The sequence below is a fragment of the Veillonella parvula genome (assembly GCF_001553335.1).
In the GTDB taxonomy this organism is placed as follows: domain Bacteria; phylum Bacillota; class Negativicutes; order Veillonellales; family Veillonellaceae; genus Veillonella; species Veillonella parvula_S.
In genome coordinates, this window is record NZ_KQ960784.1 from 1 (window position 1) to 47944 (window position 47944).

Consider the following 47944-nt stretch of genomic DNA (forward strand, 5'->3'; position numbering starts at 1 on the left):
CGGTTTCGTACGTTCAAATTTTTCTTTTGCCATTAGGATTATATCCTCCTTCACAAAAACAAATTACATTCTAGTATTAATATAATATATTAACCCTAATTTATCAATGGAATATAAGATTTCCTTACCTATTATTATACCATATATACAAAGTCTTAGAATAGCATGTCATATGTAAAGAAATAAAAAAATCCCCACCAAGGTGAGGTTTAATGGTGGCGGCACACGGATTTGAACCGCGGACACACCGGGTATGAACCGATTGCTCTAGCCAACTGAGCTATGCCGCCATGTATGGAGCTAGTGACCGGGATTGAACCGGTGACCTTATCCTTACCAAGGATACGCTCTGCCGACTGAGCTACACCAGCACAATGAACGATCATTTCACTGTGGTTTTTATGGTTGCGGGGACAGGACTTGAACCTGCGACCTTCGGGTTATGAGCCCGACGAGCTACCAACTGCTCCACCCCGCTATGAATGGTGGAGGGAGAAGGATTCGAACCTTCGAAGTCGAAGACGGCAGATTTACAGTCTGCTCCCTTTGGCCGCTCGGGAATCCCTCCATAAATAAAATGGAGCTGGCGATAGGAATTGAACCCACAACCTGCTGATTACAAGTCAGCTGCTCTACCTATTGAGCTACGCCAGCATCATTACGACAAGATGAATTGTATCACCTAGCACACTAAGTGTCAAGAACCTTTTAAAAACTTTTTTGAAGTTTTTCGTTCACTGTGGTCACCCTTAGTGCTTAATCATAATAACATGAAACGATACCCTATGCAAGTATTTTGTCAAAAAAAATTTATATTTTATCAATCCTCTATAAAATGCCTTGTTTTCAGAATATATCTAGCAATCAACTTTTATTTACTAGTATATTCTTTATATACCTTTACATAGTTGCATTCCTTGCTAGTCCATACTTACTACCATCCATATTTCAGGTTTAGTAGAATCAAATAATAGGAAGTTACAGAACTATATTTTTACCTAATAACTGTAATTATATAACTAAAAAAGGAGATAGACCGCTATCTCCTTCTATACATTTATAGTTTTTTCTATATTCAACCAATATGTTCAAACATACCTTTAGTCGATTGCAATAACATGATCTGGATGTGCAATACTAACTACAGCATGTTTAGGATTATTGTTATGTTCTAAGTACAACTGGTCCCCTTCAATATGTCCACGCCAGCCAACGACAATAGGATACTTCTTACTAATAGTTTTTAACAACTCAAATGGTTTTAGATTTAAGATAGGTGCAAAGAATACATTAATACCATCTAGCAGAACTACTTCCGTATCGCTACGGCTAAGAGCACGGCAAATAACTTCTTCCGCTAATTGAGGCCGTTCATCACGAGGCACGAGCAAAAACTCTTCCTCGATGAGTTGCTTAGCTTCCAAGTATTTCCAGCCCTTCTGCTCAGACAGTTCACGAATTAGCAAACTTTTACCAGAACCTGGACCACCAACGATAAACAATATACGTTCATCATCACCTTGAATCTTTTCCCAACGTTCTTTTACATCTTGTACAGTAACCATACCCTTTGCCTCCTCGCTGTGACCTATCCTATTTTACAGGACGGTCAGATAACATAACGGATTTGATATATTGGTTTTTATCATCTAGGGCAAACTGTAAATAAGAGTTGCTTGCCGCTGGATTTTTATATTCATATACGGTAGACGTCCCCGCCTTTGTTGTAGATTCAACAATACGAGTTGGCATACCATACACAAAGAGCAATAAATATTTGGTATCACCCATTGCGATTCCACGACGTGTAGGCGTATACACATTTAATAATACGCGATTGATAAGATCTTTTTTATCTACACTCACACCGTATTCATTATAGCCAATAAAAGTGGAACCAAACAATATGCCTTGATGTTTCCAATCATTATTAGGATCATTAACAAAATGGTCATTCAACTTGAACCCACGCAATACAAAATCATCAGCCGTAAGTGTACCAGCTTCAAAATCATACACTTCAGCTTTCGGCAATCCAAATCTAGGCCATACTTGTCCACTAATAATATCTACAGCCTCTATATTGCTTTGTTTAATGGTGAAAGCAATATATTCTTTTTGCTGACCAAGCATAGATTGTTGTTGGCTATTACTATTTGTATTCTCTACGGGACTCTTAAATTCCTTTTTTTGAGGCAATGAATTTTCGGAATGACCCTCATAAAGGAAAATATATGTCTCATTTTTCTTATCACGCCACATCGCATTAGGACTGCCATAGGCAAATATCAATTCCATCCGTGTGCTACCAGGACCAATGTCACGTACTGTATTAGCGCCTTTTTTCGTACTATGAATATTTGTAATAGTATTTGGTTCAAAGAAGTAAGTCGCCCCTTGACCGCGCAATTGATTGTTAACCAACAATTCTTGAGCAGGTCCAGTATATACAGTTACTGCTACATCTTTCATGTAATACGTAGTAAAGTTATCACGTACCTCAGTTTTTTCTACATCTTTTGGAACTTCAAACTGATCTCCCAATCGGTATGTGCCGATAGCATAGTCATCCTGAGAACCTAAAGGCGGTAAACTGTTTGCCGTATAAGACTTACCAATATCAGCTAAATTATTCTGAGTGATACTCGGCAAAGGACCTTCGTTCTCACTAGCCGCTTGCCAGAATTGTATAGAATCACCAAATTCAGTTACAGCCATTTGCTCTGCGAGCCATCCGGTTTTAGAACCTTCCTGTTTCGTTTTTGGATCCAGCTTAACAACTCTAACTGGTGCATTATCAAGGTAAGACAAGCTATCAACCTCACCAGTTTCATCTACACTACCATCATTGCTCGCATTAGCGGAATCTTGAGCTACAACGTTAGTGTCATCAGTAGTTTCTACTGCAACTGGATTAACAGTGGAAATGGCAGGCTCTGCTGCATAACTGATTGTAGTAGCACACAAGCCCACAAGGAGGGCCGCTACAATACGGCTCTTCATAGAATAGTTCATCGATTATTCTCCAACTGTGCACGCAACCAATTCAACCATGGTTCAAGACCGTTGTGGGCCGTGCAACTTACTTCAAAAATTTCTCCATTTGGATTTAAATTACGGATATCTTGTATTGCCTGCTCCTTTTTGAAAGGCACATAGGGCAATAAATCAATCTTGTTAATAAGGATGGCCTTAGACTCTTTAAAGATTAACGGATACTTAAGGGGCTTATCTTCACCTTCGGTAACAGATAAAACCGTTACTTTCATGCTTTCACCAATCTCAAATTCCGCAGGACACACTAAATTGCCTACATTTTCGATAATAATCATATCGAGGTCATCAAGATTCAGATCACCTAAGGCATCTTGAATCATCTGTGCATCGAGATGGCACCCACCAACCGTATTAATCTGGATAACAGGCACACCCAACTCATGAATGCGCTTGGCATCCTTTGCCGTAAATAAATCGCCTTCAATAACGGCTAAGCGATACTCCTTTTTTAAATCTTGTAGGGTTGCCTCCAAAAGGGAAGTCTTACCTGCCCCAGGTGAACCTAACAGATTAAATACAAATATATTCTTTTCCTTAAACAACTGTTGTAAAGCCTCTGCAATAGCATCGTTTTTTGCCAGTACATTAGTTTTAACTTGAACTTGCATGCCCTAACCTTTCTATCAATCGATATCCATAGAGGTCACTTGTAACTCACGACCGCCTATAGTTTGTACGAAATGGCTGTCACAATAAGGACAAATAAACGTATAATTTTTTACAGAAAATATTTTATCACAATCTAAACACTTTCCTTCAATAGGAATAGTATTGATTTCTATGCGTGAGCCTTCCGCAGGGGTTCCCTTTGTAATGGCTTCCCAACAAAATAACAATGAATCAGGTTCTACCCCACTCATTAACCCTAAGTCTAGTTGAATAGAATGAATGACTGTCGCATCGTGTTGACGTAAGGTATCGAGCGCTACATCAAGAATACCTTCTGCTATAGACATCTCATGCATGGTATGCCTCGTATACCGCTTCTAGCATCATTGTCGTTGTTACGGATCCAACACCTCCTGGTACAGGAGTAATGGCAGATGCAATATCTTTTACCGCATCATAATCAACATCACCTACAGTTTTGCCGTCCAGTTCATTAATACCTACATCAATAACAACAGCACCAGGCTTAATCATATTAGCAGTAATCATATGAGCACGACCAGCCGCAGCAATAATAATATCACCACGTTTTACTTGCTCTACTAGATCAGAAGTTCTAGAATGGCACATTGTAACAGTACCATGTGCAGCGAGTGCCATAAGCGCTACAGGTTTACCGATAACTTGGCTACGACCGACTACAACCACATGTTTTCCTTCTAAAGGAATATTATAGTGATTTAAAATAGCCATACAAGCCTTAGCCGTACAAGGAGCAAAGCCACCCTTACCAGCTGTTACTAAACCGATGTTATATGTTGTAAGACCATCAATATCTTTTTTAGGATCTAACATATCGATAAGAGCTTCTGTATCAATGTGTTTAGGCATTGGCATTAGCGGTAAAATTCCATGAATAGATGGATCAGTATTTAATTCATGCAACGCCGCTACTACTTCATCTTGCGTTGCCGTTTCAGGCAATTGCTTTAGCACAAAACCATAGCCAAAATTTTTAGCTGTTTTTTCCATAAATGTAGCATACATATGAGCGCCGTGGTCTTCACCTACAAGTAACACTGCCATAGTAATCACAGAGTTGCCTACTGCTGCAACTTTTTCTTGTAAAATCGCCTTGTGGGCATCTGCTACCGCTTTCCCTCGTAATTCGATCATAAGTATCTCCATTCATTCAAACTATTTATAAAAAAGGTGCCTCCTGAGAGGCACCAAAGTCTCTTATTCTATTATATAACGAACTGTCTATAATTTCTAATTATCTACTAAAGTGAACGGTAATTGCCGTCCCGGGTTGAACAGTAGTGCCCCCACTTTCATCTTGAGAAACGGCAATACCCGTTCCATCTGGCTTAAACGCAAGCCCCGCCTTATGTAACCAATCACGTACCTCACCATAGGTGAAGCCCGTAAAATTAGGTAATGTTACGGAACCATCACCAAAAAGATGTGGCTCTGGTAATGTATTGCTAGGTTTAACAGCTACAGGAGTACTATCTTTAACATATGGGCTCAATTGGTAGTACCGTACAAGTTGAGACACGATATCTTTAAATACTGGCGCTGCAATTTGGCCCCCATAAATAGACCCTTTTTGAGGATCGTCAATGGCTACAAGGACCACAAATTTTGGATCCTCTACAGGGCCAAAGCCGATAAAGGAGGCAATGTATTGACCATCTAAATAGCCCCCACGTTTAGTGTCTAGTTTTTCTGCGGTACCAGTTTTACCACCGAAGTGGTAGCCTTCCACCATCGCTTTGTTACCACCGCCTTCAGACACCTCTTTTTCCAAGATATCTACAATAGTTTTTGCTGTTTCCTCTGGCACTGGTTGACCTACTACAGTATTTTCAGTAGTGCTTGTTACTTCCCCTTGAGCATTGCTATAAGACTTGATAATATGCGGACGCATCATAGCGCCCCCATTAGAAAGAGCACCAAAGGCACGTACCATTTGTAATGGCGTAACCGCAATACCTTGACCGATAGACATAGTCGCTACATCCAACTTGCTCATATCTTCTGGATTATACAGAATACCTGCCCCTTCACCAGGCAATTCAATGCCTGTTTCAGAGCCAAAACCATAATCGCGTACATATTTAGAAAGGATATCTGCTCCAGTTGTTGTACCAATTTCTGCCATACCTGTATTGATAGAATACTTCAAGATATCTAGCAATCGAACTGGTCCATAACCTTCACCATTCCAGTTTCTCATCACATGACCATTCGCTACAAAGGCCCCTTTATCATTGTACACTGTTTCTAATTTCCACTTTCCTGATGCAAGAGCTGCAGATGCAACGATTGGTTTGAATGTAGAACCTGGTTCGTATAAGTTAGTAACAGCAATATTTTTGAAAGCCTCTTCTCCACTTTGGTTATAATTGTTAGGATCATAGCTTGGACGATTTGCCATCGCAAGAATTTCACCAGTCTTAGGATCCATAACGATAACGCTAGCATGTTTAGCCCCTGTATCAGCCATCGCCTTATCAAGCGCACGTTCTGCAATAAATTGGATGGTCGCATCGATTGTTAATGTTACGCTTTTACCCTTATCAGGTAAGAACTTGGACAAAACGGAACCAAAGATAGCATTACCTTTGTTATCGGTAGCAACGATTTCTTGCTGTACACCACCCTTTAACTCTTCATCAAGGACCATTTCGAGACCATCAAGGCCTTTATCATCGGTGCCTACAAACCCCAGTATTTGAGCCGCTAGTACACCATTTGGGTAATAACGTTTGGACTCTTCCACAAAGTTAAGGCCTGCAATATTATTATCCTTAATAACTTGTGCCACCGCCTTAGACTTGTCCGCATCCATCATGCGATTAATCCATACGAAGGCAGAATCCTCTTGTAGAGCTTTCACAATATTTTCTTTTGACATGGTTACATATGGCGAAATGAGTTCCGCAATCTCTTGGGAAGACTGTTTAATCATCTTAGGGTCCGCATACAAAGATTTTGTAACCACACTCATCGCCAAAGGCTTACCATTACGGTCATAGATCGTACCGCGCGGTGATTGTAATTTTCTATCTACTTGAACCTGTAATAAATTTTTCTTCTCCAGGTCAAATGTATCAAAGACCTGCAACTGTGCCAAACGCCCTATGAGGACAAAGGCAACAGTCATGAGAATGGCAAGACACCAAGTAGTACGACTCCAACCACTCATGCGTCGCAACGCTTTATTTAGTAAATTCATCATTTCTCCAATGGACGGCGTAACTTATGGTCTAATGCGTCATATAGCGCATCTGGTTTATTAGGAATAACCCCATTTTGTACCTGACCTAATAAATACTGCAATCCTTCCCCTACTTGTTTCCCAGCGAGCTTAATCACTCGTTCGTCATAATTTAAGTCCTTGGTATGTACAGGCATCTCTAAACTAAGATCTGCCATACATTCTCCAAAGGCTAATGTTCCGTCTGTAGACGAGTAAGGTTTCCCACAACCTAATACATCGGCAGCACAAACCTTAGCTAATTGCTCCCATGCAGTGCGCATAATTTGGCTATCTCGGAATTCACCACTACGGGCTTCCTTGCGAAGCCATTTTTTCTCATTTGCATCGCCATTTTGTACAAAATAGTGAAAGCGCATGTGGTTTTTCACAATCCACGCCACGCGTTTTACAAAGGCCTTCGGATATCCTAGTCGGGTTAATAACGTTTCTGCCATCTCCGCTCCTAGTGTATCATGCCCACGATCCGTAAGGCGTCCATTGATAACAGCACGTACCGCTGGCATTCCCTTTGCCACATCATGTAATAAGGCACCCCAACGCAACACCAAATCCGGCTCCGTATGGGACACAACGGCTAATGTATGGTACCAACCATCGAATTCGTGAAAGTCCTTTTCTTGGGGCAAATTCACGAGATGATATAGTTCAGGCAAAATGGGAACCTCCCGAGCCGTACCATTTTCTACAACACGACAAGAGCATTCTGCCAAGCGGGATTGAACAAGGACATCAAGGCCTTTAGCCACCGCAGGCTCTAACATGAGACGATTAATCTCATTTCGTACACGTTCTAAAGACAAACCAGGTACGCGATGAAAAGCCTTAGGCATAGCCTCTAATAGATCTTTACTCGGCAAGAAATCCAACTTCGCCACAAAGCGGCACGCCCTAAATAATCGCAATGCATCTTCTTCAAAACGTTCCTGCGCATTACCAATGGTGCGTAACGTTTTATGTTTGATATCACGTCGTCCACCTACAAGGTCTATAACCTCACCGTAACGATTCATAGCCATGCCGTTAACAGTAAAATCACGACGCAACACATCTTCTTCTAATGTATCCGCATAGGTAATTTCTTCGGGACGATGGCTATCCGCTCCATATCGCTCCGTCCTATATGTAGCAATTTCGTATTGCTTGCCCTCTAATGTAGCCACCACTACACCAAAAGATTTGCCTACGAGGTCTGTCGTTTGAATATCATGTCCACGTAATACCTCAATTACCGTATCGGGACGTGCAGATGTCACAATATCAAAGTCATGTGGCTTTTGATGCATTAAAATATCGCGCACAGCGCCGCCTATGATATAAGCTTCATGGCCGGCTTCTTCTAATACGGTCAATATTCGATTTGCTTGTTCCATCATACACGCTCCTTTCTGAACTAGTCTAATCTTTATTTTACTACAAATGAAAGCATGAAAAAAGTGCAATCCTTATAAGGATTGCACTCGTTCTGCAATAGCTGTACCTGTCGGTGTCACCGCAAGACCGCCATCACTTGTTTCACGCAATGCTGCCGGCATAGCACGGCCTATATTATTCATCGCTTCAATGACTTCATCTGGTGGAATTTGGCTTTCAATATTCATTAACGCCATTTCAGATGCAGTAATAGCATGGACTGCATAAAAGCCATTACGCTTAACACATGGCACCTCTACGAGCCCTGCTACCGGATCACAAGCAAGCCCCAATAGATTTTTCATGCACAATGCGATAGCATGACCTACTTGACGTGGTGAACCGCCCATCATTTCGACAATCGCTCCTGCTGCCATACACGCAGCCGTACCAATTTCCGCTTGGCAACCGCCAACAGCACCAGCAACACAAGCGCGATTTGCTACTACATTACCAATACCGGACGCAGCTAAGAAGCCTTTTACAACTGTGGCTCTATCTAATTGGTAGTGGTCCGCTACGGCTTTCACAGCACCAGGCATAACACCACAAGAGCCAGCCGTAGGACAAGCAACAATACGGAACATCTTTGCATTTGCCTCATTTACAGCAATAGCATACGTCATTGCCTTATACGCAATATCGCTCATAAAACGAGGTGTTTGCCCATTAAGCTGTGCCGCTTGACCACCGGACATACCAGAAGCCGTTTTCTCCGCATAAGCTATGCCATCTTGAATGGAGCTTTCAAAAATATCTAAGCGCTTCTCTATTTCACTAACAACCGCCGCTTCATTACGATCATAATTTTCTAATTCATAACGCAAAACTACTTCGCCAAAGGAGATATTATTTTCCTCACCTAGGCGAATAATATCTGCAATTGTATCATATGCATAACTCATCATTCGCCCTCCTATAATGCTTCAAAGGTCATAACATCTTGAATGCCTGGACATTCGCGCATAAACTGAACCGTAATAGGATTTACCACTGTATCCGTAGTAATAACCATGACTGCATCCTTATGCTTGCCCTTACGGAATACACGCATCGTAGCGATGTTAATATCGGACTCGCTCAATGCTTGGCTCACAAGAGAAATCGCACCAGGTCTATCCTCATGGAACACAACGAGCGTAAACTCATCTCCTGTAATGGACATATCATTTCCATCTACTTCGGTAATCATAATCTGGCCACCGCCGAGAGAGCGACCAATAACAGTCATATGACGATTATGTTCATCATACATATCAAAACGCACCACATTCGGATGCCCTACATCAAGAGGAGACTCAATAAAAGAAAACTCCATCCCCTCTTTTTTCGCTAATTCATGGGCAACTCGGATGTTCGCATCATCCTCTTTATAACCTAATAAGCCGCCAATCAAAGCACGATCCGTACCATGCCCTTTATAAGTTTTTGCAAAAGATCCATATAATGTTAAATCTACCTTTTTAGGAGTAGCACGAAAAATACACCGCGCCATCTTGCCTAGTCGCGCAGCACCCGCTGTATGCGAACTAGACGGACCAATCATAATAGGCCCTATAATATCAAAAATACTGTTCATACATACCTCTATATACACATAAACCATGTGAAAAAATCCTATTTCACCTATAGTATAGCAACCAATATCGAGCCTTGTCTATATGCACATTAGAGGCATATTTGTTTGTCTACAGAGGACTACTATTCTTGTGAAAGCTGTTCTAAAACTTTGTATATTGATGGGACGCATCCATATACAAAGTTATAAAAAGGAAAGACTATACTTATACAGCGACATCTCCCCCTCACCTCACTATTCTGATGAAAGCTATTTTATGAGTTTGTATATTGATGGGACTTATATTTCAGAAACGTTTTACTAATGGGCATAACCTATTGAGGGCCGACTTACGCTGAGTATGGAGGCATGAGATAGGTTATGCCCATTAGTAATCTAGTTGTCGCAATACTGTCAGGCCCCATCAATATACAAACGCTCGATAGATAGCTTTCACAAAAATAGTAAAAAAACGCACCTAAGGATAACCCTAGGTGCGTTATTTATAACAACAGTCCTAAATCATAAAAGAGAGGGGACGTAGGACTGTAGTTAACAGATTAATAGATCCTATTAGCCCAAGATAGCTTTCATGTCAGCTTCTGGAGTTGTAATTGGATGTAATTGGAATTTTTCTACCAAAATGTTCAATACATTGCTGGAGAAGAATTTAGGCAAGGAAGGTCCGATGTAAATGTTACGGATACCCAATGCTAACAATGTTAACAAGATACATACCGCTTTTTGTTCGTACCAGGACAATACCAATGTCAATGGCAAGTCGTTTACATCACATTCAAATGCACCAGCTAAAGCTACTGCTACTTGAATAGCGGAGTAAGCATCGTTACATTGACCCATATCAAGGATACGAGGGATACCACCGATTTCGCCGATGTTCATGTCGTTGAAACGGAATTTACCACAAGCCAATGTCAATACTACAGTATCATTTGGAGTTTGTTTAACGAATTCAGTGTAGTAGTTACGGCCTACTTTAGCACCGTCACAACCACCTACCAAGAAGAAGTGTTTGATTGCGCCAGCTTTTACAGCATCAATTACTTTATCAGCAATACCCAATACTGTACCATGACCGAAACCAGTAGTTACTTCATGCCCACCGTTGATACCAGTGAATTCTTGAGCTTCTTTGTAGCCGCCCAATTCGATAGCACGGTTGATAACTGCGGAGAAGTCTTTAGTACCATCTTCTTTTTCTTCGATATGTGCACAACCATCGAAACCTACCATATCTGTAGTGAAGATATTTGCTTTGTAGTTTTCTTTTGGTGGCATAATGCAGTTTGTAGTGAACAAGAATGCGCCAGGAACATCAACAAATTCTTTTTGTTGGTTTTGCCATGCTGTACCGAAGTTACCTTTCAATTGAGGATGTTTCTTCAATTCAGGATAAGCGTGGCAAGGCAACATTTCACCATGAGTATAGATATTTACACCTTTACCATCAGTTTGTTCCAATAATTGTTTCAAGTCATGAAGGTCATGACCAGTTACAACGATGAAAGGACCTGGTTCTACAGTCAAAGGAACTGTAGTTGGTACAGGTGTACCATATGTTTCAGTATTAGCTTTATCAAGAACAGCCATACATTTCAAGTTAATTTGACCAAATTCCATCAAAAGATCAAGCCATTCTTCAGCGCTGTGATCTTTAGCGAATTCTACCATGCCTTTAACGAACCAAGCGTCAACATCAGCATCGTGGAAGCCAAGGCGAGCAGCATGCCATGCGTACGCAGCCATACCACGCATACCTAACAATAATGTGGAGCGAAGGGATACGATGTCTTCTTCACCTTTCCACAATTGTTCCCAATCAAAGTTTTGTTGAGCGCTATCCACTTTTGCATGGTAAGCATTTACTTCGTCAATGAATTCTTGAACGCGGTCTTCAGAGAAGTTTACGTTTGTTACACACATGAACAAACCGCGCATAATATAATCGATACCTTCTTTAGTATGACCCTTTACGTCTAAAGCGCGAGCCAAGCCAACTAAGGCAGCAGTTAATTCGTCTTGTAAGTTAGCAACTGGTGCAGTTTTACCACATACACCTTGTACAGTACAGCCACCTGGTGCTGCAGATTGTTCGCATTGATAACAGAACATGCTCATTTGAAAATCCTCCTTTGCGAGACTTCCTCGCAGTCAAGCTAGATAATATAAAACCTATACATTACACTGATGTTTTATCAGTTGTCTGATTGATTACATTTGAAAGTATAACGTAAAGATGATACAATTTCTGTAGCTTGAGCAACAAATAAAAACTTTTTCAAAAATTTTCCTGACTCCCCTTATGGAACAGGTAGACCATTCGGTCTTATACTTTTATTATACAATAATCATTTTTAATTGCTATAGACTTTATCACACCGGAGGTGCCTATGAAACAAATACTTTCAAACGATATCATTAATCAATATATACCCACCCTCGTGAAATGTCCTTTATTCAATACATTAGGAGAGCCAGAGCTACATGGCTATTTAAATAATGCCAAAGTTATCATCCACAGTTACAAAAAAAACGATTTTATAGCCCTCGCTGGCGATCCTATGGAGGGTATCGGCGTCATCCTTGAGGGCAGCGCTTTACTAACTCGTGAAAATGTAATGGGCCAACGGGTTATTATGGCAAACTTAGAGCAATCAGATATTTTCGGAGAAGCACTACTATTTAGTAAACAGCCTTTATGGCCTGCTACCATTAAGGCAACAAAAGCAACTAAAATTATGTTTATTCCGCTTGAAACCTTTATTAAAACATTGCCGGATTGTCATCAATGCCAAACTAAAATCCTATCTAATCTATTAGAAGATTTATCTGAAAAAGCAATTCTATTAACCAGAAAAGTCCACTACCTCACATTAAAAGGGATGCGCGAAAAGATTTTTGCGTACTTAACAGATATTTATAAACGTCAGCATTCTAACACAATTCAATTACCCCACAACCGCGAGCAAATGGCTGAGGTACTCAATGTATCTCGCACAGCCCTTAGCCGTGAACTAGGACGCCTTCGCGATGAAGGTCTCATTGATATTACAGGGCGTACCGTAACAATTAAAAACATTGAAGACATTGAAGAATTCGGCTTTAACACCTTTTAATACTTAATGGCTATTAAATTTAACAAACTAAAAAGTCTCTCAAGATTATCTTGAGAGACTTTTTTATTACTCGACTCATAAAGTATATAACGGTTTTAAGTATATACCCATATTAATAACTATATTATATAATTTTTCAAACTATATAGTGCTTAAAATTATACATTAAAACCAATGAGACAAATCAAATTCTTCACCAATGGTTGCTTTCACATGAGCACGGCCTAAGTAAAGGCCTAACAATGTTAAGCTAATTTTAGACATTGACGTGCTATCAAAGACATCAGCTAAGTCCAATAGAACCGGTGAAATATCATCCATAATATCACGCGCCTCTTGGCCCCTGAAAGCAGTAGGTTTGCTCTTCATCAGAGCTAAAAGATCACGTTGAACCATAGCATTAAAAATTCGTGTTTGTCTAAAGAATTGTGGTGCCAAAGACTCATCTACCAAGGCTAATTTATAAAGATTGGAGTTCAAGCTACGCACCACATAACGTGGATCTACACCATGACCATCTGTAGCACGGAAGAGTTCTTCCTTAGAAAAACCACGATAGTTAAATACAAACGGATATGAATTAGACAACACTTGGCATAAAGTGATAGGCTCTTGTTCTTCTTGTGTACAGCGTAAGTAGTCTAGCTGGCGATAGAAGGAATCATTTCGAGGCAAATCAGAGATGAATGGCTCAATATATTTTTCCACATAATGTTGGAAGTGAATCAATCCATAGTTATTAGAATTTCTAGAATATTGTAACAATAATGTTAAGGCCATAACTTGGAAGTGACCTAATGTTAAATGAGGTAATACACGTAATGCATCAAAAGCTACGAGGTATGGCGTACTAGATTTAGGAGATTGAACCACATCTAGAAAAGCACCTAACGCAGCGGACTTCATCCACTCTGTATTTGTAGCGGCATATGCCTTTTGCATACTCATCAACGCTTCTTGAATAACAATATTCTCTAGTAATGCATTCACTTCAACAATTTTTGTAATATTGAGAGCCGCTAAAGCATCTCTTGTAATAGATTCTACATAGTGTTGCGTATCACCATGTAACACCCCAAAGGAATGAACAAATGGTGCTATAGCCAACTCAACGCATTTATCCTCATGCGCCGCTTTTGCCCATTGGCCATGCGGTTTCTCCTCTTCAGTTAAACTTGTTGCCGCCAATTGTGCTTCAATTTCAGAAGCATCAAACAAACGCGTTTCATCTAATACCGATGGGCCTTCCGCGGTTTGTATTTCGTTCGCACCACCTATCATCTGCGTAGCATCTATGCTATCCGCTTCATCAGCTTCAAAGGCTTCCACAGATTCACCCATAGCAATTGTATCTTCAACAGAGTTTGCGTTATTGAGAAGTTCATCTGTAACAACATCGAGGACAATAGTTTTATCCACCAACGGAGTAACACCTTGATTAGCTTGATTAGCTTGCTTAAGATCTGATACGGCTGTCATCACAATGGTTTCATCCCCTATTGGTGTGCCATTATTCGAACCTATTGGTGTTCCATTATCCGAACCTAATGCTAACGCATATTCTCCCTCTGAAACATGACTTGAATTAGACTTTAGAGTACTTCTTCTATTATAAGAGGTATCTATAGGATCAACCAGAGATTCAGCCGGTTCTCGCTCTTCACCGACCACCGTTTCAACTGTATCCGGAATTGATGCAGTATATACATTAGTCCCACTCGTATGTGTGATTGTTATATTGCCCTCTTGCGACTCCGTTGCAAATATAACATCATTATGCGCTTTAGGATTATTTTTATTACTTATGTTTTTATAGGATTTTTCTTTTGCCTTACTTTCACCATCACCACCGCTAAATACAGCATAGCAAACAGCAAAGAATCCCAATGCCACGACGGCTAATACAAAATACGGTATTAGGTTTGACATACTATCCCCCTACATCAATGCTTCATTATATGCAGCACGCTCACCGCCAATGCTCTTCGGACGAACACGACAAGCGGTCACATGTGCTTTCCCAATTTCTTTCACACAAAGACGTACAGGCACTGCAACGTGTTTCATGTGCATACCAATGAAAGTATCTCCAATATCGATGCCTACATCAGCTTGAATAAATTCAACCATCACAGGATCATCAAAATGTTCGTACGCCATCACAGCTAGGGCACCACCCGCATGACGTTGAGGGACAACATTAACTTCCTCCTCCCATGTCATAGCGCTACGGTCCATAACAAGTGCACGATTAATATGTTCACAACATTGAATCGCCAAGTTAAGTCCTTTAGCCTTAACAGCATTGTATATTTCATCAAATACGACCTGAGCCACATCAAGGTGAGAGTCAGTGCCGATTTTTTTACCTACAATTTCGCTAGTGGAACAGCCAACAACGAATAATTGACCTTCGCGAACCTTTGCTAAATCAAGTAATTCAGCCATCGCGTTGCGAGTTGACTGACGAATAGTTTCTACAGAAGTCATGTTATCGCCTCACTCAAATTGAATGTATAAAATCTATATGTATATTATCATAAAACCGACAGAATCGGTAGACTAAACTCTACACGTAACGGATGAACATCTTATGATTATGGCTTAACAACAAAAAGAGGCTTGCTTTAGCAAGCCTCTTTCAATCACTCAATGGTGATATTAGATTTTTCTGTAAGGTTTTTGGCCTAATTCGTAGAAGTTATTACCTTCAGTATCGCCAACTACGATGCAAGGGAAATCTTCAACAGTCAATTCAGCCAAAGCTTCTGGTCCAAGTTCACCATAAGCAAGTACTTCATATTTTTTGATGGATTTTGCAATCAATGCTGCCGCGCCACCAACTGCTGCGAAGTATGTGCAACCATTTTTCTTCATGGATTCAACTACTTCTGGTTTACGGGAACCTTTACCAATCATGCCTTTGATACCTTGATCAAGCATTGTTGGTGTGTAAGCATCCATACGACCGGAAGTTGTAGGACCAGCGGAACCAATTGGATCACCAGGTTTTGCAGGTGTTGGTCCAAGATAATAAACAAACTTATTTGTCCAGTCGATTGGCAATTTTTCACCACGCGCTAAAGCTTCAGTCATAACTTTATGAGCAGCGTCACGAGCGGAGTAAATTTTACCAGTAATAAGAACGCTATCACCAACTTTTAATTTGCGGGAAAACTCTTCATTATATTCTTCAGTATTAATGCGAATTGATTCAGCCATTGTTTTTACCTCCTATCGATTAAAGTACTACGTGAGCATGACGAGCAGCATGGCACATGATAGTAACTGCAACAGGAAGACCTGCGATGTGAGTTGCACCCCATTCGATGTTTACACCGATACAAGTTGTAGTGCCACCCAATTGTGGTCCAATACCAGTTTTGTTAACCATTTCCATGATTTCTTCTTCTAATTTTGCATAATCTGCATCTTTATGAGGTACACTAATGTCACGAAGCAACGCTTTTTTGGACATAACAGCTGCTTGGTCCATAGTACCGCCAATACCAATGCCGAGTACGATTGGAGGGCATGGGTTAGGGCCTGCATGTTTTACGATTTCAAGGACTGCATTTTTAACGCCTTCCACACCATCAGCAGGTACGAGCATAGCTACATCGGATTTATTTTCAGAACCGAAACCTTTTAATTCTACTTGAATATCTACTTTATCGCCAGGAACGATTTCAGTGTAGATGATTGCAGGTGTGTTATTTTGTGTATTTTTACGGTTGAACAATGGTTCAGCTACAACGGATTTACGAAGATAACCTTCAACATAACCAGCTGCAACGCCAGCATTGATAGCTTCTGTAAGATCACCACCAACGAAATGAACATCTTGACCAACTTTTAAGAATACCATAGTCATACCAGTATCTTGGCAGTATGGACGATCTTCAGCATCGGCAATTTCTGCATTTTTAATAATTTGATCAAGAACGATACGACCTACTGAAGACTCTTCTGTTTCACGGCCTTTTTTCAAACCTTCATAGATGTCTTTTGGCAAGTGGTAAGCTGCGTCCATACACATTTGACGGACTGTTTTTGTGATTTCAGATACTTGAATCTCGCGCAAGATAATCCCTCCTCAGGAAAATAGTTGAATATTAATTCTAATACCGATGAGATAAAATAAAATTCTCAAACATATGAAAGCATATTTATCTCAAACCGATGAGATTAACTCTATACATAAATCGTAGCACACAATATAAGGGGATTCAACGCCTTACCTATACAGTTTTCTCAATGCTTTTTCAGTTTTTGAGAATTGTTTTCATGAATATTTTTGTATATATTTCGGTTTTTCAATAGCCTATATAGACTTTATTCTCCAGTCACTAAAAAAGCCCCATTTTGTGATAAAAGTCATAGTCTATCACATATCAATAAGATTTTAATATCTTACATTTTTACCTACTTTCTTATATATAAATTTGGTTTAAAATGAACCACAAACATAGACTATATCTAATAAGATAAATACACTTTTGTCTTAACTGATACTACTTTTCAACTAAATCTTTTAAACTTTTCTATAATGCATATGTATACCGATTATCTTCAATATACTTATATTGCTAACTCCCATTCATTTGGAGCCATACAATCACCTTAGAACGCAGTAAATATCTATAGTTAATAAGCTCTATAGATTTTATTAATTTTAATGACTCTCTCATCAAAATTATTGATAACTAATTTTATTTATAAAGTTATGTCTTTTAGTCATAATTGACAATATCTATTTTATAGTGTTCTAAAAAAAATGCTTGCTTTTATAATTAAACTAACATATAATAACAATCGTACCATTCCTCGATAGCTCAGTCGGTAGAGCAATCGGCTGTTAACCGATCGGTCGTAGGTTCGAGTCCTACTCGAGGAGCCATTTTGGCCCGTTGGTCAAGCGGTTAAGACACCGCCCTTTCACGGCGGTATCCCGGGTTCGATTCCCGGACGGGTCACCACATGGACGATTAGCTCAGCTGGGAGAGCGCCTGCCTTACAAGCAGGATGTCGGCAGTTCGATCCTGTCATCGTCCACCAGACTAAAGAAGCAAGCTATTAAGCTTGCTTCTTTTTTTTGTATATATGATATAATAATATAAATTGTATAATTTGTAATTTTAAAAGAGTTTTATTAAGAGGAGGAATTATGTTACATAACTTCGGACTCTATAAACGTCCACTACTTACAGTACTTGCTGTACTACTCACAACTGCATTTACAACAGCCAGTGCCGCTATGATCGATTTGAGTCAATTAACACCAAATACAACACAACCTGTAGCTCTTAGCACTATACAAAGTAGCACAAGTAATGAAGCTCCTACATTAGCCCCTGAAACGAATATGAAGCCTGTCATAAAAGTGGCTGCAACACCAACATCTACACCGATTTCTGGAGCTCCGGAAAAAGCCACAATTAATACTTCTAGTACAAGTCATGATGGCCACTTAGAAAACTTCCCTAGTCGCAAAGTAACTATTGTTGTACCTGCAAACTTGCGCAATGAAAACACAGCTCAATTTGGTCGCTACATGACAGATCGCTTATCAAATACACTTAAATATCCTTACTATAATACAACCATCGTAAGTACTAACACACCAACTGCAGAAATTAAAGCCACTGATCTTGCTCAAATTGCAGAGGCCCAAAATTCTGAAATCGTTATTATGCCTGTACCATTACAAGACGTATATGTACAAGTTAATACTATTAACAGCCCAGATCCATACAATAAGGATAATCATGAAATTTATATTGCCGCAAAGGTTAATGCCCTTTTATACTATTATGATGTAAACGATAAGATAATCCATACTGTTCGTACGGGCTTCAACCAAACTGATGACTCTTTGACTATGCCAACACATAAATCAGTTTGGAACAAAGTTATGACTATATTACTTGATAAATTACCATACAAACGAATTCCAACAGACCGTGACCGTTACCAAGCACCTGGTATCAATTCTGAGGCACCTGTTGTACTAGATTTTCAAGTAGAACAACCTAAGAATACTGCATACTCCTTAAAAGGTGTGAGCGTTTTATAATCAAAATTAGAAAGATAAAAAGGCTAGCCAGCTGGCTAGCCTTTTTCTTATAACATTTTTGTAACATGCAAGCGCAATAAGGCACGTTGCAATGCTGCTTCCGCTCTTTCTACATCAATATCAGGTGTAGGATTTGATAACCGACCTTCTGCACGCTCTTTAGCTCGACGAGCACGTTCCACATCAATGGATGTTGGATCTTGACAGTCAGGGGTTACAATACTCACCTTATTATGTTCAATTTCACAGAAGCCCCCAAATACAGCATATTCACGAGATGTTCCATCTGGTTGATCAATGCGTAAAGGTGCCAAGTCTAATGCGATAATCATAGGTGCATGGTTTGGCAAAATACCAAAAGCACCATCGATAGCTTTACCTACAAAGAATGTAGATTGGCCTTCGAATACAATCGCATCAGGTGTAATTATCTGTAGGGTCATAGGTTCCGCCATGGATTATTCCCCCTTCTCTTGCATTTCCTTTGCTTTTTGAACGGCTTCATCTATGGTACCAACCATGTAGAATGCACCTTCTGGCAATTCATCATGTTTACCATCCAAAATTTCTCTGAAGCCTCTCAATGTTTCGGACAATGGCACATATTTACCAGGAGAACCAGTAAATACTTCTGCTACGAAGAATGGTTGACTCAAGAAACGTTGAATCTTACGAGCGCGAGATACAGTGAGTTTATCTTCGTCAGACAATTCTTCCATACCGAGGATTGCAATAATATCTTGAAGATCGCGATATTTTTGCAATACTTCTTGTACGCCACGAGCTACTGCGTAGTGCTCTTCACCAAGTACATGTGGGTCCAAAATACGGCTTGTAGAATCCAGAGGATCCACCGCCGGATAGATACCAAGTTCCGCAATGGAACGAGACAATACTGTTGTCGCATCCAAGTGAGCGAATGTTGCTGCTGGAGCAGGGTCAGTCAAGTCATCGGCAGGTACGTATACAGCTTGTACGGAGGTAATAGAACCTTCTTTTGTAGATGTAATACGTTCTTGCAATGCCCCTACGTCATTAGCCAATGTAGGTTGATAACCTACGGCAGATGGCATACGACCTAAGAGGGCGGATACTTCGGAACCCGCTTGGATAAAGCGGAAGATGTTATCAATGAACAAGAGCACGTCTTGTTTTTTCACATCACGGAAGTATTCAGCCATTGTAAGGCCTGTAAGACCTACGCGCATACGAGCCCCTGGCGGCTCATTCATTTGTCCATATACGAGAGCTGTTTTGTTGATAACGCCGGACTCTTTCATTTCGTTCCACAAGTCGTTACCTTCACGAGTACGTTCGCCTACGCCAGAGAATACGGAATAACCGCCGTGCTCTGTAGCAACATTGTGAATCAATTCCATGATCAATACGGTTTTACCTACACCGGCACCACCGAAGAGACCAATCTTACCACCTTTTACATATGGAGCGATAAGGTCAACGACCTTAATACCTGTTTCCAAGATTTGTGTATCTGGAGAAAGGTCATCAAATTTAGGTGCCGGACGGTGAATAGGCCATTTTTCATCAGCCACAACTGGAGCTGGATCATGGTCTACAGTTTCACCAAGTACGTTAAAGATACGACCCAATACGCCTTCCCCTACAGGAACGGAAATTGGAGCACCAGTATCTTCTGCTTCCATATTACGTGTCATACCGTCAGTAGAACTCATGGCAACGCAACGAACTGTATCGTCGCCTAAGTGTTGCATAACCTCTACTACGATTTTTTGTCTATCATGTGCCTTGTGGTCATGGTAGATGTGGATGGCGTTGTAGATAGCTGGTAAATGACCAGCATCAAAGCGCACGTCTACAACTGGGCCGATGACCTGCACAACTTTACCAATATTATTACTCATCGACAGATGTCTCCTTATCTATTGCAAGGCATTAGCGCCACCAACGATTTCAGAAATTTCGTTTGTAATGCTAGATTGACGCAACTTGTTGTATTCAAGACCTAAGGACTCAATGAGTTCCCCTGCATTATCTGTAGCCGATGTCATGGCCGTCATACGAGCACCCAATTCACTAGCTGCAGATTGCAACAATCCATTATAAACTGTAATTTCTAAGTATTTTGGCAGCAACGCCTCCAAGACGGATACAGCGGACGGCATAAAATCATACTCTTCGCCTTTTACCTCATCTTGTGGTTGCTCTATTGGCAACAAGCGCTCAGCCTGTGCAATTTGCGTCATAGAATTTACAAAACGTGTATAGATCATGATGACTTCGTCTACTTCATGACGTTCATATAGTGAAAGTGCTTCATGCATGATGGCACGCGCATGTTCATAGGACGGTTTATCAGAAAAGCCCGCATAGGACTTATCGATGCGAACACCTCTATATTTCATGCTATCTCTAGGCTTTCTGCCTGCCGTGATAACACGGTACGTATCAGGAGATTTACCATGTAATTGTTCCATAGCAAATTTTAACACATTAGACGAGAATGCCCCTGCAAGACCTTTATCTGCACCTACTACAATATAGCAAGTGCGCTCTACAGGTCGCACATCTAAGAGAGGACTTTCAAAGCCTTCTAAATCACTATTAGACATATGACGCAAGATTTGCCCTATCTTTTCTGCGTAAGGACGAGTAGCTTCCGCTTTTGTTTGTGCCCTACGAAGACGAGCAGAAGCTACCATCTTCATCGCTTTTGTAATTTGTTGCGTATTGGTAACACTTTTTATGCGTTTTCGCAAATCTTGTGCACTAGCCATACATTACGCCTCCTTACGAGACACTAATGTATGTGTAGAGCCAAATGCTTCAACACATTCTGGGATTGCTTGCTTCAATAGATTTTCAGTTTCTTCGTCAATTTTCTTAGACGTTTCAATGTTAGTGATGATTTCAGGGTAATTTGCTTTTACATAACGTAAAAGTTCAGCTTCAAAGGACAATACATCTGCCACTTGAATATCTGCTAAGTACCCTTTAGTACCAGCGTAAAGGTTGATAACCATTTCCGCTACACTCATAGGCTCATATTGACCTTGTTTTAACATTTCAGTTAAGCGTTCACCACGATCAAGTTGAGCGCGTGTAGCCGCATCAAGGTCGGAACCAAACTGAGCGAAAGCAGCCAACTCACGATATTGAGCAAGGTCCAAACGCAATTGGCCCGCCACTTGCTTCATCGCTTTAGTTTGTGCGCTACCACCTACACGGGATACGGACAAACCTACGTCAACAGCTGGACGAATACCAGAATAGAACATATCTGTTCCCAAGAAAATTTGACCATCAGTAATGGAAATTACGTTTGTTGGAATGTATGCAGATACGTCACCTGCTTGTGTTTCAATGATTGGCAACGCTGTAATGGAACCTCCACCAAGTTCAGATGAAAGTTTCGCAGCCCGCTCTAATAGACGACTGTGTAAGTAGAATACGTCACCTGGATATGCTTCACGCCCTGGTGGACGGCGCAATAATAGGGACATAGCACGATATGCAGCCGCTTGTTTTGTTAAGTCATCATATACGCATAATACGTGTTTACCTTGGTACATAAAGTATTCACCCATGGCAACACCAGCATATGGTGCAATGTATTGAAGAGGTGCACCTGTGGAAGCACTCGCAGAAACTACGATTGTATATTCCATAGCGCCTGCTTCTTCAAGCTTTTGCACTACGCGAGCAACCGTAGATTCTTTTTGACCAATAGCTACATAAATACAAATAACATCTTTGCCTTTTTGGTTCAAAATAGTATCTAAGGCAATCGCAGTTTTACCTGTACCACGGTCACCGATGATAAGCTCACGTTGACCACGGCCGATTGGTACCATCGCATCAATCGCTTTAAGACCTGTTTGCAATGGTTCATTTACGGATTGACGATCCGCAATACCAGGTGCTGGATGTTCGATAGGACGACGTTCTGTAGCTTGAATAGCACCCTTGCCATCAAGAGGTTGACCAAGAGGATTTACTACACGACCAATCAAGGCATCTCCAGCAGGAACGTCCATAATTTTGCCAGTACGACGCACTTGGTCTCCTTCTTTAATCAAGAAGTCATCACCTAATAGTACGGCACCAACATTATCTAATTCTAAGTTCAAAACCAAGCCATATACGCCGTGTGGTAATTCTAGCAACTCACCGGCCATGGCTCTTTCAAGACCATAAATATGGGCGATGCCATCCCCTACGTCGAGAACAGTACCCACGTCATCGACATTGAGGTCAACATCATAGTCCTGAATCTGCTGTTTGATTATAGCAGTGATTTCTTCAGGCTTCATTTTCATATATACCCATTCACCCCTATCTAATAGAGTTCGTTCTTAATAAAGATTTTTCTAATTCCTCTAAACGACGAGATACAGAACCATCAATGCGTTTATCTCCTACTTGGATAACGATACCACCCATAATTGATGGATCTTGGCGCACAGATAAAATAACATCTTTCCCTGTTACTTCTCGTAATTTAGCTTGTACAGATGCTTCTACCTCAGCTGTGATTGGTTCTGCTACAGTTACAGTAGCTTCCAAAATGCCACGAGCTTCTCGTGATTTTTGAATAAACGCTGCAATGGCCTGCGCAATATAACGATGGCGCCCACGTTTAATCATCACATAGATAAAATGTAAAGCAACTTTGTCGATACTAGATTCAAAGATAGAACCAACTAACTTAATCTTTGCATCTTCTGTAACGATTGGATTTTCAAGGAATGAACGAAGTTCAGGCTGTTCCGCCATAACGGACGCTACATAACCTAATTGCTCCTCCATGAGTTCCAAAATATTTTGTTCTTGAGCTAATTCAAACATAGCTGAACTGTATTTATCTGCTACAATTTCTATGCTCATCGTATCACAACCCTATCGTTTTACTATCAAGTTGACGAATAGCGTCTTCGATCAATTTTGTATTAGTTTCGCTGTTCATATCTTTAGCAACAACTTTACCAGCCATAGCTACAGATAAAGATACCACTTCGTTACGCAAGCTGTTCATAGCACGATCGCGTTCAATAGCGATATCTTGGCGAGCACGATTTTTTTCTTGTTCAATTTGCTCGCGTGCTGTTGACAATTGTTCACGTGTTGTATTTTCTGCTTCTTGAACTGCTTTTTCAACAATTTGTTGTGCCTCTATACGAGCATTAGCAATTTGAGCTGCATAATCAGCTTTAAACCCCTCTGCTTCTGCGCGAGCTTGTTCTGCAGCTTCTAAGTCTTTAGCAATTCGTTCTTTACGTTCTGTCATTATAGCCAATAATGGTTTATATGCAAAACGAGCCAATAGCCAAACTAATATAAAAAAGTTCAACATTTGAGCAAGAATCGTTCCAAGGCTTAAGTCAACCAAGGTTATTCCTCCTCGTTATTATCTGAATAACAAAATAAATGCTACTACTACACCGATGATAGGCATCGCTTCGATCAAACCAATCGCTACGAACATAGTAGACATCAATTGACCGCGCAATTCAGGTTGGCGTGTAATACCTTCAATAACTTTGCTAGATACAAGACCATCACCGATACCTGCACCAATAGCACCACAACCTACTGCAATTGCCGCTGCTAACGCGAATAAACCTTGAGCTTCCATAATATATCCTCCATATAAATTAATTAATGTTCCTCACTAAGCCCCATCCCCAAATAGGATGCAGTAAGAACGGTAAAAATAAAGGCTTGAATAATACCAATAAATAGACTAAAAGCAATCCAAACCCATGGTACCGGCACAAACCAAGGCAAGTTATATAATACTTCTAACAAAATTTCACCTGCCACAATGTTACCGAATAGACGGAAAGCAAGTGTAACAGGTCTAGCAATTTCCTCGAAAATATTGAGTATTAACAAAGCCTTATAAGGTCGTACAAAATGCTTAAAATAAGATAAGCCTTTAACTTTAACCCCCATAACCCATACCACTAATGTACTACATAAAGCTAATGCAATTGTAGTGTTAATATCGGATGTTGGTGATGTTAAAGCCTTGAATGTTGGCATTAAGCCTAACTCATTTCCTACAAAAATAAATAAGAAAAACGTAAACAACAAGGAACTCACCATCGGCCAATGGCGACCCAAATTCGGAGCTAATTGCCCCTCTAAGCCTTCTAATATAGATTCCACTATATTCTGCAAGCCTACAGGCACCAATTTACGTCCCCGGGTGGCTAATACTGTTATCAGTATTACAATAGCCATAGTAACCCATGTAGCAATTAAAGTATCCATATTAAATGTCAACCCCAACCACTGCACGACCTCATGGTGTCCCGCATGTAATTCCACGTTCTCAACCCCTTCCATAAACCTAATAAAAACCTAATATATTTACATTAATATAAATATAATATATATGTATCATCATACATCGTTATAGATATATAATCAACACTTGAAGGGTAAACAATTCCAAATAATCATAAATAGAATGTATTCAATGCATTATTAGAATACGACTCCATGTCTTATTAAAATCCACATCAATACATTAATTGGAATACAATACATTAATTTAAATGCAATAAAATTCTTAATTAAAATAATAAAAATTAGAACCGTCCACTAAGTCGCCAATACACTATATAAAGTGCAGGCTGGATAAGTGCAATCGCTACAAACATACTAATTGCTTCTACATGGAGAATCTTCAAACCTAATACGACTAAAGATCCAACAAGCATAAGACGCCACACCATCTGTCTACGCGCCTTACGAACAGCCTTATAAGGATCACCTAATATAATTGCTTGACCATGTAGTGCAAGGCTAAGCAAGTAGAGCACCATTATAAAAATGCCCCACAGCCATCCCCATACATAGTGTTGTAATCCGCATGCAACCTGTATTATTACACCTAAAAAGGCAATAAAAAAACAAGTCAGTAGCACGCGCACTATGAATTTTATATATTGATTCATACATACCTCACTACTTAACTTGTTTATATAACATATAAAACCCTGTTATAGCTCCTATTAGGCCAAATATGACCATGCAGAGTGGTTCCGTTTGAAGCCAAGTATCCAATTTATAACCTAGCCAAATAAAACCTCCTATACAGGAGACCAATGTGACCCCCGCTGATGTTGCCATGGCGAGGGCTTTCACAAGATCCTTATCCATATTATTTACCAAAACGTTCAGGACGACGCGCATCACCTAAGAATTCATGTCGCAACGCTTGAATGATGCGTTCAGAGGCTTTTCCGTCACCATATGGGTTAACAGAATTAGACATTAACTTATACGCTTCAGCATTGCTCAATAATTCATAAGCGGCTTTATGTACCGCATCTTTATCAGTACCTACAAGGCGAACAGTGCCTGCTTCTACCGCTTCAGGACGTTCTGTCGTATCACGTAATACGAGAACTGGCTTACCAAGAGCTGGAGCTTCCTCTTGAATCCCACCTGAATCAGTCAAAATCAAGTAAGATTTAGCCATCAAGTTTGCAAATGGTTCATAGTCAAGAGGGTCGATTAATGTAACACGCTCCACAGAACCAAGTTCCTCTTGTACAACTTGGCGAACTTTAGGATTTTTATGTACAGGGAAAACAACTTGAATATCTTCAAATTCATTGATTAAATCTCGAATGGCTTGATATACATGGCGCATAGGTTCACCTAAGTTTTCTCGGCGATGTGTGGTAACAAGAACCGTACGTTTTTTAGGATCAAGAGCATTAATAGCTGCATCATCGAATACATAGCTGTCTTGTACCGTCGTATCAAGAGCATCGATAACAGTATTCCCCGTTACATAAAGATGTTCTGTATTAATATTTTCTTTTTTTAAATTGCTTTCAGAACTAGAAGTAGGCGCAAAGTGATACGTCGCAATAGAGCCCGTCAATTTGCGATTCATCTCTTCAGGGAACGGGGAGTAAATATCACCCGTCCGTAGTCCTGCTTCCACGTGACCTACAGGAATTTCTTGGTAGAAAGAAGCCAATGCCCCAGCAAAGGTAGTTGTAGTATCACCATGAACGAGTACCACATCAGGTTTTGCTTCTTCTAATACATCTTTAAGGCCCATCAAAGCACGATTAGTTACATCATATAGTGTTTGACCTTGGCTCATAATATTTAAATCATAGTCTGGGGTAATATTAAACAAGTTTAGTACTTGATCAAGCATATCTCGATGCTGTGCCGTAACGGTGACGATAGGTTCCATATCTGGTGCTGCTTGTAATGCTTTTACAAGAGGAGCCATCTTGATAGCCTCAGGTCTTGTACCAAAGATTGTCATAACTTTTAACATAGTTGCCTCCAACGTAGTAGGATAGAGAAAATGGGGCGCCAAGCACCCCACAGATGGTTATTCCTTATGAGAATCATCAGTATTCTCCAAAGCTTTAGCCAATTCATCGCGATCAAAGGATATGGTATCATCCGAGTCGCTGCGTTCAATTGTAGGACGTGGTAACGGATGCCCTGCCGCATCACTATGCATGATAACGCCAAGACGTCGTGCAATATAAATACTACACAAGAAAATTACTAATACCAAGGTCGCGCCGACCCAAGCATTAACCTCTGCAACGATAACAGATACACCGCCGAAAAGAGCTGTTACTGCATACATCAACAATACAGCTTGCTTTTGTGTTAATCCTTGTGCCAATAAACGATGGTGAACATGACCTTTATCGGGTTTAAAGATGGGACGTCCACTGATTTTACGGCGCACAATGGCAAATAAGGTGTCCAAAATAGGCAAGCCTAACACAATAGCAGGTACCACTAGAGCAATCATAGCAGCTGTCTTTACAGCCCCCATAACAGAAATAGCCGCTAATGTATACCCTAACAACATCGATCCCGTATCACCCATGAATATTTTTGCAGGATTAAAATTATACCGCAGAAAACCTACAGTCGCACCTGCTAAGGCAAGAGAAAGGCAAGCAAGATCAGTTTGACCAAGTTGCAATGTCATTGCACAAACAGCGATACATGCGATAAAGGAAATACCTGCAGCCAAGCCATCAAGTCCATCGATGAGGTTTACAATATTTGTAAAACCGACTATCCAGAAAATAGTCAATGGAATAGCCCAATACTTGAGATATACTACACCACCCCAAGGAAGGTTAATGAAGTCTACTCGAATATCATAAGCCACCAGAATAGCAGCTGCTATAATTTGTCCCATTAACTTAGTTTTTGGCTCAATTTGTTTAATGTCGTCCCAAATACCAACTAGCACCAAAATGACCGTACCAAGGACAAACCCAAACAATTTATGATCATGCGGGATGGAATTGTTAAAAAGAACCGATCCCACATAACCGAGAAAGATTGCTAATCCACCAAGTCGTGGAATTGCACCATGATGCACCTTTCGAGCATCAGGCTTATCTATTGCCCCAACAGCAACGGCAAAGCGTTTTACCAATGGGGTAAGTGCAAAGGTTATGATGAGCGCTAATGCAAAGGCCCACACATAATCGAGCACATATTCACTCATAAGACACCTCCAACAAGTAGGTTGTAAAAACGGACTAATTCGTTAAGCTACGAATAGGAGCAGGAATTCTTCCACCACGGGCAATGAACTCGGCTGCACTATATGGACTCACTTCAATAATAGGAGCATAGCCTAATAATCCACCAAACTCAACAACCTCTCCAACAGTCTTACCAGGTACAGGAATTACACGAACCGCAGTTGTCTTATTGTTAATCATGCCGATAGCTGATTCATCTGCAATTATAGCAGAAATGGTATCAGCAGTAGTGTCTCCAGGAATAGCAATCATATCAAGGCCAACAGAACATACACATGTCATAGCCTCTAATTTATCAAGTGTTAAACTACCACAAGATACGGCATCAATCATGCCTGCATCTTCCGAGACAGGAATGAATGCACCACTAAGTCCACCTACATGGGAGGAGGCCATAAGACCACCTTTTTTCACCGCATCATTAAGTAATGCTAGTGCTGCTGTAGTGCCATGACAGCCACAAGAGGACAAGCCCATTTCTTCAAGAACGTGAGCTACAGAGTCGCCTACAGCTGGCGTTGGGGCCAAGGATAAATCGATAATACCAAATGGTTTGCCGAGACGACGAGATGCCTCTTGCGCTACCAATTGACCTACGCGAGTTATTTTGAAAGCAGTACGTTTAATCGTTTCTGCTACAACGTCAAAGGATTGGCCTCGAACGGATTCAAGCGCATGTTTTACAACGCCCGGGCCAGATACACCTACAGAAATAGCACTATCCCCTTCGGTTACACCAAAAAAGGCCCCTGCCATAAACGGATTATCCTCTACAGGATTACAGAAAATTACGAGCTTAGCACAACCAAGAGCATCATTATCCTTTGTAAGCTCTGCAGTTTTCTTAACGATGATTCCCATGTCTCGCACTGCGTCCATGTTGATACCAGTTTTAGTAGAGCCCACAGCAACAGAGCTACAAACGATATCCGTAGTCGCCAGCGCTTCAGGAATAGAGTCAATCAAAATGCGGTCGGCTCGAGTAGCGCCTTTTGTTACAAGCGCAGAAAAGCCGCCAATAAAATTAACACCTACAGTTTTTGCTGCACGATCCATAGCTGCTGCTACAGGAACATAGGATGTTAAATCACTACCACCTGCTACAAGAGAAATGGGTGTTACAGAAATACGCTTGTTGATAATAGGGATGCCGAATTCTCGCTCAATATCTTCCCCTGTAGATACAAGATGTTCTGCCTCTTTTGTAATACGGTCATAAATACGGTCACACAACTCTTTACCAGAACTAGATGCACATTCTAGCAAGCTAATCCCCATCGTAATAGTACGCACATCAAGCTTGTTATCATGAATCATCTGATTCGTTTCTAAAATATTGTCGATAGATAACATAAGTGCCTCCTATCCTACACGGTGCATGCTCAAGAAAATATCAGCATGTTGTGCACGGATTTCAACACCTAGTTCTTTACCTTGAGTCGTCAAAGCCTCTTGGATAGCTGTAAGATTTTTCATATCTTCAGACTTGGTTTCACACATCATAATCATATTGAAAACGCCATCGAGGATGGTCTGATTAATGGACATAATATTTACACCGTAGTTAGCGAGTACAGTACTAACTCCAGCAATGATACCAACGCGGTCTACGCCGACAACGGTAACAACTAATTTCATAACATCACCTTCTCTAAGCACTACAAACTATATAGCCAGTATAGGGCATTCAATAAACTATATTAATATATTATAACACATTTATTATTTTTCATGAGTGAAATCTTTATGAGTTTTCTAGTGAAAACAACATGTTACACTTCGTCAGACAAAGCACTTGTTACAATCTCTTCACCAGCAGTTAACAATGCGATAAGACCTTTATCCCCTTTATAGCTTTCACCATAAATTTTATATAAATCTTCAGTACCAGATGGACGTGCTACAAACCAGCCCGTTTCCGTTTCCACACGAACGCCATCGATAGGCATATCTTTATACAGAGAAGTAGTGCGAACATTAGTAATCGCATCACCATCTACTTCGGTAGCCGTAATGGAGCTTGCATTTAATTGTTTCAACTTAGCCTTGGCCGCCTTTGTACAAGGTGCATCAATACGACCAAAACGAGGATCGCCACACCCTACAACAAGATTATTATAGAGTCGGTCAACAGTAGCCCCCATAACGGCATACATTTCCATCGCAAGGAGAGCCATTACCATGCCATCTTTATCAGTAGTCCATACGGTACCGTCTTTTTTAAGGAACGATGCACCAGCAGATTCTTCACCGCCAATACCAATCTCACCATCGAATAATAGGGAACTAAAATATTTAAAACCTACTGGAACCTCATAAACAGGAACCTCTTTACTAGCAGCCCATTTATCAATCATAGTGGTACAAACAACGGTTTTACCGACCCCTTTATTTGTCCAACCACGAGTCGTAAACAAATAATCCGCCGCAGTCACAAGAAATGCGTTTGGAGAAGCTAGCCCATGCGGACTAACGATACCATAGCGATCATAATCAGGGTCATTCCCAACAGCGAGATCATAATTACCAATTTGTTTAATTACGTCAGCCATGGCATATTCAGATGAGCAATCCATACGTACCTTACCATCATGGTCATAGGTCATAAAGCTAAACGTTGGATCATACTCATCATTAATAATATCTAGGTTTAGATTATATCGCTCTTTAATAGCACGCCAATAACCTAGCCCACTACCGCCGAGAGCATTAACGAGGACCTTAGGTTTTGCACTTTGGATTGCCTCCATATTAATGATAGAAGATAGTTCTTCTACATATAGACCTTTATAGTCATATGGAACCTGTTGATCGGGCTCAATATTGTCGATACTAATACGTTTAAATCCTTCTAATTCACAATATGCGTGAACATATTCATTGGCACGTGTTTCAATCCATTTAGTAATCAACGTATCCGCTGGACCACCATTGGTAGCGTTATACTTAATGCCACCATTATCTGGAGGATTATGAGACGGCGTAATCACGATACCATCAGCCTTATCATCGTGGCTTTCATTATAACGAATAATAGCACGAGATATAGATGGTGTCGGCACGAAATCCATATCGGAATCAACCATTGCAGTTACACCATTGCCAGCAAGGACCTCTAGAACCGTCACAAGGGCTGGCTGAGATAAAGCATGTGTATCTTGACCGACGAAAATCGGACCTGTAGCGCCGAATTGACCACGGCCATCACAAATAGCCTGTGTAATAGCGGCCACATGTAAATCTGTAAACGTACTATTTAAAGATGTACCGCGATGGCCAGATGTGCCAAAGGATACGAGTTGTGTCGGATCTGTAATATCCGGAGCATTATCAAAATATGCATCCACAAGGGTTTGCACATCGATAATATCTTGTTCTTGTACAGGCGTACCTGCTAATTTATGAGTCATAGAAACCTCTAATCTTATCTTGAGGGCAAGCCCTCTCATTTTACAACCTTGATATTCGATCAATTATATTAAATTATTTCCAAAATGTATGTATCATTCATAAAATATTATATTTACACATAATTAATATAAGATGACAACAGCCAGAGATTTTATCATAATTCTTTATTTTGATTTATTACAACTATTTTCATCTATATCTATTACAACATTATTGTTCGCTTCGGTAGTTATATCTTGTGATTTCAGCTGTTTAGATATTTCCGCAGGAACAATAGGTTGAGTAAAACCTTGCCCGATAACCTCTTGGGCATCAGTAATCAAGATAAACACATTTGGGTCCGCTTCTTGAATAACCTCTTTCAATTTATTTACCTGCAGCAAGTTGACTGCAACCATCACAATTTGCTTAGGCGTCCGTGTATAGGCACCAATACCATTAATAATAGTGGCACCACGACCAACCTTATTGATAATACACTCACATACTTCATCGGTGCGATAGGTAATGATAAAAGCAACTTTACGTTGATTAAAGCCGATTACCACCTTATTTGTAATAATAGTATACACATACACACTGATAAGAGTTACAGCTACCGCTTCAAGTCCAACAACGCCGACAGCAACTAAGAGGATGGCACAGTTGATAGCGCTATTAATGGACCCCATTTGAAGGCCATAATATTTACGAACGATAAGTGCAATTGGATCAAGGCCTCCTGTATTACCACCTACACGGTAGACGATACCAAGCCCTAGTCCAGTTGTGATACCTGCCATCATAGAACTGAGTAGTGGATCCTTAATAATCATGTCATATTGCAAGAAACTAAACAGATCAATCATCCACGATAACATGAGCGTACCATACAAGGTATTAAGCACTACACGTTTACCAAGCCACTTCCAAGCAGCCCAAAATATAGGGACGTTCAAAATAACGTTCCAAGAACCAACGGATAATCCCGTTAAATAATACAAAATCAACCCTACCCCACTAATACCAGTACTAACCAGTTTGTGAGGTAGTACAAAGGCATCTAAACCAGCACCAAAAATTGCACAACCAATAGCAACTATGACACATTGATAGACAACATCTTTATACTTGGCAAACATAGCTCCCTCCAAATTGCCATTTCACTATAAATATTCTATAATGAACTAATTAAAACATACGCTGTTTACAATGCTTTTAATAATCAAACAACAGGTATATACAAAATCATCATAAACCACTTAATGGTTATTTTCAATCACTTTATAACAGTATAAAATAAACATATAAACTGCATATATTTTGTACATTACAAACGAGGCTATTATGAGTAAAAGTTTTGAGCAACTCGGTTGCAGCAAAATTAATATTGGGCTTGCTATTACAGGCAAGCGTGACGATGGATACCACGACATCGATTCTATATTTCAATCGATTCGCCTTAGTGATTCTATTTATTTCGCTAAGCATCATTCCGTAGTATTTTCTGGTGGCGCTCCCGAATTGCCTGACTACATGCAAAAACTCGTAAGCTATGGAGAAGATAATCTCGCGCTCAAAGCGTTACGCGCCATACAGGCCTATACGGGTTGTAAAGCCGGTGCCGCCATCCACCTATTAAAACGCGTTCCTATTCAAGCGGGTCTTGGTGGCGGTAGTGCAGACGCAGCAGCCATGTTATTAGGTCTCAACCGCTTTTGGGACTTACGTCTTACGCAAAAGGAACTCTTAACCATTGGTGCCTCACTCGGATCTGACGTGCCGTTCCTACTACAAGGTGGTACCGCTCGCGGAACAGGTCGTGGCGAAGTGTTAACCTATAATCAATCGCCAGAAGCACATTGGCTATTACTAGTAAAGCCAAAGGTATCTATTTCTACAGCGGTTGCTTATGGGCGCTTCAACGGTAAATCTAAGGCCACCGCAAAAACAATCGATACCGTTCTGAATCATCTTCAGAATAATCATTTACAATCTGCTTTCACTAGTAGCGCTAATACTTTCGAAGAATTATTATTCCCAGATCACGAAGAACTAGGAATATGTAAGGAGTTTTTCACTAGCCGTGGTTACCCAACCATCATGACAGGAAGCGGTCCTACGATGGTAGTATTACTTAACAAACCTATGGAAGCCTTGCAATTACAAGAAGAGATTAAAGCAGCTGGTCATGATTGGCTGTCACTCATTACTAAAACATGTACACAGGAGGACTTAGTATGACAAAACGGTTACAACCTATACGACTCGATGCGTATAAACCACTAAGAGAAGTCGTAAGTGAAACATTGCGTCAAGCCATCCAAGATGGGGTGTTAAAACCTGGGGAGCGCCTCATGGAAATTCCCCTTGCCGAAGAGTTAGGCGTAAGTCGTACCCCCATTCGTGAAGCCATACGTAAACTGGAACTAGAAGGCTTTGTCGTTATGGTGCCTCGCCGCGGCACCTACGTTGCCAACATCTCTTTGAAGGATATTACGCAAGTATTTGAAATCCGCTCTGCCCTTGAAGAACTGGCAGCAGGCCTTGCAGCAGAACGCATTACAGAAGAGGAAATCGAAACGCTGGAGAGAATGCTTGTAGAAATCGGCGATCATATGGAAAACAAAAATATGGAATCCGTTGTGGCTGCGGACGTAGAATTCCACGAAGTCCTCTACCGCGCATCTCGTAACGAAAGATTAGCAGACATCGTTCACAACTTGCGAGAGCAAACCTATCGCTTCCGTAGTTTTTCTATGAACCAACCAGGTCGTCTTAGAAAAACTTGGGAGGAACATCGTCAATTAGTGGAAGCCATTGCCTCTCACAATGCCGCACAAGCTCGTAAACTAGCTCGAATTCACATGGAACATTCTGAACAAACCTTGTTGCAAGGAATGGAAGAGTCACAAGAATTTACTAAGGCATAAAAAACATCCTACAAAATACTATATAAAGCAAAATCCTTCCTATTTGTGAAGGATTTTTGTTTTACATAGTCTATAGAAATTGATACAATATCATTGATTAGTATGAAATATGGATTTTTTATAAGAAAGGGAGTTTTTATGGAAGCAATGCTTAATGATGCTATATCCACCATAAACGGTTATTTATGGAGTTATTTCATCATTTTTATTCTTATCGGCGCAGGCCTCTTCTTTACGATGACAACGAATTTTGTACAAATTCGCATGATTAAAGAAATGATTCGCCTCGTAATTAACGGCGCAGGTAGCTCTACAGAAAAGAACCATGTATCCTCATTTCAAGCATTCTGTGTTAGTACCGCATCTCGTGTAGGTGTTGGTAACATCGCAGGTATAGCTATTGCCGTTGTACTTGGTGGCCCTGGTGCTATTTTCTGGATGTGGGTTATCGCACTCATCGGTGCTGCCACGGGCTTCATCGAATCTACATTGGCGCAAATCTACAAAGAGCCTGTCGCTAAAGGCGGTTTCTATGGTGGACCAGCTTACTATATTCGCTATGGTCTAAACAACAAAGCGTTATCTGTTTTATTTGCTATTTTAATCAGTATCACATATGGTTGGATTTACAATTCTGTACAAGCCAATACATTGGCTGCATCTCTTCAGGTTTTCAACCTTGATGTATCCTATACAGGCGCTGTAGTGGCAGTCCTTCTTGGCATTATCATTTTCGGTGGTATCAACCGCGTTGCAAAAGCATCTGAAATCATCGTTCCTATCATGGCGATTCTATACATTGCTACTGCATTATTCGTGGTAATTATGAATATCACCCAATTCCCACATGTAATCTATACTATTTTCTCCTCTGCATTCGAGCCTGTTGCAGCAGGTGGTGGCTTATTAGGTGCTACTGTCATGAATGGTATCAAACGGGGGCTCTTCTCTAACGAAGCCGGTGAGGGTTCTGTTCCAAACGCAGCCGCTACTGCAGCTGTTAACCACCCTGTCGAACAAGGTCTTGTACAAGCATTCGGCGTATTTCTTGATACCTTCATCATTTGTACGGCTTCTGCTTTCATTGTACTCATCGTGGGTGATTACAGCACTACAGGTCTAACAGGTATTGCTCTTGTACAACATAACCTAGCTCAACAGTTTGGTTCTTGGGCTCCTACAGCCGTAGCCATTTTCATCGTTATGTTCTCCTTTAGCTCCTTAATTGGTAACTATTACTACGGTGAAATCAATATTAGCCACTTAACAAATAAACGATTCTACCTACATTTGTTCCGTATTGGCGTAATTCTTATGACATTTGTGGGCTCTATTGCCTCTCTAGATCTTGTATGGAATCTAGCCGATTTATTCATGGCTTTCTTAGTATTAACTAACGTAAGTTCCATCGTACGTATGGGGCGCACAGCAGGTCTTGCCCTCGATGACTATATTAAACAACGTAAGGCAGGTATTGAAACGCCAGTATTTAACCGTTCTATTCTAAACCACACGTACGGCATCGTATGGTGGGGTGATGGTCAAACTACAGACTCCTCCGTACCTCCTACTCCGATTGAAGATACTGTGGAAAAATAAAATATATCGACGTATGAGGCTGGTGAAAGTATCTTTCACCAGTCTTTTCATATACTCTTTAAAATAGTTTATTAGTACATACATAAAGGTCTATATTTTTCAGAATATAGATCTTTATTTTTTTGTAAAAGTATCCATTTTCATAGATAAAAAAATCGTTCATTAGCAGATTGTACTGTGATAAAAATCATAGTAATTATCTATATTTTTACAACTTTCAAAGATCAAAAACTATAGAATATATTTATGAAAATATAAAGGGTATTCTGTTTACAATGTCGAATACTTAAGTATGCGTTAAAATTAGCACTAATTAAATTATTAATTTACTCTATTATCCAGGAGGTAATTATGAGCGGTTATAACCCATATGAAAACATGTTAAACACGTTAGACGTAGCAGCTGAAAAGCTCGGCTATACTCGTAGCGAATACGAAGTGTTACGTCACCCAGAACGGGAACTAAAAGTAGCAGTTCCTCTTCAACTCGACAATGGTGAAGTTCGCGTATACGAAGGTTATCGTTGCCAACATTCCACATTGCGTGGTAGTGCTAAAGGCGGTCTTCGCTTCCATCCAGATTCTGATGAAAACGAAGTGCGTGCACTTGCGGCTTGGATGACTATTAAAAACGCTATCGCTAACATTCCTTATGGCGGTGGTAAAGGGGGCATCAAAGTCGATCCAAAAACTTTAAACCCTCGCGAATTAGAACGCTTAACTCGTAACTTTGTACGCCGTATTGCACCTATCATTGGTGTTAATACTGACGTTCCTGCTCCAGACGTAAATACGAATGCTCAAATCATGAGCTGGATTGCTGACGAATACAGCACATTAAAAGGCGAATGGAGCCCAGGTATCGTTACAGGCAAACCAATCGAAGTTGGCGGCTCCTTAGGCCGTAATGAAGCGACTGGTCGCGGTTGCCTCATCGCATTGCAAAGCTACCTTGCTAAGAAAAACTTGGATATCAAAAACCTTACGGTTGCGGTTCAAGGCTTTGGTAACGTAGGTTCCGTAGGTGCTCGTCTCATTGCACAAGCAGGTGCAAAAGTTGTAGCTATCGGCGACGTAAGTGTTAACATCTACAATCCTAACGGTCTCGATGTTGAAAAAGCATACGAATATGCTAACTCCCACGGTCGTTCCCTAGAAGGTTACAGCGAACCAGGCATGACTACAATTGGACCACAAGAGTTATTGGCTCAACCAGTTGATGTATTGTACATGGCAGCCCTTGAGAACCAATTAAACAAAGACAACATGGAAAATATCCAAGCTAAGATTATCTTGGAAGGCGCTAATGGTCCTACTACTAATGATGCAGATAAATACTTCTATGAAAAGGGCATCGATATCATTCCTGACGTGCTTGCCAATGGCGGTGGCGTAGTTGTATCCTACTATGAATGGGTACAAAATAAAGCAAGCTTCTACTGGACTGAAGAAGAAGTTAATGAAAGATTAACTAAGAATATGCAAAATAGCTTCGAAGCTGTTTGGGAAATGCAACATAAATACAATGTACCTCCTCGTCAAGCAGCGTACATGGTTGCTCTTGAACGCCTCGTAGTCGAAACTAGATGGCGTGGCTATAACTGCTAAACTCCTATACCTCCATACATTTTAGCCATAAAAAAGGCGTAAGCTCGATTTGAGCTTACGCCTTTTTATTTACCTATATACATAATCAAAACGTCTCTTGAGGTTCAATTATTTACTTAGCTATATTGATAAAAGCACCTATTATTTAAAAGCACCTAATAAAGCTGCCATGCTAGGACGGCTGATCAAAGCTTTCACCAATACAGAACCAAGAATAGCTGGAATAGTTTGACCAACAATAAGATTCAACACTAATGGCCAGTACGGTAGACCAAGTAATGGGCTGAGCCACAATGGCACACATAGTGCAGGCACAAAGACGATTGGAAGCATTACCCACCAAGCGCTGAAGCCAAGCTTGCGCATACCTACGATGATGCCAGTCGTCAATACACCCACACCAAAGCCTCCCATCATATCTAGGATGCCAAGACCGCCGAATAGGAAGTTAGAAATGAGGTTGCCAATCCCCATGGGAATCACCAAGAACGGAAAGGCATAAGCAAGTGCATATAATGATGTTGCTATACGAATTTGATACGCCCCGAAGGAAACGCTTTGCGTTACATACAATACAACGATGTACAATGCCACAACCATGGCAGAAATAGTCAATTTGCGTGTAGAAATCATAACACTCACCTCCTCAAAATAAAAAAGCATGGCAAAACTACCATGCTTACAATGCTTATGAATTTCCGTAGTTTTGTTTAGAGACAGGATGGTTTCAAACTGTCTTATTTAGTTGTCGCCTTTAGGCAGTACTAATATTAGCATATATCTAATATTTTCGCAATCAATTTAGATTCAGGCGGACTTTTTAGAGCTAACTACTATTAGTATTAAGTTTGTAAGGTCGGGGTGGTGAAAGATACCTTTCCTCATCGCTCCACTGGCGAACCGGTCATCGGCCTAGGGCCTCGACCTGCCAAAGTCGCTCTTTGAAAAGGTATCTCCCACCACATCAAATTAAACAAATCAACGTTTATCACAATACTAGTGACGTAAAAGTCCGCCTTGAGTCAAATGAACACTCTAACCAATTAGAATATATGCAAAGTAGTCGACCAAAGGCGACTACTAATTTAAGCCAGTTTCAGTAGAAGTATATAGAGATAGCTACTTTTACAATGCTGGGTCTTCGACTCCGTTTGCGTGGAAGGCTTTTGCTCTGTCGATGCAGGTACCGCAGTGTCCGCATGGTTTGTCTCCGCCTTCGTAGCAGGACCATGTGAGGTGGTATGGTATGCCGAGGCGTAGGCCTTCTTTTACGATGTCAGCTTTGTTGGAGTTAATAAAAGGTGCTTCTAAGGAGCATTCTTTACCGGATCCTTCAAAGATGGCGTCGCCCATAGATTTGTAGAAGTGTTCTGTACAGTCAGGGTATGCATTGCCCGCCGCATCATCACTGTGAGCACCATAATAGATATAGCCACAATCTAAGGATAGCGCCAAAGATGCTGCAGCGGATAAGAATAGACCATTTCTAAACGGTACATAAGTGCTTACCGTACCTTCCCCTTCTGCATCTTGTTGTTCTTTGTAAGAACCTTGCGGAATATCTTCACTAGATTGTGCCAACAAGGAGCAGTTACTAAAGGCAAATAGCTTAGTAACATCCATCGTTTTACCTTCGAGACCATAGTGCTCTAAAATAGCTATAGCAGCTTCTAATTCTTTACTATGTTTTTGACCATATTGAATCGATAAGGGCACCACATTATCTTTACCAAAACGTTCAATAGCAAGGGCCAAACAAGTAGTACTATCTACGCCACCGCTAAAAAGAACGACGGCCTTTTGTTTTTGAGCCATATTATCTCCTTATTCTGAATAACAGTTTTCAAAATATCTCGAAAAATAAAGAATACAAACATAGATATATATTTCAATAATATATGGATTTCAACGATATATGTATTTCGATAGTAAAAGTCCTAACGCTATTACAACAGCCTCATCTACGGATGAGGCTGTGCTTTTACATTCGCTAAAATTTTATAAATCAATAACTAATTCTACTGGACAGTGATCGGAGCCAAAGATTTGTTGGTGAATCTTAGCTTCTTGGATTTTATCGTCAAGACGTTTAGATGTGATGAAATAGTCAATTCTCCATCCTGTATTTCGCTCACGAGCTTTGCCCATGTAAGACCACCAGCTGTATTCTTCAATCGCATCTGGATAGAGATGACGGAATGTATCTGTAAAGCCAGCGCCTAAGAGCTCAGTCATTTTAGCACGTTCTTCATCGGAGAAGCCCGCATTTTTACGATTTGTCTTAGGGTTCTTAAGGTCTATTTCCTGATGAGCTACGTTCAAATCACCGCAAAGAATCACTGGTTTCTTCTTATCTAGTTCAAGCAAATAATTACGGAACGCATCTTCCCAAGTCATACGATAATCAAGGCGCGCTAATTCGCGTTGGCTATTCGGCGTATAGCAGCATACTAAATAGAAATTATCGTATTCAGCAGTGATAACACGGCCCTCTTGATCGTGCTCTTCGATACCGATACCATTAGTTACAGACAAGGGCTTAACGCGCGTGAATACAGCAGTACCACTATAGCCTTTTTTCACAGCGCTATTCCAATATTGCTCATACCCTGGCAACTCCAAAGAAATCTGCTCAGGTTGCAATTTAGTTTCTTGCAAACAAAAAATATCAGCATCTAATTCGTTAAAGGATTCCATAAATCCCTTTGTTACAGCGGCGCGTAGGCCGTTTACATTCCAAGAAATTAATTTCAATTCTTACTCCTTTGCGATAATTCTCATCAATCTAATAGTATTCACCGTATTTAAATTGGTGAAAGTCTCTTTCACATAAAATATAAACCAAGTTTTTGCTTAATGTAAGCTAATCTAAAGATTATATTTTAGCGATATTACTGCTTTTTATGTTTCTTAGCATGTCTTGCTTCAGCACGAGCCTTACGAGCGTTTTCGTTTGCTTTAAGATCGCTTTCACGTTTCTCACGAAAATAGTTAGCCACCGCCGACAAGATAAGAATCACTAATACAGTTACATTAAACATACCAGGTCCAAAGGTATAGATGTGATAACACAAATAACCAAAGGCAACGACTGTTAATAATTGTTTTAATAGATTCATTCGCCCTCCTAAGTTAGTTTAATGTTTCTACACCTGTACTAAGCGGGAAGCCTTCATAGGTTACCCAGTCACTAGAACTACCAACATATAAAGCAGACTCAAGGCCTACTTCACTCATGGTTAACAACGCATTACAAGCAGTGACACCAGACCCACAGTACGTTACAACTGGCCTATTTTGGTAAATTTCGTTGTAATACTCAGCCTCTAAATCTTTCAAGGATTTAGGACCATCTACGGTATAGCCACTTTCATAAAAATGATTAACAGCCCCAGGAATATGCCCTGTCATGCCATCCATCGTATCCACTTGAGATCCATCATAGCGGAATGGCGCACGAGCATCAATGATAACATGATCTCCGCTTTCACTAGCCTTGAGTACCTCATCACGGCTCATAACCATATACGTTTGCAACTCGTAGTTAAAAATAGATGGCTCAGCCGGTAATGGAGTAGGCTCTTTAGTTAGGAGATGGCCCTCTCTAACCCAACGTTCAACACCACCAGACAACACCCGTACATCAGTTAAGCCCATGTAGCGTAGCGTCCACCAAAGACGGCCCGCTAAAAATAGCCAAGAATCATATACTACAACCTTGGAGTTGCGAGTAATGCCATAAGACTCAAAGGTATGAGCCAATCGTTCCATATCTGGCAACGGATGACGACCACCATGCTCACCCAAAGGACCTGTTAAATCCTTATCTAAATCTACCGCATAAGCCCCCTTAATATGGCCCTTTTTATAATCTTGATACCCTCGAGCATCTAAAATGATGACCTCATCGAAACAAGCTAATAATTCTTTAGGAGTGATAAAATTTGACATGTTGTACTCCTTTCATATGATTATATCGAAAAATACAAATCTGATAATATTATTATATACGAGTATAACAGGATATACAATTTATTTTGGCACAGTAAAAGTTATTTATTTGCGTGGCATAAAAACTAAATTACGCACAAAAAGGACTGTAACTAAAATGTGGTAAAACCACATTCTGTTACAGCCCCTAATTTAGATAGCATCAATTTTCTGAAGTTCATCACCTATACGTTTAACAATGCCTGTCACTAGCGCATTGCCCATGAAGAACATACGCATACGATCAGATACTTCTACTACTTCACCTTTCGCATTACATTTATAGCGCGTCCAATCATCAGGAAAGTCTTGTAAACGCTCTGCTTCAATCGGTGTAATGAGTCGATATTTACCATCAATTTTCAGAAGATGTGTAGAGCGATTTACACTACCTTCAGATGTAAGCATTGTCCGCCCAGGTAGCTCAAGAGAGTCATATTCACTCATACCACCTTCAGAGAAGGTATAAGTATGTCCATTCGTTGCAGTCCGTGTAATTTTCTTAGGACCACGGAGATATTTAAACTTCTCTAATTTTTCACCATTGATATAATACTCTTCCGGCACTTGATTAGGTAAAACCACAATCTCTTTCATTGGTATTGGTTCCTCATCACCTTTAGGTTCAGTTTCAATCGTATAATAGTACCCGTTTGTCATAAGGCCAGAGTTCCACATTTTACCATCTGAAAAGTTAGCAGAAACTTCAGCAATATCTTCATCAAGCTTATTTGCATTAATACGTTTCTTAACGGCTTCACCTTTAACAGGGAATTGACGAGCAAAAAGCCCATCATTAAAGATATAGGATGTATAACAAGCTAAACGAGTATCTAAATCAGCATCAGTAGGCAATGTGGCTTCGTATTTAGTGTGTAGTCGTTTTCCCCACTTTGTGTCATTTCTAAATACAAAGAAGAACACACGACGTCTCCGTTGTGCACGACCATAATCAGCAGCATTGATAACACGCCACTCCACAGAATAACCTAATTGATTGAAAGCAGCCAACATAATCGCAAAGTCACGACCACGTTGATTGGAAGGAGCCTTCAATAAACGGTCAACATTTTCTAAAACCAAATACTTAGGTCTAATTACCTCAGTAGCACGGATAATTTCCCAGAAAAGAACGCCTTTTTTTCCTTCAATACCAAGCTCATTCTTTTTACTACGTGCTACAGAATAGTCTTGGCAAGGAAATCCACCAACAATCATATCTACACCATTAGCTTTCATTTCCTTAAACTTTTCATTAGGAATTAAAGCTACGTCTGTTGGAATATGTTCCATATCAGGAAATCTATATAAGCCTACCTCATAGGCGTCTTGTATCTTACGAGATGGCTCATATTGGTTAGAATATAGCGTTTTAAAAACCTCTTTAGATGAGTTTTCTAGCCCTACTATAAATCCACCTACACCATCAAACATAGAGAATATTTTCATTACTTTACCCCTTAATTTATCATATTCATAGATCTTTATTATAGCAAAAATAATAAAAAAGATCAAGATCAAAATCAAAATTAATTACTTTAATGCAAACCCTTAGGGTATTCTTATAATTAGACTCTAATAGTACGATTTATTTCTAGCTCTATTTCACGTCTTTAACTATTTCTGCTATATACTCTCTATTTAACCAATAGCATTGCTTAGCTATCATTTGACCATCTGGTAACATAACCTTATCTTTTCCATCTTTGCCTTTAGGTCGTATATGGCAAACACCATTAAATTTAGTCCCTGGCAAATTATTTGACACACCATTGTTTGTAGCTTTAAGTTCTACACCAGTTTCCAAAATTAATTTTGTAGTTTTCCAAAGATCTTTTAGTTCATGTTCTATAACTACTTCTGGCATATTCCAGAGCATAATTCCTTTTAAACAAGGCTCTCTGTTTTTATTTTGTGTTATTGTTTCATCATATTGGAATACTACAAATAGATATTTTGTATACTCAAAATTCTCATAAACTTGAGACTCTTCCCAATTATCTCTAACCCAACGATTGAAATCGATTTGCTCAAAGGACATATGTTCACGAGGAACTCCATTAGGCTCGAGTCTTATAGTCTTAAATTTAATATTTGCTTTATTAAACTCCCTAAGGGATTCTAACTTAGTTCCTTTTACGCCTAATACGGCACTTATAAGGTTAGCATTAAAGGCTTTATTTTTGTTAACGGGAATATCTATAAGTCTAGCAATCTCAGAAACTCTTTTACCAATATATGGAGCAAATCGCTCTTGCAATAGCTGTAAGGTACTCTTACTTTTAAGCTCATCAACATTAAAGAGTGAAGGAATTAACTGCTTATCAATAACACGTCGAGCAAAAGCAGTCATATAGGAGTTTTTAAGGGAAAAAGCACGTTGTTTTGCTGGTATATCTGAAAACGGCTGTCTTCTCACCGATTTGGCGTTAACCCCCTTAGTGCATGCTGCTAAATACATCGTGTCACTCTCAGAAATATTATGTGCTTCACCTTGCTTAATTTTATCTATAATTGTTTCCCAATCCTGTTTTATGATTTCCAAATCTGCTGGATCAAATTCGTGTAAAACGGATTTAACAATAGGAAATTCCTTTTTATCTACTTCATCCTTATATAGATAAAATACAACTAATAAGTTCTTATTTTTTTGCCAAAAGGAAGAATCATAAAATGAGTCCTTATAATCCTCTTCGTAATTAATTATATTAAGTACTAGTCGTTCTTTTGCTGAGAACTCATTCTTCTTATTTTCTTTTATAGCAGTTACTTTTAACTCTAATCCTAAGTTTACAAAATCAGCTTCAGCACGACTATTCACAGCAATTTTAAAAAGACCTTCTTCTAAAATCTGACCAATGCCACCCTTATTCCCTTTGCTGTCTAGTCGCTTATTTATATCAAATTCACCTACTGTTTTACCTTCCGCAGATTGTGCCACATCTAATACATCTTCAATAGAGTTATATATCTTATCCAAAGTCATTAGAACCGCCTCCCATCACATATACATAAATTATATCAAAGGTATACAGAATTATACTAATTTAACTTTCAACTGCTCATTCATCGTTTAATCGCTAATTATAAATATTAATACATGTTCAAATTAAACATTTTCATCTATTCCTTATAATTATCGTATCTATACGTCTTTTTTGCCACGTAAAGTTGTGATATAATGTAAATAATTACTCTTAGGGCATTAGTCTGCCCAAATGGATCCAAAAGAGTTAGTGTGTTTTCAAGGAGCGTGCGCAGTTGAAAAAGGGGTACATCAAGTTAATAGCAGCCATTGTGCTCGGTGTTGCTATTATCGGTGGTGGGATCTATGGGGTGTATACACTCTTATCATCCAATACAACGACAATTTTATATCGATCAACCGTTGACGATAAAATCAACGCAATACGACCTTATATTGTCGCACTGGACGCATATAACTCGTATAGTGTAGCCTATGCTAGCCAATTACAACCAACGCTGGAAGAATTGCGTAATGGTTCTCATAATACGACGATTACACTACCTAAATATAAGGAACTTAGAGCTGCACTAGAAGCGGCAAAACAAGATAGTTCAACGCCATACGAAGATATAAATCAGGCGACGAATGACGTCCTCGTAGTACTTGATCAAATTATCCCTATTGCAGATCAATTGCAAACTTACTATGTAGAACGCCGTTATGAAAAGGATAATTACAAAGGTAGCGATGAGTTAGCCGCACAATATGTACCTTTAGCAGAACAGTTCTACGCTACTTCCAATGCATTAGATTTAGCCTTAGATAATCATAATAATGAACTCTACACCGAGCGCATGACTGAGTACCAAAGTGAAAAACGTGAAAATGCAGTCAACTTTATTGAGTTAAACCTCATGACTGCACGTACTATCGACCTTATCGATCCAGATGGAAATACTGATACACAAAAGGTCGAAACTAATTTACAGCAAATTACACAGCGTATTAATAAATTACAACCTGGTACAACACCGGAAACACAAAATGCTGTGAGAGAATATCAAGATGCCGTAAAAGAGTTTGTCGCAGAAGCACGCAACTACATTATTATCAACTCTTCCTACGGTGAAGCTTATACGCAATTATTTACTAAATACAATAAAATGATTAGTAAGGCAAATGCTGTTAATATGTCAGAATTAGACGTAACAGAGAAAAAATAATAGTTAGATAACATAAAGGACTAGCCCCTGTGAGCTAGTCCTTTTATTTTTATGTAAGCAGCAGCCTTTATTCTCTTTTCAAGTCTTTCGTAATGATGTAATATTCACTTGGCGAAATCTTAAGCCCCTTTATATAGCTTTTACAAATCATATTAATTTTTGGATACCCTAAGAATAATGATGCACTATCATCTAACAATATTTCTTGGGCTTCCACAATGGCATTATAACGTTGTGTATCATCTATAGTTGTTTCTGCCAAATCAAGTAATTCATCATATTTAGGATTACTAAAACCAGACACATTGGTTGGATTAGAACCATCAATATTTGTACCCCAATATTGTTTTAAGAACCATACAGGACTACCAGTGCTAGCAGTTGACACACTAGTTATTGCCAAGTCATATTCACCAGAACGTGTTACCTTATCAACTACACTAGAATCAACAATCTCTACATTAACATCGATACCAATTTTTTTATAATCAACCTGCAATGCTTCTGCATATAAGATAACCTCAGGTCTAGATGTGTAGGTATAGAAATTAAGTCGTAATTTCTTGCCATCCTTATCTACATAACCATCTCCATCAGTATCTACCCATCCAGACTGTGCCAATAAAGCTTTTGCACGTTCTACATTATACGTTTCAGGAATTTTAATGTCGTTATATCCATAATTTAAACTTGGTGGCAACGGAGTTCTCCCCGCTACAAAAGTATCTTTAAATAGTTTTTTTGCATAATTCTCACGATCTGCACCCGCCACTAAAGCACGTCTTACATTAATATCATTCAAGTATCCATTGTGGTTCATACGAACCATAACAACACGCAATGAAGGAGTTTCTTCAATGATATAGTCATTACTATCTTTAAATAATCCATACTCACCGGCAGCAATATTAACGGCCATATCAATATCGCCAGCTTGTAATGCCATGGCACGAGTATTCACATCATTAATAGAGTCCACAACTACATGTTTAAACCCAACATCACCGTCCCAATAATTTTCATTTCTATCTAACTCAATACGATCTTTAGTAAAAGATATAGGCACATATGGACCCGTCGAAATAGGCCCCTCTTTACTAAAATCACGTCCATCACGTTCTGATTGAACGTCTACAATCAAGAATAAAGGATCACCTAATAATCCAGGCAAATTGGGATATACCTTATCAGTACGAATAGTTAAAGTCTGTCCATTTGCTTCCATTAAGTCATAAGAAAAAAAGGATTTTGCACGTTTACTCTTTTGGAATGCACGTTCAAGCGAATCCTTAACAGCTTGTGCCGTAACCTTACGTCCATTAGAAAACTTGACCTTATCATTAATAACAAAAGTCCAAGTCTTATAATCATCTCCTACTGACCAAGAAGAAGCAATCCATGGTTGTGGTTTCATAGAGTCATCAAATTTAACAAGATTCTCCCCTATACCATATCGCACAATTCCCCAACTAAAGTAATTCTCAGTAGGTTCTAAAGTCTCTGCATAGGACATAGCTCCTACTTTTAATGTGTCCTTATTGGTGTCTTTTCCACA

General features: G+C 39.9%; 45 protein-coding genes and 8 tRNA genes. 10 read left to right on the forward strand and 43 right to left on the reverse strand.

The window, feature by feature from the left end; translation table 11 throughout:
• Positions 1-213 precede the first annotated feature (213 nt).
• From HMPREF1865_RS02010 to hcp, 15 genes are all read right to left on the reverse strand, one after another.
• Positions 214-290: transfer RNA gene (locus tag HMPREF1865_RS02010), tRNA-Met, on the reverse strand.
• A 5-nt stretch (positions 291-295) separates the two neighbouring features.
• Positions 296-371: transfer RNA gene (locus HMPREF1865_RS02015), tRNA-Thr, on the reverse strand.
• Positions 372-402: 31 nt separating this feature from the next.
• Positions 403-478: transfer RNA gene (locus HMPREF1865_RS02020), tRNA-Met, on the reverse strand.
• Positions 479-483: 5 nt separating this feature from the next.
• Positions 484-568, reverse strand: a tRNA-Tyr gene (locus HMPREF1865_RS02025).
• Between the two features lie 10 nt (positions 569-578).
• Positions 579-654: transfer RNA gene (locus HMPREF1865_RS02030), tRNA-Thr, on the reverse strand.
• Between the two features lie 446 nt (positions 655-1100).
• The gene (brxF, locus tag HMPREF1865_RS02035) at positions 1101-1565 is read right to left on the reverse strand and encodes a BREX-3 system P-loop-containing protein BrxF (RefSeq protein ID WP_004695092.1); all 465 of its coding nucleotides are present in this window, start codon (positions 1563-1565) and stop codon (positions 1101-1103) included.
• 28 nt (positions 1566-1593) lie between these two features.
• Complete coding sequence (locus tag HMPREF1865_RS02040) at positions 1594-3015, reverse strand: hypothetical protein (protein WP_004695091.1); 1422 nt, start codon at positions 3013-3015, stop codon at positions 1594-1596.
• Positions 3012-3665: a hydrogenase nickel incorporation protein HypB gene (hypB, locus tag HMPREF1865_RS02045; RefSeq protein ID WP_060919012.1), complete on the reverse strand. Its 654-nt coding sequence runs from the start codon at positions 3663-3665 to the stop codon at positions 3012-3014. Before hypB ends, HMPREF1865_RS02040 begins: the two co-directional genes overlap by 4 nt.
• Positions 3666-3680: 15 nt before the next feature.
• Entirely contained in the window at positions 3681-4022 is a 342-nt protein-coding gene (locus tag HMPREF1865_RS02050; RefSeq protein WP_008602471.1) for a hydrogenase maturation nickel metallochaperone HypA/HybF, read from the reverse strand.
• On the reverse strand, positions 4015-4842 hold the full coding sequence (locus tag HMPREF1865_RS02055) for a bifunctional 5,10-methylenetetrahydrofolate dehydrogenase/5,10-methenyltetrahydrofolate cyclohydrolase (RefSeq protein ID WP_004695088.1): 828 nt from the start codon (positions 4840-4842) through the stop codon (positions 4015-4017). Before HMPREF1865_RS02055 ends, HMPREF1865_RS02050 begins: the two co-directional genes overlap by 8 nt.
• A 100-nt stretch (positions 4843-4942) precedes the next feature.
• Entirely contained in the window at positions 4943-6910 is a 1968-nt protein-coding gene (locus HMPREF1865_RS02060; RefSeq protein ID WP_060919013.1) for a penicillin-binding transpeptidase domain-containing protein, read from the reverse strand.
• Positions 6910-8328, reverse strand: coding sequence for a CCA tRNA nucleotidyltransferase (locus HMPREF1865_RS02065; RefSeq protein ID WP_060919014.1), 1419 nt, complete (start codon positions 8326-8328; stop codon positions 6910-6912). The genes HMPREF1865_RS02060 and HMPREF1865_RS02065 overlap by 1 nt, the downstream gene beginning before the upstream one ends.
• 69 nt (positions 8329-8397) lie before the next feature.
• Positions 8398-9270, reverse strand: a complete 873-nt coding sequence (gene sdaAA / locus HMPREF1865_RS02070; protein WP_081094595.1) for an L-serine ammonia-lyase, iron-sulfur-dependent, subunit alpha — start codon at positions 9268-9270, stop codon at positions 8398-8400.
• Positions 9271-9281: 11 nt separating this feature from the next.
• Positions 9282-9944 (reverse strand): L-serine ammonia-lyase, iron-sulfur-dependent subunit beta, encoded by a 663-nt coding sequence (sdaAB, locus tag HMPREF1865_RS02075; protein ID WP_060919016.1) that lies wholly within the window; start codon positions 9942-9944, stop codon positions 9282-9284.
• Between the two features lie 552 nt (positions 9945-10496).
• Positions 10497-12062: a hydroxylamine reductase gene (hcp, locus tag HMPREF1865_RS02080; RefSeq protein ID WP_004695081.1), complete on the reverse strand. Its 1566-nt coding sequence runs from the start codon at positions 12060-12062 to the stop codon at positions 10497-10499.
• Positions 12063-12334: 272 nt separating this feature from the next.
• Here hcp and HMPREF1865_RS02085 point away from each other — a divergent pair, with 272 nt between their 5' ends.
• Positions 12335-13060 carry a Crp/Fnr family transcriptional regulator gene (locus HMPREF1865_RS02085; protein ID WP_060919017.1) on the forward strand — a complete coding sequence of 242 codons (726 nt, stop codon included), beginning with the start codon at positions 12335-12337 and terminating at the stop codon, positions 13058-13060.
• Positions 13061-13225: 165 nt separating this feature from the next.
• Here the strand turns inward: HMPREF1865_RS02085 and HMPREF1865_RS02090 are convergent, their stop codons facing one another.
• The 4 genes from HMPREF1865_RS02090 to HMPREF1865_RS02105 all read right to left on the reverse strand — a co-directional run bounded on the left by HMPREF1865_RS02090 (position 13226) and on the right by HMPREF1865_RS02105 (position 17144).
• A complete protein-coding gene (locus HMPREF1865_RS02090; protein ID WP_060919018.1) occupies positions 13226-14989 on the reverse strand; it encodes an LPO_1073/Vpar_1526 family protein in 1764 nt (587 codons plus the stop codon).
• A gap of 9 nt (positions 14990-14998) precedes the next feature.
• Positions 14999-15550 (reverse strand): TIGR01440 family protein, encoded by a 552-nt coding sequence (locus tag HMPREF1865_RS02095; protein WP_004695074.1) that lies wholly within the window; start codon positions 15548-15550, stop codon positions 14999-15001.
• 171 nt (positions 15551-15721) lie between these two features.
• The gene (locus HMPREF1865_RS02100; protein ID WP_004695073.1) at positions 15722-16282 is read right to left on the reverse strand and encodes a Fe-S-containing hydro-lyase; all 561 of its coding nucleotides are present in this window, start codon (positions 16280-16282) and stop codon (positions 15722-15724) included.
• A gap of 19 nt (positions 16283-16301) precedes the next feature.
• Positions 16302-17144 carry a fumarate hydratase gene (locus HMPREF1865_RS02105; RefSeq protein ID WP_004695072.1) on the reverse strand — a complete coding sequence of 281 codons (843 nt, stop codon included), beginning with the start codon at positions 17142-17144 and terminating at the stop codon, positions 16302-16304.
• A 740-nt stretch (positions 17145-17884) separates the two neighbouring features.
• Here HMPREF1865_RS02105 and HMPREF1865_RS02110 point away from each other — a divergent pair.
• From HMPREF1865_RS02110 to HMPREF1865_RS02125, 4 genes are all read left to right on the forward strand, one after another.
• Positions 17885-17960: transfer RNA gene (locus HMPREF1865_RS02110), tRNA-Asn, on the forward strand.
• Between the two features lie 4 nt (positions 17961-17964).
• A tRNA-Glu gene (locus tag HMPREF1865_RS02115) sits at positions 17965-18039 on the forward strand.
• 3 nt (positions 18040-18042) lie between these two features.
• Positions 18043-18118 (forward strand) — tRNA-Val (locus tag HMPREF1865_RS02120).
• 109 nt (positions 18119-18227) lie between these two features.
• Entirely contained in the window at positions 18228-19136 is a 909-nt protein-coding gene (locus HMPREF1865_RS02125; RefSeq protein ID WP_060919019.1) for a hypothetical protein, read from the forward strand.
• A gap of 47 nt (positions 19137-19183) precedes the next feature.
• Here HMPREF1865_RS02125 and atpC read toward each other — a convergent pair whose 3' ends face one another.
• The 16 genes from atpC to HMPREF1865_RS02205 all read right to left on the reverse strand — a co-directional run bounded on the left by atpC (position 19184) and on the right by HMPREF1865_RS02205 (position 33210).
• Positions 19184-19591, reverse strand: a complete 408-nt coding sequence (gene atpC / locus HMPREF1865_RS02130) for an ATP synthase F1 subunit epsilon (protein WP_008602448.1) — start codon at positions 19589-19591, stop codon at positions 19184-19186.
• Positions 19592-19594: 3 nt separating this feature from the next.
• Entirely contained in the window at positions 19595-21019 is a 1425-nt protein-coding gene (gene atpD / locus HMPREF1865_RS02135) for a F0F1 ATP synthase subunit beta (protein WP_004695069.1), read from the reverse strand.
• 18 nt (positions 21020-21037) lie between these two features.
• Entirely contained in the window at positions 21038-21892 is an 855-nt protein-coding gene (gene atpG / locus HMPREF1865_RS02140) for an ATP synthase F1 subunit gamma (RefSeq protein ID WP_060919020.1), read from the reverse strand.
• A gap of 3 nt (positions 21893-21895) precedes the next feature.
• Complete coding sequence (gene atpA / locus HMPREF1865_RS02145) at positions 21896-23434, reverse strand: F0F1 ATP synthase subunit alpha (RefSeq protein ID WP_004697546.1); 1539 nt, start codon at positions 23432-23434, stop codon at positions 21896-21898.
• A 16-nt stretch (positions 23435-23450) separates the two neighbouring features.
• Positions 23451-24002, reverse strand: a complete 552-nt coding sequence (gene atpH / locus HMPREF1865_RS02150; protein WP_004697545.1) for an ATP synthase F1 subunit delta — start codon at positions 24000-24002, stop codon at positions 23451-23453.
• A 4-nt stretch (positions 24003-24006) separates the two neighbouring features.
• Positions 24007-24504: a F0F1 ATP synthase subunit B gene (gene atpF, locus HMPREF1865_RS02155; protein WP_004697511.1), complete on the reverse strand. Its 498-nt coding sequence runs from the start codon at positions 24502-24504 to the stop codon at positions 24007-24009.
• 18 nt (positions 24505-24522) lie between these two features.
• Positions 24523-24750 carry a F0F1 ATP synthase subunit C gene (atpE, locus tag HMPREF1865_RS02160; protein ID WP_004695064.1) on the reverse strand — a complete coding sequence of 76 codons (228 nt, stop codon included), beginning with the start codon at positions 24748-24750 and terminating at the stop codon, positions 24523-24525.
• Between the two features lie 23 nt (positions 24751-24773).
• A complete protein-coding gene (gene atpB, locus HMPREF1865_RS02165) occupies positions 24774-25466 on the reverse strand; it encodes a F0F1 ATP synthase subunit A (RefSeq protein ID WP_004697507.1) in 693 nt (230 codons plus the stop codon).
• Between the two features lie 245 nt (positions 25467-25711).
• Complete coding sequence (locus tag HMPREF1865_RS09615) at positions 25712-25948, reverse strand: hypothetical protein (protein ID WP_230949592.1); 237 nt, start codon at positions 25946-25948, stop codon at positions 25712-25714.
• Between the two features lie 142 nt (positions 25949-26090).
• Positions 26091-26285, reverse strand: coding sequence for an AtpZ/AtpI family protein (locus HMPREF1865_RS02175; RefSeq protein ID WP_012864790.1), 195 nt, complete (start codon positions 26283-26285; stop codon positions 26091-26093).
• A gap of 1 nt (position 26286) precedes the next feature.
• Positions 26287-27429 carry a non-hydrolyzing UDP-N-acetylglucosamine 2-epimerase gene (gene wecB, locus HMPREF1865_RS02180; protein WP_060919022.1) on the reverse strand — a complete coding sequence of 381 codons (1143 nt, stop codon included), beginning with the start codon at positions 27427-27429 and terminating at the stop codon, positions 26287-26289.
• Between the two features lie 57 nt (positions 27430-27486).
• Entirely contained in the window at positions 27487-28638 is a 1152-nt protein-coding gene (locus HMPREF1865_RS02185; RefSeq protein WP_012864792.1) for a glycosyltransferase family 4 protein, read from the reverse strand.
• A 34-nt stretch (positions 28639-28672) separates the two neighbouring features.
• Positions 28673-30031, reverse strand: a complete 1359-nt coding sequence (locus HMPREF1865_RS02190; RefSeq protein WP_060919023.1) for a PFL family protein — start codon at positions 30029-30031, stop codon at positions 28673-28675.
• A gap of 9 nt (positions 30032-30040) precedes the next feature.
• Positions 30041-30316, reverse strand: a complete 276-nt coding sequence (locus HMPREF1865_RS02195) for an ACT domain-containing protein (RefSeq protein ID WP_004695058.1) — start codon at positions 30314-30316, stop codon at positions 30041-30043.
• Between the two features lie 134 nt (positions 30317-30450).
• Entirely contained in the window at positions 30451-32088 is a 1638-nt protein-coding gene (locus tag HMPREF1865_RS02200; RefSeq protein WP_024061086.1) for a phosphoglucomutase, read from the reverse strand.
• Between the two features lie 165 nt (positions 32089-32253).
• Positions 32254-33210 carry a YitT family protein gene (locus tag HMPREF1865_RS02205; RefSeq protein ID WP_004695056.1) on the reverse strand — a complete coding sequence of 319 codons (957 nt, stop codon included), beginning with the start codon at positions 33208-33210 and terminating at the stop codon, positions 32254-32256.
• A gap of 205 nt (positions 33211-33415) precedes the next feature.
• Between HMPREF1865_RS02205 and ispE the strand changes: the two genes are divergently transcribed.
• The 4 genes from ispE (at position 33416) to HMPREF1865_RS02225 (ending at position 38208) form a co-directional block, all read left to right on the forward strand.
• On the forward strand, positions 33416-34312 hold the full coding sequence (gene ispE / locus HMPREF1865_RS02210) for a 4-(cytidine 5'-diphospho)-2-C-methyl-D-erythritol kinase (protein ID WP_060919024.1): 897 nt from the start codon (positions 33416-33418) through the stop codon (positions 34310-34312).
• Positions 34309-35001 carry a GntR family transcriptional regulator gene (locus HMPREF1865_RS02215; protein ID WP_004697535.1) on the forward strand — a complete coding sequence of 231 codons (693 nt, stop codon included), beginning with the start codon at positions 34309-34311 and terminating at the stop codon, positions 34999-35001. The genes ispE and HMPREF1865_RS02215 overlap by 4 nt, the downstream gene beginning before the upstream one ends.
• 138 nt (positions 35002-35139) lie before the next feature.
• A complete protein-coding gene (locus HMPREF1865_RS02220) occupies positions 35140-36600 on the forward strand; it encodes an alanine/glycine:cation symporter family protein (RefSeq protein WP_060919025.1) in 1461 nt (486 codons plus the stop codon).
• A gap of 351 nt (positions 36601-36951) precedes the next feature.
• On the forward strand, positions 36952-38208 hold the full coding sequence (locus HMPREF1865_RS02225; protein WP_004695052.1) for a Glu/Leu/Phe/Val family dehydrogenase: 1257 nt from the start codon (positions 36952-36954) through the stop codon (positions 38206-38208).
• Positions 38209-38349: 141 nt separating this feature from the next.
• Here HMPREF1865_RS02225 and HMPREF1865_RS02230 read toward each other — a convergent pair whose 3' ends face one another.
• The 7 genes from HMPREF1865_RS02230 to HMPREF1865_RS02260 all read right to left on the reverse strand — a co-directional run bounded on the left by HMPREF1865_RS02230 (position 38350) and on the right by HMPREF1865_RS02260 (position 45184).
• Positions 38350-38841: a QueT transporter family protein gene (locus tag HMPREF1865_RS02230; protein WP_060919026.1), complete on the reverse strand. Its 492-nt coding sequence runs from the start codon at positions 38839-38841 to the stop codon at positions 38350-38352.
• 492 nt (positions 38842-39333) lie between these two features.
• The gene (queC, locus tag HMPREF1865_RS02235) at positions 39334-40023 is read right to left on the reverse strand and encodes a 7-cyano-7-deazaguanine synthase QueC (RefSeq protein ID WP_060919027.1); all 690 of its coding nucleotides are present in this window, start codon (positions 40021-40023) and stop codon (positions 39334-39336) included.
• A gap of 183 nt (positions 40024-40206) precedes the next feature.
• Positions 40207-40962: an exodeoxyribonuclease III gene (locus HMPREF1865_RS02240; RefSeq protein ID WP_060919028.1), complete on the reverse strand. Its 756-nt coding sequence runs from the start codon at positions 40960-40962 to the stop codon at positions 40207-40209.
• A 137-nt stretch (positions 40963-41099) separates the two neighbouring features.
• Complete coding sequence (locus HMPREF1865_RS02245) at positions 41100-41327, reverse strand: hypothetical protein (protein ID WP_004695048.1); 228 nt, start codon at positions 41325-41327, stop codon at positions 41100-41102.
• A 13-nt stretch (positions 41328-41340) separates the two neighbouring features.
• Positions 41341-42159 carry a sulfurtransferase gene (locus HMPREF1865_RS02250; RefSeq protein ID WP_060919029.1) on the reverse strand — a complete coding sequence of 273 codons (819 nt, stop codon included), beginning with the start codon at positions 42157-42159 and terminating at the stop codon, positions 41341-41343.
• A gap of 192 nt (positions 42160-42351) precedes the next feature.
• Positions 42352-43647, reverse strand: coding sequence for a DNA (cytosine-5-)-methyltransferase (gene dcm / locus HMPREF1865_RS02255; protein ID WP_060919030.1), 1296 nt, complete (start codon positions 43645-43647; stop codon positions 42352-42354).
• A gap of 151 nt (positions 43648-43798) precedes the next feature.
• On the reverse strand, positions 43799-45184 hold the full coding sequence (locus HMPREF1865_RS02260; protein ID WP_060919031.1) for a Sau3AI family type II restriction endonuclease: 1386 nt from the start codon (positions 45182-45184) through the stop codon (positions 43799-43801).
• 275 nt (positions 45185-45459) lie between these two features.
• On the opposite strand from HMPREF1865_RS02260, the gene HMPREF1865_RS02265 reads away from it, so the two are divergent.
• Positions 45460-46389: a YiiG family protein gene (locus tag HMPREF1865_RS02265; protein WP_060919032.1), complete on the forward strand. Its 930-nt coding sequence runs from the start codon at positions 45460-45462 to the stop codon at positions 46387-46389.
• A gap of 67 nt (positions 46390-46456) precedes the next feature.
• Here HMPREF1865_RS02265 and HMPREF1865_RS02270 read toward each other — a convergent pair.
• A partial coding sequence (locus HMPREF1865_RS02270; RefSeq protein WP_060919033.1) for an ABC transporter substrate-binding protein occupies positions 46457-47944 on the reverse strand: 1488 nt, incomplete at its 5' end.

Excerpts from the sequence above, each read along its gene's own strand:
- brxF (WP_004695092.1), bottom strand. The coding sequence starts at position 1,565 with ATGGTTACTGTACAAGATGTAAAAGAACGTTGGGAAAAGATTCAAGGT.
- HMPREF1865_RS02040 (WP_004695091.1), bottom strand. The coding sequence starts at position 3,015 with ATGAACTATTCTATGAAGAGCCGTATTGTAGCGGCCCTCCTTGTGGGC.
- hypB (WP_060919012.1), bottom strand. The coding sequence starts at position 3,665 with ATGCAAGTTCAAGTTAAAACTAATGTACTGGCAAAAAACGATGCTATT.
- HMPREF1865_RS02050 (WP_008602471.1), bottom strand. The coding sequence starts at position 4,022 with ATGCATGAGATGTCTATAGCAGAAGGTATTCTTGATGTAGCGCTCGAT.
- HMPREF1865_RS02055 (WP_004695088.1), bottom strand. The coding sequence starts at position 4,842 with ATGATCGAATTACGAGGGAAAGCGGTAGCAGATGCCCACAAGGCGATT.
- HMPREF1865_RS02060 (WP_060919013.1), bottom strand. The coding sequence starts at position 6,910 with ATGAATTTACTAAATAAAGCGTTGCGACGCATGAGTGGTTGGAGTCGT.
- HMPREF1865_RS02065 (WP_060919014.1), bottom strand. The coding sequence starts at position 8,328 with ATGATGGAACAAGCAAATCGAATATTGACCGTATTAGAAGAAGCCGGC.
- sdaAA (WP_081094595.1), bottom strand. The coding sequence starts at position 9,270 with ATGAGTTATGCATATGATACAATTGCAGATATTATTCGCCTAGGTGAG.
- sdaAB (WP_060919016.1), bottom strand. The coding sequence starts at position 9,944 with ATGAACAGTATTTTTGATATTATAGGGCCTATTATGATTGGTCCGTCT.
- hcp (WP_004695081.1), bottom strand. The coding sequence starts at position 12,062 with ATGAGCATGTTCTGTTATCAATGCGAACAATCTGCAGCACCAGGTGGC.
- HMPREF1865_RS02085 (WP_060919017.1), top strand. The coding sequence starts at position 12,335 with ATGAAACAAATACTTTCAAACGATATCATTAATCAATATATACCCACC.
- HMPREF1865_RS02090 (WP_060919018.1), bottom strand. The coding sequence starts at position 14,989 with ATGTCAAACCTAATACCGTATTTTGTATTAGCCGTCGTGGCATTGGGA.
- HMPREF1865_RS02095 (WP_004695074.1), bottom strand. The coding sequence starts at position 15,550 with ATGACTTCTGTAGAAACTATTCGTCAGTCAACTCGCAACGCGATGGCT.
- HMPREF1865_RS02100 (WP_004695073.1), bottom strand. The coding sequence starts at position 16,282 with ATGGCTGAATCAATTCGCATTAATACTGAAGAATATAATGAAGAGTTT.
- HMPREF1865_RS02125 (WP_060919019.1), top strand. The coding sequence starts at position 18,228 with ATGTTACATAACTTCGGACTCTATAAACGTCCACTACTTACAGTACTT.
- atpC (WP_008602448.1), bottom strand. The coding sequence starts at position 19,591 with ATGGCGGAACCTATGACCCTACAGATAATTACACCTGATGCGATTGTA.
- atpD (WP_004695069.1), bottom strand. The coding sequence starts at position 21,019 with ATGAGTAATAATATTGGTAAAGTTGTGCAGGTCATCGGCCCAGTTGTA.
- atpG (WP_060919020.1), bottom strand. The coding sequence starts at position 21,892 with ATGGCTAGTGCACAAGATTTGCGAAAACGCATAAAAAGTGTTACCAAT.
- atpA (WP_004697546.1), bottom strand. The coding sequence starts at position 23,434 with ATGAAAATGAAGCCTGAAGAAATCACTGCTATAATCAAACAGCAGATT.
- atpH (WP_004697545.1), bottom strand. The coding sequence starts at position 24,002 with ATGAGCATAGAAATTGTAGCAGATAAATACAGTTCAGCTATGTTTGAA.
- atpE (WP_004695064.1), bottom strand. The coding sequence starts at position 24,750 with ATGGAAGCTCAAGGTTTATTCGCGTTAGCAGCGGCAATTGCAGTAGGT.
- atpB (WP_004697507.1), bottom strand. The coding sequence starts at position 25,466 with ATGGAAGGGGTTGAGAACGTGGAATTACATGCGGGACACCATGAGGTC.
- HMPREF1865_RS09615 (WP_230949592.1), bottom strand. The coding sequence starts at position 25,948 with ATGGTGCTCTACTTGCTTAGCCTTGCACTACATGGTCAAGCAATTATA.
- HMPREF1865_RS02175 (WP_012864790.1), bottom strand. The coding sequence starts at position 26,285 with ATGGATAAGGATCTTGTGAAAGCCCTCGCCATGGCAACATCAGCGGGG.
- wecB (WP_060919022.1), bottom strand. The coding sequence starts at position 27,429 with ATGTTAAAAGTTATGACAATCTTTGGTACAAGACCTGAGGCTATCAAG.
- HMPREF1865_RS02185 (WP_012864792.1), bottom strand. The coding sequence starts at position 28,638 with ATGAGTGAATATGTGCTCGATTATGTGTGGGCCTTTGCATTAGCGCTC.
- HMPREF1865_RS02190 (WP_060919023.1), bottom strand. The coding sequence starts at position 30,031 with ATGTTATCTATCGACAATATTTTAGAAACGAATCAGATGATTCATGAT.
- HMPREF1865_RS02195 (WP_004695058.1), bottom strand. The coding sequence starts at position 30,316 with ATGAAATTAGTTGTTACCGTTGTCGGCGTAGACCGCGTTGGTATCATT.
- HMPREF1865_RS02200 (WP_024061086.1), bottom strand. The coding sequence starts at position 32,088 with ATGACTCATAAATTAGCAGGTACGCCTGTACAAGAACAAGATATTATC.
- HMPREF1865_RS02205 (WP_004695056.1), bottom strand. The coding sequence starts at position 33,210 with ATGTTTGCCAAGTATAAAGATGTTGTCTATCAATGTGTCATAGTTGCT.
- ispE (WP_060919024.1), top strand. The coding sequence starts at position 33,416 with ATGAGTAAAAGTTTTGAGCAACTCGGTTGCAGCAAAATTAATATTGGG.
- HMPREF1865_RS02215 (WP_004697535.1), top strand. The coding sequence starts at position 34,309 with ATGACAAAACGGTTACAACCTATACGACTCGATGCGTATAAACCACTA.
- HMPREF1865_RS02220 (WP_060919025.1), top strand. The coding sequence starts at position 35,140 with ATGGAAGCAATGCTTAATGATGCTATATCCACCATAAACGGTTATTTA.
- HMPREF1865_RS02225 (WP_004695052.1), top strand. The coding sequence starts at position 36,952 with ATGAGCGGTTATAACCCATATGAAAACATGTTAAACACGTTAGACGTA.
- HMPREF1865_RS02230 (WP_060919026.1), bottom strand. The coding sequence starts at position 38,841 with ATGATTTCTACACGCAAATTGACTATTTCTGCCATGGTTGTGGCATTG.
- queC (WP_060919027.1), bottom strand. The coding sequence starts at position 40,023 with ATGGCTCAAAAACAAAAGGCCGTCGTTCTTTTTAGCGGTGGCGTAGAT.
- HMPREF1865_RS02245 (WP_004695048.1), bottom strand. The coding sequence starts at position 41,327 with ATGAATCTATTAAAACAATTATTAACAGTCGTTGCCTTTGGTTATTTG.
- HMPREF1865_RS02250 (WP_060919029.1), bottom strand. The coding sequence starts at position 42,159 with ATGTCAAATTTTATCACTCCTAAAGAATTATTAGCTTGTTTCGATGAG.
- dcm (WP_060919030.1), bottom strand. The coding sequence starts at position 43,647 with ATGAAAATATTCTCTATGTTTGATGGTGTAGGTGGATTTATAGTAGGG.
- HMPREF1865_RS02260 (WP_060919031.1), bottom strand. The coding sequence starts at position 45,184 with ATGACTTTGGATAAGATATATAACTCTATTGAAGATGTATTAGATGTG.